The organism is Pseudomonas sp. LBUM1664, from assembly GCF_059695895.1.
This window is the reverse complement of record NZ_CP166791.1, coordinates 57,672-114,602: the sequence shown is the minus strand read 5'-3', so window position 1 is coordinate 114,602 and position 56,931 is coordinate 57,672. Positions and strand designations below refer to the sequence as shown.

The following is a 56,931-nucleotide window of genomic DNA, read 5'->3' as shown; positions in this document are numbered from 1 at the left end:
TCGACCAGGGCCAGTTCGCTAGTTACCAGGCCACGCTGCGGCCCTGGTTGTGGCTGCTGACTCGCACCTCCGATTGCCGGATTTTCCAGAACCTGACCCTCCCGCAGATCATCAAGCAGGTGTTCCGCGACCTGGGCTTTTCCGACTTCGAAGATGCCCTGAGCCGCCCCTACCGTGAGTGGGAATACTGCGTGCAGTACCGCGAAACCAGCTTCGATTTCGTCAGCCGCCTGATGGAGCAGGAAGGGATCTACTACTTCTTCCGCCATGAGCAAGGCCGTCATGTGCTGGTGCTGGCCGATGCCTACGGCGCTCACGCCAACGCGCCCGGCTACGCGTCGGTGCCCTACTACCCCAAGAATGAACAGCAGCGCGAGCGCGACCACATCCACGATTGGCACCTGGCCCAGGAAGTCCAGCCCGGTTCGCTGGAACTCAACGACTATGACTTCCAACGCCCCAGCGCGCGCATCGACGTGCGCTCGGCCATGCCGCGCCCGCACACCGCCGGCGACTATCCGCTGTACGACTACCCCGGCACCTACGTGCAAAGCGAGGACGGCGAACACTACGCCCGCACCCGCATCGAAGCCTTGCAGACCCTGCACGAACAAGTGGAGCTGGCCGGCAACGCCCGGGGCCTGGGCTCAGGTCATTTGTTCAGCCTCACCGGCTTCACCCGCCAGGACCAGAACCGCGAATACCTGATCGTCGGCGCCCGCTATTACATCTCCCAGGAAAGCGGCGAAACCGGCGGCGGCGCGCCTTCGGCACAGTTCGAAAGCAGCCTGACCTGCATCGACGCCCAACAAAGCTATCGCCCATTGCCCAACACCCACCGCCCCATCGTCAAAGGCCCGCAGACCGCGTTGGTGGTGGGCCCCAAAGGTGAGGAAATCTGGACCGATCAGTTCGGCCGGGTGAAGGTGCACTTCTACTGGGACCGTCACGACCAGTCCAACGAAAACAGCTCGTGCTGGATTCGCGTGTCGCAATCGTGGGCCGGGAAAAACTGGGGCTCGATGCAGATCCCGCGCATTGGCCAGGAAGTGATCGTCAGCTTCCTCGAGGGCGACCCGGACCGGCCGATCATCACCGGTCGCGTCTACAACGCCGAACAGACCGTGCCCTACGATTTGCCGGAAAACGCGACGCAGAGCGGCATGAAAAGCCGTTCGAGCAAGGGCGGCACGCCGGCGAATTTCAACGAAATTCGCATGGAAGACAAAAAAGGCGCCGAGCAGCTGTACATCCATGCCGAGCGTAACCAGGACATCGTGGTCGAGGTGGATGAAAGCCACTCGGTGGGCCACGACCGTAACAAGAGCATTGGGAATAACGAGACGGTGACCATCGGCAACAACCGCCTGCGCATCGTCAAGCAGGAGGACATCCTGTCCGTGGGCCAACGCAAGACCGACAGCATCAGCCAGAGCTACGTCATTGAAGTGGGCGAGAACCTGCGCCTGGTGTGCGGCGAAAGCATCCTGGAGCTCAACGCCAGCGGCCAGATCAACCTGACCGGTGTGCAAATCAGCTTCTACGCCAGCGGCGACGCCGAGTTCAACACCGGCGGCGTGCTGCACCTGAACAACGGCGGCGGCCCCGGGGCCACGCCGGATGGCCAGGGCGTCAAGGGCAGCATCGATGCCAACATCCAAGCCGCGTTCCCTGCACCCAAGGGCTAACCTCGAGATTTCTGCGCCATGACTTACCGCCTCAATGAATTCCAGCTCCAGCTGCCGCCCAGCGAATTGCTGGACGCGACGATCAACATCCTCAAGTTCCCCGAGCTGGGCACGTCCTTGATCGTCAGCCGCAGCTTGCTGGCCGAGGATGAAACCCTGCAAAGCAACCTCGACGACCAGCTCAAGCGCCTGGAAAAACAAGTCCAGGACCTGCGCTGCCAACCGGGCGCCACCGTGCGCGTAGGCGCCAGCCAGGAAGTCGAAGCCATCGAGCTGCGCAGCCAGTTCAACAAGGGCAACGAAAAGGTCTTCCAGTTCCAGTTGGCCCTGGTGCTGCCGGGCACCCGCAAGATGCTTGCCCTGAGCTATGTAAAAGCGGAAAAACTCGGCGATGCCGAGGCGGCGCATTGGGCGACGATCAAGGGTTCGTTATTGTTTGACGTGCCGGCCTGATGAGCGACCTGCATGTCTGACGCACTCTGGGCCGCCCGGCTGGGCGATGCGCTGGACCACACCTCGATGATGGCCGATATTCTCGGCGGCGTGCTGGAGGTGGCGGCCAATATTGCGATCACCGCCGTGGCAACGGCTGCCGTGGTCGCTGCCACGGGCATCACGGTTGTCACCGGCGGGTTGGGTTGCTTGCTGCTCGGCGCGGTAGTGGGCGCCGTGGTTGGCCTGGCCATGAGTAAAACCGGTGCCGACAAGGGGCTGAGTAATATTTGCGAGGGCATTGGCAACGCCCTCTTCCCGCCCACGGTGCAGGCCAACATCCTCACCGGCTCCACCAACACCCTCACCAACAACATTCCTGCGGCCCGTGCAGCCGGGGCGATTCAGTCCCACGTCGCGCCGGCGGGCACCGAGCTTGAAGAGCCCGAGCCACAAGCCGAACCCAGTTATCTGGACATGGCTGAAAACTTCTTTTCGCAGATGTGGCGCCCCACCGTCGCCACGCCTGCCCCCGGCGCCGTGCCCAAGCCGCTGGACATGGTCGTCTGCATGAAGCATCCGCCGATGCCGCCGCAGTTTCTGGCCGAAGGCTCGGACAAAGTCACCATCAACGGCCAGCCCGCCGTGCGCAGCGGCGACCGCAGTACCTGCGATGCCAAGGTCGTGTCGTCCGGGTTGATTTCATCTGACGTGACCATTGGCGGCGGCTCGGTGGTGGTGCGCGAGATCCGCAGTGGCAAGACCCCGGGCGTGGGCCTGGCCGTCACCGCACTGCTGATGCTCAAGGGCGGCAAAGGTAAATTCCTCAGTAACCTGCCGTGCATGCTGATCGGCGGCGCGGCGTCCATGGTGGTCAGCAGCGCTATAGGTGCCGCGGCCAATGCCTCCATGGGCTCGTCGAACCCGGTGCATGCCGCCACCGGGGCTAAAGTCCTGGGCGATGTGGAGGAGATGGACTTCGTCCTGCCGGGCATCTTGCCGATCGACTGGCAACGCTTCTACAACAGCCGCGACGAGCGCCGTGAAGGCTTGTTCGGTGCGGGTTGGAGCGTGGGCTACGAAGTGCGCGTAGAAATCCTGCCTCACCCGGAGGGCGGTGAAACGCTGGTCTACACCGACGAACAGGGCCGGCGCATCGACATGGGCACCATTCCCCTGGGCGGCGCCGTGTTCAGCCCCGGGGAAGGGCTCAGCGTACGGCGGCACGCCAACGGTGAATTGCTGATCGACAGCACAGACGGGCTGTACCGACTGTTCGAGCCGACCCCGGGCCGTGCGCCGTCGCTGCGCCTGAGTCAGCTGGGCGACCGCAACGACAACCGCATTTACCTCGACTACGACGACACCGGTCGGTTGGTACAGCTGCGAGACACCTTCGACCTGACCCGCATCGCGCTGGTGTACCACGAGCGCTGGCCGCAGCGGGTCAGCCGCATCGACCGGCTCTACGCCGATCAACGCCGTGAAGTGCTGATGCACTACGGCTACGACACCCAGGGCGATCTGGCCGAAGTCCGTCAGTCCAACGGTCAGGTGAAACGCCGCTACGCCTACGATGCCGGACGGCGCATGGTGGAACACCAACTGCCCACCGGGCTGCGCTGTTTCTACGAATGGGCCTGGATCGAAGATCGCGAATGGCGGGTGGTCCGGCACTGGACCGACGAGGGGGACACCTACTCCTTCGACTATGACCTGGCTGCCGGGACTACGCGCATCACCGACGGTTTGAACCGCATCAGCACCCGTCGCTGGGATACGCGCTATCAAGTCACCGAAGCCATCGATGCCCTGGGCCGTACCTGGGCCTTCCAGTGGAACGACGAAAGCCAGTTGGTGGCGGCGACCGCTCCCAACGGCGGGCAGCATCAATTCAGCTACGACGAAGCGGGTAACCTTTGTCAAACGTCTGACCCGCTCGGACGCAGCGAGTCAACGCTGTGGCTCGAACATTGGGCCCTGCCCCTGACCGAAACCGATGCCGCGGGCAATACCTGGCAGTACCGCTATGACGCCCGTGGCAACCGCATTCGCGAAACCGATCCACTGGGCAACGTCACCCGCTACCGCCATGACGACCACGGTCAGGTGGTGCAAGTCATCGACGCCGCCGGTAAACGCAAAACCATGCGCTGGACGCCCCTTGGCCAGCTCAGCGAACACACCGATTGTTCCGGTTACACCACGCGGTTCAGTTATTGCGAACGCGGGCTGTTGCTCAGCAGCACCGACGCATTGGGGGAACGAACGCTTTTCAGCTATGACGACCAAGGCAGGCTGCTGAGCAAGCAATTGCCGGACGGACGCACCGAGCAATACCAGCGCGATGCGAGCGGCCAGTTGATCGGCTACAGCGACCCCGCCGGGCATACCACGCATTTCCAGCACACCCTGACCGGGCAACTGCGCGTGCGTACCGACGCCCATGGCCGCCGGGTGGAACTGAGCTACGACAACTATGGCCGCCTGTTGGCGCTGACCAACGAAAACGGTGAGCGCTACCGGTTTGCCTGGGACGCCGCCGACCGCTTGACCGCCCAGCACAGCCTGGACGGTAGCCTCAAGCGCTACGCCTACGACCCGCTGGACAACGTCACCCGCGTGGAGGCGCTCGCCGTTCCTGGCAGCACCGACCTGGACCTCTCACCGCAGGCACCGATCATCCATGCGCTGGAACGCGATGCGATGGGCCGGCTGGTGGCCAAAATCACCGAGGACGGCCGCACCGAATATCGCTATGACGCGCTCGATCAGGTCAACGCCATCACCTTCACCGCGCTTACCGGTGAGCAGCAAAGCATCGGCTTGAGCTACGACGCGCTCGGGCAACTGATCGCCGAGCAAGGCTGGGCCGGACGCCTGGAGCATCGCTACGATGAGCTGGGCAACCTGACCCAGACGCAGCTCCCCGATGGCCGCTGGCTGAACCGCCTGCATTACGGCAGCGGCCACTTGCACCAGATCAACCTCGACGGCCAGGTCATCAGCGACTTCGAACGCGACCGCCTGCACCGTGAAGTGCTGCGCACCCAAGGGCGCCTCAGCACCCGCAGCGAATACGACCGCAGTGGTCGCCTGCGCGCCCGCCAGCGCCGGCAACAGGGCCAGTCCGCGCTGTTGCCGCCGGCGGCGCAATCGCTGTTTGGCTATGACAGCAGCGACCAACTGGTGGAACGCTTCGACAGCCAGCCTGACGCCTCTCATCGCCAACTGCTGCACTACGACGCCACCGGCCGCATTCTCGCCAGCCAGGACAACCTCCAGGGCCAGCGTGAAGGCTTCGCCTATGACCCGGCCGCCAACTTGCTCGATAGCCTGGGCACCGGCCAGGTCGCCCATAACCGTTTGCTGACCTATCAGGACAAGCGCTACCGCTATGACGGTTTCGGCCGCATGGTGGAAAAGCGCAGCGCCCAGCGCGGTGTCCAGCGCATGCGCTACGACGCCGAACAGCGTTTGGTGGAGGTTCACAACGATAACGGCTCGGTCGTGAAAATGACCTACGACCCGCTGGGGCGGCGCATCGAAAAAGCCGAATACAACCGCCATGCCACCCTGCTCAGCCGCACCCGCTTCACCTGGGATGCGTTGCAGTTGCTGCAAGAGCACCGCGATAGCCAGACCAGCCTCTACATCTACGCCGATGACGGTCACGAACCGCTGGCAAGGGTCGACGGCCTGGGTGAACACCAGAAAATCCGTTACTACCACAACGACTTCAACGGCCTGCCCGAACAACTCTCGGAAGCCGACGGCCACACACTTTGGCGGGCCCGCTATCAGGTGTGGGGCAACACCGTCGAAGAGCTGCGCGAACCGTATTACATAGAAGAGCAGAACCTGCGGTTCCAGGGCCAATACCTGGACCGGGAAACCGGCCTGCACTACAACACCCTGCGCTTCTACGACCCGGACATCGGCCGCTTCACTACACCCGACCCCATCGGCTTGGCGGGTGGGCTGAACCTCTACCAGTACGCGCCAAACCCGGTGAGCTGGATCGACCCCTCGGGCTTGATGAAATGCTCGACGCCCCCCAAGGGCCGCAAGGTCAACCGCACGGTTTATCGTTTTGAAGAGCCAGGGCGGATCAGCACGACCTGGACCGCCCACAAGTGGAACGTTGCATCCAGACACCGTTACACCGCCCCCGGACTGGGTGGTGTCTATGGCGCCAACTCACGCAAGACCGCCATGGGCGAAGTCAATCACTGGGGTGTGGATCTGTCCACCCGGGTGCTGGTAAGCAAGAAAGTGCAGCTCAACAACGTCCTGGATTTGACCCGGGCTGACGTGCGTAAGCAATTGGGCGTTTCCCTCAAGAGCATTACCGGCGACAAATACACCCAGACCCATCAAATCGGTGCCTGGGCCAAGGCCAATGGTTATGATGGGATCCTGGCGCCATCGGCGCGAAACCCGACCGGCAGCAACTTGATTTCCTTTGCAGGTTTTTAAAATGGGACTGGAAGACGAATACGTCGGCGATGCCGCTTGGCAAACTTTCGTGCGCTTGTACGAAGAGGACTACCTCGACGACAACGCCCGCACGCTGGCCAAGGCCATGGACGACCACCTCGACATGGCGGTGGTGCTCTACGGCAAAAGGGGACTCAAGGAAGGGTTCTGGTGGCTGGAACAGACCGTGCCTGCCCTGGGCAACAAACGACCCGCCGATTGCCTCAAGACGCCGAAGCTGATCAATCGCCTGAAAATGGCCTTGATGAGCATGCCGTAACCATCCACTAGGTGAAGAACCCTTGTGGCGAGGGAGCTTGCTCCTACAGGCTAACCCACCCATTCTGGGTGCAGCTCTGTGGGAGCAAGGCTTGCCCGCGATGGCAATATGACTAACCCCGCAAAAACGCCCGATGCAACTCCTCCAACGTCTCAAAGTGATACGCCGGGCTCTGCGCACTCAACTCCTCATAACTGCCAAACCCATACCCCACCGCCGCCGCATCCAGCCCATTACTGCGGGCGCCGATCAGGTCGTGTTTGCGGTCGCCGATCATCAGGGTGTTGGCCGGGTCGAGGCCTTCTTCGGCGATGAGGTGGGCGATCAGCTCGACTTTGTCGGTGCGGGTGCCGTCCAGTTCGCTGCCGTAGATCACCTTGAAGTGACGGGCGAAGTCGAAGTGGCGGGCGATTTCCCGGGCGAAGACCCAAGGCTTGGAGGTGGCGATGTACAGCTGTCGGCCCTGGCCGCCCAAGGTTTCCAGCAGCGGCATCACGCCGTCAAAGACCCGGTTTTCGTACAGCCCGGTGACCTTGAACCGTTCGCGATAGAAACCCACCGCGTCCCAGGCCTTCGCTTCGTCGAAGTCATAGAACTGCATAAAAGCCTGCAACAGCGGCGGGCCGATGAAGTGCTCGAGGCGGGTCAGGTCGGGCTCGTCGATGCCCAGTTTGCTCAAGGCGAACTGGATCGAACGGGTGATGCCCTCACGAGGGTCGGTGAGGGTGCCATCGAGGTCGAACAGTACGGTCTGGTAATGCATGAAAATTCCTGGGCAATGGCGGGACGATTCAGATCTGGTCGTAGCCTTCAGCCAAATGCAGATCCTTGAGCTTCACGTAATTCGCCGCGCTGTAGGTGAAAAAGGCGCGCTCCTTGTCAGTCAGTAGCCGGGCCTGTTTCACCGGGCTGCCCACGTACAAAAAGCCGCTCTCCAGCCGCTTGCCCGGCGGTACGAGGCTGCCGGCACCGATGATCACATCATCTTCAACGATAGCGCCGTCCATGACGATGCTGCCCATGCCGATCAAGACCCGGCTGCCCACGGAGCAACCATGGAGCATGACCTTGTGGGCGATGGTCACGTCGTCGCCGATCAGCAACGGGAAGCCATCGGGGTTGAAGGGGCCGGCGTGGGTGATGTGCAGCACACAGCCATCCTGGACGCTGGTGCGGGCGCCGATACGAATGCGGTGCATGTCGCCGCGAATGACTGTCAGCGGCCAGACGGAGCTGTCTTCGCCGATTTCAACGTCGCCGATCACCACCGCGGTGCTGTCGACGAAAGCGCCCCGGGCAAGCCGTGGGCTGTGATTCTGGTACGTGCGAAGGGTCACGATAGGCTCTCTCTTTTTGGCTGATAGCGGCTGCTAGCTGCGGTGAACGTCGATTGTAATTAAGATGGGCCCATGTTTCTTCCAGCCAAGGTGTCAACCGTGAGCGTGAACAACCCTCTTTTGCAGTCCTACGACCTGCCGCCGTTCTCGGCGATCCGTGCCGAACACGTGCAACCGGCCATCGAGCAAATTCTGGCTGACAACCGTGCCGCCATCGCCCAGATCCTTAAAACCCAGGGCCAGCAGCCTACCTGGGCCGGCCTGGTGCTGGCGATGGACGAGCTCAACGATCGTCTGGGCGCCGCCTGGAGCCCAGTGAGCCACCTCAACGCCGTGCGTAACAGCCCCGAACTGCGCGAAGCCTACGAGGCCTGCCTGCCGGCCCTGAGTGCCTATTCCACCGAACTGGGCCAGAACCGCGAGTTGTTCCAGGCCTTCGAGGCCCTGGCGAGCAGCCCCGAAGCCGACGGTTTCGATGTGGCGCAAAAAACCATTCTGGAACACTCCCTGCGTGATTTCCGCCTGTCGGGCATCGACCTGCCGCCCGAACAGCAGAAGCGCTACGCCGAGGTGCAAAGCAAGCTGTCCGAACTGGGCAGCCGCTTCTCCAATCAACTCTTGGACGCGACCCAGGCCTGGACCAAGCACGTCACCGACGAAGCCACCCTCGCCGGCCTGACCGATTCGGCCAAGGCACAAATGGCCGCGGCCGCCCAAGCCAAAGAGCTGGACGGCTGGCTGATCAACCTGGAATTCCCTAGCTACTACGCGGTAATGACCTACGCCGAAGACCGCGCCCTGCGTGAAGAAGTCTACGCCGCCTATTGCACCCGCGCGTCGGACCAAGGCCCGAATGCGGGTCAGAACGATAACAGCCCGGTGATGGAAGACATCCTCGACCTGCGTCAGGAACTGGCCCACCTGCTGGGTTTCGCCAATTTCGCAGAACTGAGCCTGGCGACCAAAATGGCCGAATCCAGCGATCAGGTGCTCAGTTTCCTGCGCGACCTGGCCAAGCGTAGCAAACCGTTTGCCGCCCAGGACCTGGAACAGTTGAAGGCCTACGCCGCCGAACAGGGTTGCCCTGACCTGCAAAGCTGGGACAGCGGGTTCTACGGTGAAAAGCTGCGCCAGCAGCGTTACAGCGTCGCTCAGGAAGCCCTGCGCGCGTACTTCCCGATCGACAAAGTATTGAGCGGTCTGTTCGCCATCGTGCAACGCCTCTACGGCATCGAGATCGCCGAACTGAAAGGTTTCGACACCTGGCATCCAGACGTGCGTCTGTTTGAAATCAAGGAGAACGGCCAGCACGTCGGCCGTTTCTTCTTCGACCTCTATGCCCGCGCCAACAAGCGTGGCGGCGCCTGGATGGACGGCGCCCGCGACCGTCGTCGCACGTTCGATGGCGTACTGCAAAGCCCGGTCGCCAACCTGGTGTGCAACTTCACCCCGGCCGACAGCGGCAAACCCGCGCTGCTGACCCATGACGAAGTCACCACCCTGTTCCACGAGTTCGGCCATGGCCTGCACCACCTGCTGACCCGCGTCGAACACGCCGGCGTGTCGGGCATCAACGGCGTGGCCTGGGACGCCGTGGAACTGCCAAGCCAGTTCATGGAGAACTGGTGCTGGGAGCCCGAGGGCCTGGCGCTGATTTCCGGGCACTACGAAACCGGCGAACCCCTGCCCCAAGACCTGCTGGAAAAAATGCTCGCGGCGAAAAACTTCCAGTCCGGCCTGATGATGGTTCGCCAATTGGAGTTCTCGCTGTTCGACTTCGAGCTGCACGCCACCCACGGCGACGGCCGCAGCGTGCTGCAAGTGCTCGAAGGCGTGCGCGACGAGGTGTCGGTGATGCGTCCACCGGCCTACAACCGTTTCCCCAACAGCTTCGCCCATATCTTCGCCGGTGGTTATGCGGCGGGCTATTACAGCTACAAATGGGCGGAAGTGCTGTCGGCCGATGCATTCTCCAAGTTCGAAGAGGATGGCGTGCTCAACGCCGACACCGGGCGCGCCTTCCGTGAGGCCATCCTGGCCCGTGGCGGCTCTCAGGAGCCGATGGTGCTGTTCGTCGACTTCCGTGGTCGTGAGCCGTCGATTGACGCACTCTTGCGCCATAGCGGCCTCACCGAGGACGCGGCAGCATGAGTGAGGGGCCTGTGATTACCAAAAGACGCTTCATCGCCGGGGCGGTCTGCCCGGCGTGCAGCGAGCCGGACAAGTTGATGATGTGGAACGAAGACGGCGTGCCGCACCGTGAATGTGTGGCCTGCGGTTATTCCGACACGCTCAATGAGCAAGGTCTGTCGGTGCCCAAGGAGTTGGGCACCCGGGTCAATACGTCGGCGCTTAAGGTGCCGGACGCCAAGGTTCAGGCGGTGCAGTTTTTTCCTAATCCCAAGTTGAAGAAAAAAACCGACTGAATTATTCGGTATCACCTTCCGGGTCGCCAGGCCCGGAAGCGATACATATATACCGCCAGGCGCCACACCTTCCTGCCCAGACTGTTTTCACCTACAGACTGACAGGAAGATTGCCCCATGCCCACCGATGACAATCCGCTGTTGCAGGCCTATGACCTGCCGCCTTTTTCGCTGATCCAAGCCGAACATTTTTCACCCGCTCTCGATCAGATCATTGCCGAAAGCAACTATCAGGTGGCCGAGATCATCAAGACCCAAACACCGTTTCCCACCTGGGACGACCTGGTGTTGACCATGGATGAAATACACGCACGATTGAAGGGGTTCGGCTACGTGCTGGACCGTTTGACCTCAACCAGGACCGACGCCGCCTGGGCGCAGGCTTCGCTCGACTGCAGCGCACGGCTGCAGGCGTTCCAGGGATCGCTGAAGCACAATCCCAAACTGTATCAACTCTACCAGCGCTTGGCCGACAGCCAGATAGCCAGGCTTTTCGAGCCGGCGAGAAAAAAAGCGTTGGAAAAAATCCTGCGGCAATTTCGCCAGAGCGGGTTACCTCCCCCCCCCTCACAGGCAGATGTGGAAGATCTGAAGCTACGTATCCAAGGCGCCCGGTTCTTGTTCCTGGAACTCTTGCAAGAGGCCAACAGAGCCTGGAGCAAAGCGTTTGACGATGAAGCTCAATTGAGCGGCTTGCCATCGTCCTTCAAACAACGCATGGCCGACCAGGCGCGTGAAGGCGGGCTCACAGGGTGGTTGCTCAAGCTCAATGAGGAGTCGTTTCGCATCGTCACCCGTTACGCTGACGATCGCGCCTTGCGCAAGCAAATGTACATTGCCTACAGCACACGCGCCTCGGATCAAGGGCCGCATGCCGGCGTGTTCGACAACGGCGAAGTACTTGGTCAATTGCTCAGGGACCGTCACCAGCTCGCCACCCTGCTGGGTTATTCGAATTACGCTCAAATGGTGCTCGAACCGGAGCAAGCCGAGTCCCCCGAGCAGGTTCTGGCGTTCTTGCGAGAACAGCTGCAACTGCAACAAAGCGTTTTCGTCCGGGACGCTGAACAGCTCAAGGCGTTTGCCACAAAACAAGGTTTCAGCGAGCTCCAACCTTGGGACTACCCGTACCTGACGGAAAAGCTTCGTCAGCACACGGCGGGAATTTCCAAGCAAGCGCTAAGTGCCTGGTTTGCGCTGGAATCAACTTTTTCACAGCTTCTGCTGATCGCCAGGGAGTTGTTCGGGGTGAACTTCATCGAACGTGATGATGTGGCTACCTGGCACCCGGACGTGCGTCTTTTTGAAGTCCGCGAGTGGGGAGAGGTCATTGGTTACATCTATTTCGATCCGTTCGAAGATGCGAATCGAGACGGTTTCCCTAATACCACCACCCTACGAAACCGACACGTCACCGCTGAGGGACGGCCCCGGCACCCCATCGCCGTCCTGCATGGCTGGCTGCCGCGCGGCTCAGAGGCAAACCCTGTGTTGCTCGACCACCTGCAACTGCGAATCCTCTTCCACGAATTCGGCCATTGTTTGCACCATGTATTGACCCGGGCGGAATATCGCGACGTTTCGGGCATCACGGATCTATCGCGCGACACTTCCGAGTTTGCGGGGGTGTTGTTCGAACAATGGTGCTTCTCCAAGCAATGCCTGGTTCGTATATCAAAGCATTACCAAACCGGGGCGGCGATGCCTGACGAAGTCGCCGATCAGTTGCTGACCTTCGCCAATACCCAGGCCAGTTGGGAAACCGCTACCCTTTTGCGCAACGCGCTATTTGATATGGCGTTGCACCGAACCCACGGCGACGGGCGTACCGCCCAGCAAGTATTCGATCAAGTCAGTGCACAAGTAGGGCATTTGCCCGTGTTCGCGAACGAACGCTGGCCCAATGGCCTGGACTACATGGTGACCGGCTACGCGGCCAGAATTTACACCTACGCCTGGTCGAAGGAATTGGCCATGACCGTGTTCCAAAGATTCAAGCGCGACGGACTGTTCAACGCGACAACAGGCCGGGCGTTGCGCGAAACAATATTCGGCCCGGGCGACTCACGCCCGCTGTCTGAATCCATCGCGGTCTTTTTCAGGCACACCCCCGATCACCGCGCAGAAGTGCGACCTAAGGGTCAAGGTGAGCCGCCGTCGTGGTTGAATTGACCCAGCCTTTCAGGGAGCAAAGAGCAAACACACTGGTGCTGCAATCGCCGTTCGCCAATGCAACGCGGAGTTTTTCGACATCGGCCTGCATCACGTAACGGATGCCATCCTTGAAGTGATGGCTGTCACCGAAGCCGCCTTCACTCATTTCGTTCAGTGCGTCCTCTTTGCTCCAACCCTGTACGACCACCCTGTACATGGCCGCCACCAAACCGGTGCGGTCCGAGCCGTGCTTGCAGTGCATCAGCACGGGGCCGTTGGCCTCGGCAACCTGGACGGCGCGCAAGGCTCTGAGTATGTCGCTGTCGTCGACATGGTTGGTGCGATAAGGCAACTGCACCTGCTGGATGCCAGGCGTGGATAACCAGCTCGCATCCGATTCAGGCAGAAATGTAATGACCGTGCCGATATTGAGTTTCGTCAGCAAGGGTAAGGCACCGCCGTCCGGCAAGGAACTGCGGTAAAGCGTTGGCGACATCTGATAAAGGTTGTAATGCATTTCCACCGGTTGGGCCCATTCGGCAGGCCTTGCCTCAGCCAAATCGGCCGCCAGGGCCTGGGACATGGCAAACACGTTGAGCAAGGCCAGGCAGAGCAACGAACGGGAACAGAGCTTAAGCATGCGCGCGCGACCGAAAACGAAGGAGTTCGAGGCGCCTAGTTTCGGCTCGAGCCGGTTAAAAACCTGTGAGCCAAATGTCAAAGCGTCGTGAAGAGGATGCATGGGGTATTCCAGCACCTGGTCGGGCTGCTGAATGGCACTGGCCTAAATTAAATACAGCGAATACTGTATGCACATACAGCAATCGGAGTATTCCCATGCCTGCCCCCCTTCCACCACGCGGCCGCGGCACCGCTACCAACCCGCACAACCGCTTCGCCCCGAGTCGCTCGGTGGTCGAAGATGACGGCTGGTATCAGGAAGTACCGCCAACCCAAGGCACCGAAGTGCGCATCGAAATGGCGAAGACCATCATCACCCGCAATACGTCACCGGATATTCCTTTCGATCGCTCGATCAATCCCTACCGGGGCTGTGAACACGGCTGCATTTACTGCTATGCGCGGCCCAGCCACGCCTATTGGGACATGTCGCCGGGGCTGGACTTCGAAACGAAGCTGATCGCCAAGACCAACGCTGCCGATGTGCTGGAGGAACAACTGTCCAAGCGTGGCTATCAATGCGCGCCGATCAACCTGGGCTCCAATACCGACCCTTACCAGCCCATCGAACGCGAGCAGCGAATCACCCGCAGGATCCTGGAGGTGCTGCTGCGCTACCGTCATCCGGTGACCATTGTGACCAAGGGCTCGCTGATTCTGCGCGACCTGGACCTGCTGACCGAACTGGCGCAACAGCGCCTGGTGGCAGTGATGATCAGCCTCACCACCCTGGACGATGAGCTCAAGCGCATTCTCGAACCTCGCGCCGCAGCGCCCAAGGCGCGGTTACGGGCGATAAAAGTCATGCGCGAGGCGGGCATTCCCGTGGGGGTGCTGTGTTCGCCAATGATCCCGATGATCAACGACTGCGAAATCGAGAGCCTGTTGACCGAGGCCCATGCCGCCGGTGCGCAGAGCGCCGCCTACATCATGTTGCGTCTGCCGCTGGAAGTGGCACCGCTGTTCGAAGAGTGGTTGCAGGCGCACTACCCGCAACGCGCCGCCCATGTTCTGAGCCTGGTCCGCCAGAGCCGCGGCGGCGAGCTGTACGACAGCCAGTTCGGAACACGAATGCGCGGCGAAGGCCCCTTCGCCGACCTGCTGGCCCAGCGTTTCGCCAAGGCGCTCAAACGTGTGGGGCTTGATCGACGCGAAGGCTACAATCTCGATTGCGAAGCCTTTTGTCCGCCGGGCCGACAGATGTCCTTGATTTAAATACAGTTGACCTTAAATTGGTTTCGGACCTCGGTGGCACAAACGCGCAGAGCACGTTGTTTATGCCTTGTAAGATACGTCCTAGAGCCTTCGATTCAGTTTGAGTTAAGTTTCGGTCGATACCTTGTTCATCGAGTGACTGACAGGTCGAGCATTGCGGCCTGGACGTTTTTTAACCAGCCACTGGCGTCTCAAAGAGGATGAATCATGAGTGACAAGGATAAACAGCCGTTGGCTGTGTCGGCTTCAGCCCAGCCCGAGGCGGAAACCGCCGATGCAGCGCTGCAGCGTATTGTTGACGGTTTTTTGCATTTTCATCACGAGATCTTTCCCCAGCAGGAAGAGCTCTTCAAGAAACTCGCCACCGCCCAGGCGCCCCGGGCGATGTTCATCACCTGCGCCGATTCGCGCATCGTGCCCGAGTTGATCACCCATAGCTCCCCCGGCGACCTGTTCGTGACCCGCAACGTCGGTAACGTCGTTCCGCCTTACGGGCAGATGAACGGCGGCGTCTCCACCGCCATCGAATACGCCGTGCTGGCCCTCGGTGTGCAGCACATCATCGTCTGTGGCCATTCCGACTGCGGCGCCATGCGTGCGGTGCTCAACCCGGACACCCTGGAAAAAATGCCCACGGTCAAAGCCTGGTTGCGCCACGCCGAAGTGGCCAAGACCATGGTTCACGACAACTGCCCGTGCGGCGACGAAAAACAAATCATGCCCATCCTCACTGAAGAGAACGTGATCGCACAGTTGCAGCATTTGCGAACACACCCCTCGGTGGCTTCGCGCATGGCCAACGGTCAGTTGTTCATCCATGGCTGGGTGTACAACATCGAAACCAGCGAAATCAAAGCCTATGACGCGGACCAGGGCCGGTTCCTGCCACTCGATGGCAACCATCCGATACCGGTGGCGACGCCCAAGGCGCGCTTCTAACCGCTCCTAAACATCCTTGCATGGTTCAAGCCTTGCCGCCATTTGCGCGGTCGGGCCTTGCCATGCCTGAAGAAAACTTCGGGAGAGTCGCCATGCGTGCTGCTCAATTAAAAGCTGTTCTGCCGCGGGAGCTGTTGGCTTCGGTGGTGGTGTTTCTGGTGGCGCTGCCCTTGTGCATGGGCATTTCCATCGCGTCCGGCCTGCCGCCGGCCAAGGGCCTGATCACCGGCATCATCGGTGGCCTGGTGGTGGGTTTTCTGGCCGGCTCAAAGTTGCAAGTCAGCGGCCCGGCCGCCGGGTTGGCGGTATTGGTATTCGAACTGGTGCGCCAACATGGCGTGGCCATGCTCGGGCCGATTTTGCTGCTGGCCGGTCTTCTGCAATTGCTGGCCGGGCGCTTTCGCCTGGGTTGCTGGTTCCGAGTAACCGCTCCTGCGGTGGTGTACGGGATGCTGGCGGGTATCGGGGTGCTGATCGTGTTGTCCCAGGTCCATGTGATGCTCGACGCGGTGCCCAAGCCTTCAGGGTTGGATAATCTCGCAGCGTTCCCCGCAGCGGTGATTCAGGCCTTGCCGTCCTTTGGCTGGCAGGCCGGTTTGCTCGGTTTGTCGACGATTGCGGTGATGTGGTTGTGGGAAAAGTTTCGCCCTCACAGCCTGCGTTTCGTGCCCGGCGCCCTGCTCGGTGTAGGCCTGGCGACCATTGCCAGCCTGCTGCTGGCTTTGCAGGTCAAGCGCGTGGAAGTCCCCGCCAACCTCACCGAAGCCATCGACTGGCTGCGCCCGGCAGATCTGTTGAACCTGGCCGACCCTACGTTGCTGATCGCCGCGTTCGCCGTTGCCTTCATTGCCAGCGCTGAAACCCTGCTGTCGGCGGCCGCCGTGGATCGTATGCACAGCGGTGAGCGCGCGGATTTCGACCGGGAATTGTCCGCGCAAGGTATCGGTAACATGCTCTGCGGCCTGCTCGGTGCCTTGCCGATGACCGGTGTGATCGTGCGCAGCTCGGCTAACGTCCAGGCCGGGGCCACTACGCGGATGTCGACGATTTTCCACGGCCTGTGGTTGTTGCTCTTCGTACTCTTGCTGTCCAGCGTGCTGCAAAGCATTCCAGTAGCAAGCCTGGCGGGTGTGTTGGTGTACACCGGTTTCAAACTGGTGGATATCAAGGCATTTCGAGGGCTGGGCCGTTATGGACGGATGCCGATGTTCACCTATGCCGCGACGGCTCTGGCAATCATCTTCACTGACCTGCTGACCGGCGTGCTGATTGGTTTCGGCCTGACCCTGGCGAAACTGGCCTGGAAAGCCTCGCGGCTGAAAATCAGCCTGATCGATCTGCCCCAGGAAGGTGAGATGGAGTTGCGGCTGATGGGGGCGGCTACCTTCCTGAAGGTTCCGGCGCTGACCCAGGTGCTGGGCACCATACCCAAAGGCACGACGGTGCATGTGCCGCTCAATAACCTGAGCTACATCGACCATTCGTGCCTGGAGCTGCTGGAAGAATGGGGCCGGGCGAATGCCAGCAAGGGTTCGAAGCTGTTGATCGAATCCCGCGGGCTCAAGCGCAGGCTGGAAGGGCGATTGCGCACCACCGTGGGGGTTGGCGCAGCGGCGGGCTAATCCACAGACCTTGTGGGAGCGAGCCTGCTCGCGATTGCATTGGATCAGTCAACATAGATGTCGAATGTCCAACCGCCATCGCGAGCAGACTCGCTCCCACAGGGTTTACGGTGAACACAATTATTGTGAACACCCACAGGGGGGTGTTTCTGCTGGATCAAGCCGCTGGCTGATCCAGCTCCAGCCCAACGCCCAGCTGACGCGACAGGCACGGCCAGCGCTTCCACGCAGCGCCCGTGTCCGGGCTGCCCAGTTTCTCCCGGTAAGACTCCACCGACTCCAGCGCAAAGCTGTCTTCGTCGAGCATTTCATCCACGGCGTGATGCACTGCCTCATCCAACTGGTTGGCGAACGATTCGCCGATCAACTGGTGAGCGATCAAGTTGGCGACGGTCATATCCAGCGGGATCAGTGGCTGGCCGAAATGCTTGATATACAAGTCATTGACCTCTTCCACCAGCCGATGGGCCAGGTAGGCCTCGTCCAACAGGCTGTCCAGGCCGACGTGGCCTTCCATGACCTTGGGCGGCTGGAGGAAAAACTGCTCGGCAATTTTCAGCACCGGTTTGATCTGCGATTCGATGCCGGCTTGGCGGGCGACATCGTTGGCGGCGTCCAGCAGGTCGGGCACTTGCTCGATATATGCGGTGACAAAACGGGTCAACACACCCTTGGCATCGGCATCCGGCAGTTGGATGGCGACGTGCAGGTTCGGTAACTGGGTTCCCAACTGACGGGTCAACTGGCCGGTCTCGGCCTCGTGTTGTTGGGCTTTTTGGATCTGCTCGCGCAATGCGGCGGTGTTCATGACAACTCCAGAATACAAGGCAGTGAAATAGGAAGACATAACTTAGCTGGCGCAAAGACACTCCTAAGACCTATTTTTCATAACCGACCCTTCCTTGATACGTCGCCGTTATATCGGTTTGCCATCACTCAGTTCGCATCCTTCTCCATTCGCGGGCTCTAGCGCAAGCCCCGTCTGTTTCAAACGATTTACGTCGTCGCGTTGCGAGGTTGCAGTCGCTGTCTATACTCGGGTTGGAATGAGTTAGCTGATGACACCCGATGCAGTAGGCAGCAAGGCACGGCGCTCGAGTTCGTAGTCTGATGTAGCCGCTCCCTTGCCGCAGGCTTTACGCCTACGGGATAACAAGAACGATAAGGGGAACCCGCAATGACGCGACATCCACACGTATGGATGGGCCTCCTGTTGTGGTCGATTTTCAGCCAGGCGCAAGCGGCCTGGACTGTGAATATGGCGCCTGGAGCGACACAGATCAGCCACGCAGTGTTCGACCTGCACATGACCATTTTCTGGATATGTGTAGTGATCGGCATCATCGTCTTCGGCGCCATGTTCTGGTCGATGATGGTGCACCGCCGTTCAACCGGCCAGACCGCCGCCCACTTCCACGAAAACACCCGCGTCGAAATCCTCTGGACCATCGTGCCCTTCCTGATCCTGGTTGCCATGGCGATTCCCGCCACCGCCACCCTGATCAAGATGTACGACTCCAGCGAGTCGGACATCGATATCCAGATCACCGGCTATCAATGGAAGTGGCACTACAAATACCTGGGCCAGGACGTCGAGTTCTTCAGCAACCTGGCCACCCCCGCCGAACAAATCCATAACCAGAGCGCCAAGGGCGAACACTACCTGCTGGAAGTCGACAAGCCGCTGGTGCTGCCGGTCGATGCCAAGGTGCGTTTTCTGGTGACCTCCGCCGACGTGATCCACTCCTGGTGGGTGCCGGCCTTCGCGGTCAAGCGCGATGCGATTCCCGGGTTCGTCAACGAGGCCTGGACCCGCGTCGACCAGCCTGGCGTGTACCGCGGCCAATGCGCCGAGCTGTGCGGCAAGGACCATGGGTTCATGCCGATCGTGGTGGAGGTCAAGAGCAAGCCCGACTACGAAAAATGGCTGGCCGAACGCAAGGCCGAAGCTGCGCAGCTCAAAGAGCTGACCAGCAAGGAATGGACCCTCGAAGAACTCAAGGAGCGTGGCGACAAGGTCTACCACACCACCTGCGTGGCCTGTCACCAGGCTGAAGGCCAGGGCCTGCCGCCAATGTTCCCGGCGCTCAAGGGCTCGAAAATCGCCACCGGGCCGAAGGCTGATCACCTGGGCATTGTCTTCCACGGCAAACCCGGCACCTCCATGGCGGCGTTCGGCAAGCAGTTGTCGGAAGTCGATATCGCGGCCGTCGTGACCTATGAACGTAACGCCTGGGGCAACAACAAGGGCGACATGGTTACGCCTAAAGAAGTGCTGGAACTCAAACAGGCAGAAAGCAAATGAGCCGGCCTGACGTCTGTTCCCGCAACCGGGCGGGGCTCATTGCCCCGCGCCGTCCAGCCCATTCGTTCGAAGGAGACAGGACATGAGTGCTGTGATCGATGACCACGGTCATGCCGGCGCCGACCACGCCCATGGCCCCGCCAAGGGTCTGATGCGTTGGGTACTGACCACCAACCACAAGGATATCGGCACGCTGTACCTGTGGTTCGCGTTCTGCATGTTCCTGCTGGGCGGCTCGTTCGCCATGGTGATCCGCGCCGAGCTGTTCCAGCCTGGCCTGCAGATCGTGCAGCCGGAGTTCTTCAACCAGATGACCACCATGCATGGCCTGGTGATGGTCTTCGGCGCGGTGATGCCGGCTTTCGTCGGCCTCGCCAACTGGATGATCCCGCTGATGATCGGCGCGCCAGATATGGCCCTGCCGCGCATGAACAACTTCAGCTTCTGGCTGTTGCCTGCGGCGTTCCTGCTGCTGGTGTCCACGTTGTTCACACCTGGAGGCGGGCCGAACTTCGGCTGGACCTTCTACGCGCCGCTGTCCACCACCTATGCGCCGGAAAGCGTGACGTTCTTCATCTTTGCCATCCACCTGATGGGCATCAGTTCGATCATGGGGGCGATCAACGTGATCGCCACCATCCTCAACCTGCGTGCCCCAGGCATGACGCTGATGAAGATGCCGTTGTTCGTCTGGACCTGGCTGATCACCGCGTTCCTGCTGATTGCGGTGATGCCGGTGCTGGCCGGCTGCGTGACGATGATGCTGATGGACATCCACTTCGGCACCAGCTTCTTCAGTGCCGCCGGCGGCGGTGATCCGGTGCTGTTCCAGCATGTGTTCTGGTTCTTCGGTCACCCCGAGGTGTACATCATGATCCTGCCGGCCTTCGGTGCCGTCAGCTCGATCATCCCGGCGTTCTCCCGCAAGCCGCTGTTCGGCTACACCTCGATGGTCTACGCCACGGCGGCCATTGCGTTCCTGTCGTTCATCGTCTGGGCGCACCACATGTTCGTCGTGGGCATTCCGCTGGTGGGCGAGCTGTTCTTCATGTACGCCACGCTGCTGATCGCCGTGCCCACCGGGGTGAAGGTGTTCAACTGGGCCAGCACCATGTGGCAAGGCTCGCTGACCTTTGAAACGCCGATGTTGTTTGCCGTGGCGTTCGTGATCCTGTTTTCCATCGGTGGTTTCTCCGGGCTGATGCTGGCCATCGCACCGGCGGACTTCCAGTACCAGGACACCTACTTCGTGGTCGCACATTTCCACTATGTGCTGGTGCCCGGCGCGATCTTCGGGATCTTCGCCTCGGCCTACTACTGGCTGCCGAAATGGACCGGCCACATGTACGACGAAACCCTCGGCAAGCTGCATTTCTGGCTGTCGTTCGTCGGCATGAACATGGCGTTCTTCCCGATGCACTTCGTGGGTCTGGCGGGCATGCCACGGCGGATTCCCGACTACAACCTGCAGTTCGCCGACTTCAACATGGTCTCGTCCATCGGCGCGTTCATGTTCGGTGCCACGCAGATTTTCTTCCTGTTCATCGTGATCAAGACCATCCGTGGCGGCGAGCCCGCACCGGCCAAGCCGTGGGACGGCGCAGAGGGGTTGGAGTGGAGCGTGCCTTCGCCGGCGCCTTATCACACCTTCACCACACCACCGGAAGTGAAATGAACACCGCTCCCACAGGGTTCGGCGCAAGGGGCAGCAGCCATGGCTGATTCCATTTCGATGAAGAAACTGGTCACCCGGCTCTTGCTGGTGGTGGTGGCCATGTTCGTCTTCGGGTTTGCCCTGGTGCCGATCTATGACGTGATGTGCAAGGCGTTCGGCATCAATGGCAAGACCGCCGGCCAGTATGAAGGCGAGCAAACCGTCGATGAATCGCGCCAGGTTCGCGTGCAGTTCCTGTCGACCAACTCAGTGGACATGGTTTGGGACTTCTATCCCAAGGGCGATGAACTGGTGGTGCGGCCAGGGGCGGTGAACGAGATGGTCTTCGTCGCCCACAACCCTACCAACCGGCCGATGAGCGCCCAGGCGGTGCCGAGTATCGCGCCGAGCAACGCCGCGGCGTATTTCCACAAGACCGAATGTTTTTGTTTCACCCAGCAAGTGCTGCAACCCGGCGAACGCATCGAAATGCCCATGCGTTTCATTGTCGACCGGGACATGCCCAAGGAAGTGAAGCACCTGACGCTGTCCTACACGCTGTTCGATATCACCGCTCGTCATCCACCGGTGGCTTTAAACACTGACCGATAGCGTGCCCGATAAGGAGAACAATAAATGGCAACTCACGAACACTATTACGTTCCGGCCCAGAGCAAATGGCCGATCATCGCCACGGTCGGGATGTTCGTCACGGTGTACGGCCTGGCGACCTGGTTCAACGACCTGAAGGCGGCCCGACCGGACTCCCACGGCCCGCTGATCTTTTTCGTCGGCGGCCTGCTGTTGGCCTACATGTTGTTCGGCTGGTTTGGCACGGTGGTCAAGGAAAGCCGTGCGGGGCTGTACAGCGCGCAGCTCGACCGCTCGTTCCGCTGGGGCATGAGCTGGTTCATCTTTTCCGAAGTGATGTTCTTTATCGCGTTCTTCGGTGCGCTGTTTTATGTGCGCATGATCTCAGCGCCAGGCCTGGCGGGTGAAGGGACCAAGGGCCTGTCACACATGCTCTGGCCGACCTTCGAGTTCGCCTGGCCATTGCTGAACAACCCCGACCCGAAACTTTTCCCGGCGCCCAAGGACGTCATCAGCCCCTGGGGCTTGCCGCTGCTCAATACCGTGCTGCTGGTCAGTTCCAGCGTCACCGTCACCATCGCCCACCATGCCCTGAAAAAAGGCCATCGCGGCGCGCTGAAAATCTGGCTGGCACTGACGGTGCTGCTGGGCTGTGCCTTCCTGGGCTTCCAGGCCGAGGAATACATCCACGCCTACAAGGAACTGGGCCTGACCCTGGGCTCCGGAGTCTACGGCGCGACCTTCTTCATGCTCACGGGCTTTCACGGCGCCCACGTCACCATCGGCACGATCATCCTGTTTGTGATGCTGATGCGCATCATGCGCGGGCACTTCGACAATGAGCACCAGTTCGGCTTCGAAGCGGCGAGCTGGTACTGGCACTTCGTCGATGTGGTGTGGATCGGGTTGTTTATCTTCGTCTACGTGCTCTGAGGTAACGGTTACCAAGGCGCGTGGGACACCAACTGGCCGCTGAAAAAACCCCAGGCAATCAAGCCGACGGTGATGGCGGCCAGACTGACCCTGATCGCCAGGGCGATGACCAGGCGATTGGAATTGCTGTCGTCCTTGACCAGAAAAAACAGGCCGCTGAACAGGCTCGCAATCGTGGCAATCAGCATCAGGACGATGGCTGCTTTTAGCATTAGGGACACTCCGGGAGGACGCGATGCACGTGAGTATAGCTATCCCGTTCGACGGCTTTCGGACGGCGCCATGAAAGGCTTCCAACCGGGCATCGTGCCGTCGCTGGTGGTGGCCGTGCTGTTGCCGCTGCTGGTGTCCCTGGGGTTCTGGCAACTGAGCCGGGGCGAACAGAAGCGCGTGCTCATGGAGAATTACGCCGAGCGCCGCGTGGCGCAGCCAATCGGCAGCGCCGAGCTGCAACAAACGGCGGACGCGGCCTTTCGACCGGTCAGCCTGCAGGGCCAGTTCGACGCCGAACACAGCATCCTGCTGGATAACCGCCAACACGACGGCCAGGTCGGCGTCGAGTTGCTGCAACCCTTTCTCGACCACGCGACCGGGCTGTGGTTGCTGGTCAATCGCGGCTGGTTGCCCTGGCCTGACCGCCGCACTGCGCCGGTCTTCAGCACCCCCGAACAACCGCTGAGCCTGCAGGCATGGGTCTATGTGGCGCCGGGCGCCACGTTCCAGCTTCACGCCGACCCGGCAAATGCACCGTGGCCACGTCTGGTCACCGCCATCGAGCCGGACAAGCTCTGGGCCGAACTGGGCCGCAGCGGTTTCACCTATGAATTACGGCAACAAAGCGGCCCCGGGGCCTACCGGACCGATTGGCCGGTGGTGGCCATGGGGCCGGAAAAACACCTCGGTTATGCCGTGCAGTGGTTCGCGATGTCGGCGGCACTGTTCGGCCTTTTCCTTTATCTCGGATGGCATAACGCAGGGAGACACCATGGGAACCGCCATGAATCCAACCAACACGTCTGAGGCACCCACGGCGCGCAACCGTCGCAAGGGGCGTCTGCAACTGCTGCTGATTGTGCTCGGGGTGGTCGCCCCGATGATCCTGGCCACCGGCATGTACAAGTTCCAGTTCTGGGTCCCGGAAAGTCGCAATTACCACGGCGAACTGATCGGCAATGGCCAGACCCGCGCCGAGATTGGCGTACAGGCCGATGAGCAGCGCTGGCAGATCCTGGTCACCGCGCCGCAGGAATGTTCGGTGGATTGCCGGCAATTGGTGTACCTGGCCCGCCAGGTACAGATCGGTCTGGGTCGCGAGGCTTCCCGCGCCAGCCATGCCCTGGCCATCGCGCAACCGCTGGACGCCGAGTATGACGCTCAACTGCAGCGTGAATATCCACAACTGCAACGCTATCCGCTGGACGTGCCGGCTTATCAGAAAGGCGCCCAAGGCATTGGCGGCGCTCAGCTCTGGATCATCGACCCGCACAGCAACCTGGTGCTGCGCTACGACGCCCGGGTCAAGGGCAAGGATCTGCTCAACGACCTGCGACATCTGCTGAAACTGTCGAACATCGGATGAGGGCATCGACATGGCCAAACCTGGATTTCGCCTCGCGCTGTTTGCCACGCTGCTGGCACTGATCGTCGTACTGCTGGGCGCCTACACCCGGCTCACCCACGCCGGCCTCGGTTGCCCGGACTGGCCCGGTTGCTACGGCTTCATCAGCGTGCCCAAAAGCGAAGCCCAACTGGCCCATGCCGAGCTGCACTTTCCCGACGCCCCGGTGGAAGCCCACAAGGGCTGGAACGAGATGGTCCATCGTTACTTTGCCGGGGCCCTGGGGCTGATGATTACCGCGCTGGCCGCCCGGGCCTGGATCAATCGTCGCCACCCGGGCCTACCCTTGAAGCTGCCGCTGTTTCTGCTGGCGGTGGTGTTCGCCCAAGCGGCGTTCGGCATGTGGACCGTGACCCTGAAACTCTGGCCGCAAGTGGTGACCGGGCATCTGTTGGGCGGGTTCGCGACCCTGAGCCTGCTGTTTCTCCTGACCCTGAGGCTGTCCGGCGTGTTGCCGGCGCTGACCGTGCCCAAGCGCCTGCAGCATTGGGCGACGGCCGGGCTGCTGCTGGTGATCGGCCAAATCGCCCTGGGCGGCTGGGTCAGTTCCAATTACGCCGCGGTGGCCTGCATCGACTTCCCCACCTGCCACGGCCAATGGCTGCCACCTGCTGATTTCGCCAACGGCTTTCACCTGACCCAACACATTGGCCCGAACTACCTGGGCGGCCAACTCGACAGCGACGCCCGCACCGCCATCCACCTGACCCACCGTATCGGCGCGTTGCTGGTGACAGTGGTGCTGCTAGGACTGGCCTGGCAACTGAAAGCGGTCGGCATGACCCGCCTGGCCGGGCTGGTGCTGATTGCACTGGCGGCCCAAATCACCCTGGGCATCAGCAACGTGCTGTTCCATCTGCCGCTGCCGGTGGCCGTCGCCCACAACGCCGGGGGCGCCGCGCTGTTGCTGACCCTGGTGCTGGTCAATTATCACGCCCGTACCAGCCTGGTCCGGGTCAAGCATCAGGTCCCGCTACGCTGGCGGTTCAATCCGCATAAACACGGCGTCAGCCCCCTCACAATAAAAGGAGAGATGCCATGGCAACCCTGACCGGTGAACGCCACAACCAGGCGATCTGGCGCGATTATCTGGAGCTGACCAAGCCCAAAGTGGTGGTGCTGATGCTGATCACCTCCCTGGTCGGCATGTTCCTCGCCACCCGCGCCGGTGTGCCGTGGACGGTCCTGGTGTTCGGCAACCTGGGGATCGCCCTGTGCGCCGGGGGCGCGGCGGCGGTCAACCATGTGGTGGACCGACGCATCGATGCATTGATGGCCCGTACCCACAAACGGCCATTGGCCGAGGGCCGGGTTTCCCCGGCCGCCGCACTGACCTTCGCCCTGGCGCTGGCTGTGGCCGGTCAGGCATTGCTGCTGACGTTCACCAACCCATTGACGGCCTGGCTGACCCTGGCCTCGCTGCTCGGTTATGCGGTGGTCTATACCGGCTTCCTCAAACGGGCGACGCCACAAAACATCGTCATCGGCGGCCTGGCCGGCGCGGCGCCACCGCTGCTGGGCTGGGTGGCGGCCACCGGCCATGTCAGCGCCGAACCGCTGCTGCTGGTACTGATCATCTTCGCCTGGACCCCGCCACACTTCTGGGCCCTGGCGATTCATCGCAAGGAGGAATACGCCAAGGCTGATATCCCGATGCTGCCGGTGACCCACGGCGAGCACTACACCAAAATCCATATTCTGCTGTACACCCTGGTGCTGCTGGCGGTAAGCCTGATGCCGTTCGTGATCCAGATGAGCGGGATGCTGTACCTGGTTTGCGCGCTCGTGCTGGGCGCCAGGTTTCTGCAATGGGCCGTGGTGTTGTACCGTGGCAGTCGGCCGCATGCGGCGATCAACACCTTCAAGTACTCTATCTATTACTTGTTCCTGCTGTTCATCGCCCTGCTTGTAGATCATTACTTACTGTTGAGCCTATGACTCGAACCCAGAAAACCGTCTTCATTCTCGTGGCCGTGATCGCGCTGATCCTGGGCCTTACCGTCAATAAGGTGCTGTCCGGCAAAGGCCAGGGCGACCCCACGGCGCTGATCGACGCGGGCATCATTCTGCTGCCTCAAAGCCGCAACCTGCCGGACGTGAAAATGACCGACCAGGACGGTCAGCCCGTGGCGATGGATGAGTTGAAAGACAAATGGAGCCTGCTGTTCTTTGGCTACACCTTCTGCCCGGATATCTGCCCAACCACCCTCGCCCAACTGCGCCAGATCAAAAGCGAGCTGCCGCCCGAGGCTGTGGATAAGTTGCAGATCGTGCTGGTGAGCGTCGACCCGAACCGCGACACCCCCAAGCAACTCAAGCAGTACTTGGGTTACTTCGATCCGCAATTCAAAGGCCTGACCGCCTCATCGATCGAAGACCTGCAAAAACTCGCCAACGCGGTGAGCATTCCGTTCATCCCGGCGGACACCAGCAAACCCAACTACACGGTCGACCACAGCGGCAACCTCGCCGTCATCGGGCCGGACGGCACCCAGCGCGGGTTTATCCGCGCGCCATTGAATAACCAGAAACTGGTGGCGCAGTTGCCGGAGATGCTCAAGCGTAAATAGGCGACACACAACTGTGGCGAGCCTGCTGTGGGAGCAAGGCTTGCCCGCGATGAAAGCGACACGGTCCCAACGAAAACTAGTCGCCTGAATCGCCGGCAAGCCTTGCTCCTACAGAACCTGGCTACGCACTTCCACCAAGCCACACATCCTTGCGCCTTTGCCTACAACTACGCCAGAATCCGCCCGCTTGTGCGCCTTGTCCCGGGGTTCTATTGTCTTCCTGCCACTGCCCATCAGTGGTCGGGTTTAGTAGCCCGGTTAAGGATACGGTCGCATGAGTCTCATCAGTCGGGCATTGCCTGCACTCGATGGTGGCTGTGCGCATGGCGCCTTCGGGCGCGCCGGGTTTTCCGTTTTCCTACCGGTCTACTAACTTGCGCACAGCTGCCTCCCTTTCGTTTAGTAGCGAGACGGTAGCGGCCTACTAACAAAGGAAACGTGAAAATGTTCAAAGCAACTCCAAATCCCCCAGATGCAGACCCCACCCCACAATCTGCAAAATCCAAAGCCAAGCAGCAAGACGAAACCACCAAACGCGTGCTTGATTACTACTTGCTGCCGAAATCTGAAAAATCTCAAGACGAGCCAAAACCAGGGCAGGTATTCACCATCGTGAAAGGCCTCGATAACGAATGCTTGCTCGCTAATCTCAGTGAGACGCTGGCTTCGGCTGATGCCATGGTGAATGATCTGGCGTTTGAGTTGGATGGATCGAGGCGTCATGTGGCGCTTGGTATTCAGCAGTTGATTGAGCTGAGTTCGTTGCTGGCGAATCGGGTGTTGGATAACGTGGAACCGCGACAATAGTATTTATTCCCCCAACGAAAAAACCCGACGTCTGGCGTCGGGTTTTGGTTCTTCCATCCGCAGAAGCGGACGAATAATCTCTAAATAGCCTCAAATTCTTTTTCCGCATATTCCGCCACCATCCTTTCTAGTGATAGGCCGTAAACGGCCCAGAGTGTGTAAAAACGCTTTCGCAAACCCTTGCTATGATTTCTGAGGATTTCATCGCAGGGATCGCCCATGAAGCGCTTTATCCAAGGTGAACATCGAGGCCAAGGCACCTTCCTTCCGGCGAGCCTCGACGATTACGTCACGGATACCAATCCGGTGCGCGTAGTCGACGTCTTTGTCGACGAACTCGACCTGGTCAAACTGGGTTTCGAGGGCGCCATACCGGCTGATACTGGCCGGCCGGCTTACCATCCCGCGATCCTGCTGAAGATCTACATCTACGGCTATCTGAACCGCATTCCATCGAGCCGGCGTCTTGAACGAGAGGTCCAACGCAACGTCGAGCTGATGTGGCTGACCGGGCGTTTGATGCCCGATTTCAAGACCATCGCCAACTTCCGAAAAGACAACAGCAAGGCCATCCGAGGTGTCTGCCGCCAGTTCGTGGTGCTGTGCCAGCAGCTGGGACTGTTCGGAGAAAATCTGGTCGCCATCGACGGCAGCAAATTCAAGGCGGTCAACAACCGCGACCGCAATTTCACCAGCGCCAAACTCAAGCGGCGAATGGAAGAAATTGAATCGGGTATCAATCGGTACCTGACTGCGCTCGACGAAGCCGATCGGCAAGAACCCTCGATCGCCCAGCCTAAGGCTACTCGTCTGCAAGAGAAAATCGACAAGCTCAAAGCTCAGATGAAAGAGTTACAGGTCATTGAAACTCAACTCAACGAATCACCGGATAAACAGGTCTCACTGACCGATCCAGACGCCCGCTCCATGATGACGCGCGGCACTGGAATCGTCGGTTACAACGTGCAGACAGCGGTCGATACCCAGCACCATTTGATCGTTGCACATGAGGTTACCAACGTCGGTTCCGACCGCGATCAACTCAGCTCGATGGCCAAGCAGGCCTGCGAGGCTATGGCGTCAGAAACGTTGTCGGTAGTGGCTGATCGAGGTTACTTCAAAAGCGAAGAGATCCTGGCTTGTCACGATGCAGGCATCACTGCCTATGTGCCCAAGCCGATGACCTCTGGAGCCAAAGCGGACGGGCGTTTCAATAACGATGCTTTCATCTACGACGCGGCAAAAAACGAATACATTTGCCCGGCGGGAGAAGCACTGATCTGGCGCTATACCAACGTTGAAAAAGGCCTGACGCTGCACCGTTACTGGAGTTCGAAATGCAAGGGCTGCGCAATGAAACCGCAGTGCACACCGAGCACGGAACGGCGGGTTCGACGCTGGGAGCATGAAGCCGTACTGGAGGAAATGCAGAACAGGCTGAGCAACGCGCCGGACATGATGCGAGTCCGCAAACGTACGGTCGAGCATCCCTTCGGGACACTCAAACAATGGATGGGCGCCACGCATTTCCTGACACGAAAGCTGAACGGAGTGAGTGCGGAGATGAGCTTGAACGTCCTCGCCTACAACTTGAAGCGGGTCATGAAAATTCTCGGTACCAGCGGTTTAATGAAGGCGCTGTCGGCCTGAAGAGGTCTGTATTTTGGCCACCCAGCAAGGTAGAAGCGGTGCTAGGGGCTCCCAGGCCCTCGTGATGATCCGCAGGACTTGTTGCGAGCAATCACTCAGCTAACAACCGTCAGCGCTGCGCGCCGACGGTGCATCAGCGCGTTTTTACACACTCTGGGCCAGAAGAAGACAGTGGACAGCATCCTCGACGGGGAGATAGCGTCAGCCTTTTCAATTCGAGGGCTGTGCCATGGATGCTATTGCCGACTATTCAAACGAACACCATCGACTTTCCGTCATGGAACTATGGGAAGCCGTATTCGGTTACGAAACCGCGCACAACAGCCCTGACCTTGCTATCGACAAGAAGCTGGCCGTATCGGATGGCCTCTTTTTTGTTGCTCTGGTAGGAAATGAAGTTGTTGGCACCGTTCTGGCTGGGTACGACGGCCATCGTGGATGGTTGTACTCGGTTGCGGTGCATCCCTCACATCGTAGAAAAGGTTTAGGGGCAAACCTGATCCATCATGCTGAGGGCGCCTTGACTGCCCGAGGGTGCATGAAAATCAACCTGCAAATTGTCAGCGCAAATGAGAACGTCAAAACTTTCTACGAGTCTCTAGGCTACTCGATCGAACCACGCATCAGCATGGGGAAAAAAATCGAATCGAATATCGTGATGCCTAGAGGGTAATCCTGAGGAGTGTCCGCTAGGGGTCGATGGCGGTCTGCCGCGACTGGCTGCCACAGCCAAAAGCAGTCATTCGCGCGTATATTTCAGACCCCCATGATTGCGGCCACATTGGTCACAAACAGATTGGGTGCGCGCGTTATGGCCGATTAAAGTCGTCTATCGACGCCAGCTTCGGATTGCGTGGTGCCCACGAATATCCTCTGTGAAAACGATCGAGCCAGGAGTTGCTTACATCCGGTGGTGCTCTAGCAAGAAGTCCACAAACACACGTATTCGCGCCGGCATGGCTGTACCGCCAACGAACACCGCATGAATCGGTTCCCTGTCGCCAGGGTTCCAGGACTCTAGCAGGGGTACCAGATCACCGCGTTGCAGGTCCTCGGCGACAGTGAACTCGCCGATGCGCGCGATACCGGCACCTAACCGAGCCAGTTGCGCCAGCGCTTCGCCACTACTGCATTCGATATTGCCGCTGATCTTCAAAGAAAACCCGCTGCCGTCACGGGTGAAGGGCCAGTCGGGCTCCGCACGGCGGAAGTTGAAGCGAAGGCAGTTGTGCCGCAGCAAGTCTTCCGGTTCTTGAGGGGTGCCGTGGTGCTGCAGGTACTTAGGTGACGCCACCAGTACCTGGCCGGTGTCGCCGATCCTGCGCGCTGTAAGGGGGCTGTCTGGCAGGTGGCCAAAGCGCACCGCTACGTCGGCCTGGCCTCCGAGGATGTCAACCACTTCGTCGCCTAAGGTGAGGTCAACGACAATGTTCGGGTAGCGGGCGCTGAATGCCGCCACCAAGGGCACGATGGCCAAGCGACCGTGGCCAAGGGCAGCACTAACCCGCAATCTGCCTTTGGGTACGCCCTGATCAGCGATGGCTTCCTCGACCTCGCCCATGTCGGCCAGGATGCGCCGAGCGCCACGAAGATACACCTCGCCCTCGGCAGTGAAGGCTAATGCCCTGGTAGTGCGAATCAGCAGGCGGGTGCCGAGGCGGTGTTCCGTGCGCGCGATGACCCTGCTGACTGCCGAGGGTGTCAGCCCTAACGCCCGCGCCGCAGCCGACAGGCTTCCTTCCTGCGCCACCATAGCGAACACAGCCATCTCACCTGATCTGCCGTTGAAGTCCATTTTTGCCTCATACGCAAAGGTGCTTGCCAGTCAAGCAGTCTACTGCCCTAAAAGCGCAGATCGTAACATCTGGTGCATAAATGAGGAGACTTCCATGCGTATCAATCCCCCCCTTGTAGCACTCGCCATCGGTGCCTTTGGCATTGGCGTCACCGAATTCGCCCCCATGGGCATGTTGCCCAGCATAGCTACCGACCTTGGCGTTTCCATTCCCGCCGCTGGTCTTTTGGTCAGCGCCTATGCCCTGGGGGTGCTGCTCGGCGCGCCACTGATGACCTTGACCACGGGCAAGATTCCCCGACGTCATCTGCTGATTGGACTCATGGCAATTTTCACGCTGGGTAACCTGATGTCAGCCATGGCAACCGACTACTACGGCCTGCTGGTCGCCCGCCTCGTGACCTCGCTCAACCACGGCGCGTTCTTTGGCGTCGGTTCCATCGTAGCCGCCAGTGTGGTCGCGCCGGACAAACGCGCCGGGGCCGTCGCCGCCATGTTCATGGGCCTGACCCTGGCGACCATCGGCGGTGTGCCGCTGGCTACCTGGTTTGGCGAACTGCTCGGCTGGCGCACCGCGTTCTGGGGCATTGCCGGGCTGGGCGTGGTGACCATGGCTGTGTTGTGGTTCGCTCTGCCCAACCTGCCGCTTCCGAAAAGCGAGGGCGTGCTGGCCGAAATTCGGGTATTGGGACGCGGCCCGGTACTGGCGGCGCTGGCCCTGACCGTGGTCGGCTCGGGCGCGATGTTCACCGTCTTTACTTATATCGCGCCGATCTTGAGCAGAGAGACCCATGCGTCCACCACCTTTAGCACGGCCATGCTTGTGCTGTTCGGCGTAGGCTTGACCCTAGGCAATATATGGGGCGGCAAGGCGGCAGACCGTTCGATCGACCGTACCCTGATCGTTTCGCTGAGCGTGCTGATTCTTGTACTACTGGCATTCACAATACTGATGCGTTGGCAGATGTCGGCTGCCGTGAGCATCCTCGTATGGGGTATCGCCAGCTTCGCCGTGGTGCCTCCGCTGCAGATGCGTGTGATGGAAGCTGCCAAAGACGCGCCCAATCTGGCCTCGGCAGTGAACATCGGTGCGTTCAACTTCGGCAATGCGATTGGTGCCGCGCTAGGCGGAGCGGTGATCAACGCAGGGTTAGGATATCCGGCAATATCACTGGCCGGAGCAGCGATGGCGGGCCTGGGACTGCTGATGGTCCTAACTTTCGCCTGGTGTTCCAGAGCCCGCGTGGCTGCGGCGGTCTAGAGGATGGCAGGTTCTTGCCAACAGCTGCTGCTGGCAAGAGCCGCCGTTTGCGAATGGCCGCTTTGGGTTGAACGGACATTCATTAATAAACGAACTTCTCTTATGCTATCTGTCGACGCATGGTCAGGATGGAAGCTCCGAAACAGATGAACGTCGAACCAACCACCCGGCTTACCCAACGGGATAGTTCGGGTCGGGTCAGCACACCCTTGGCCCGAGAGGCGATCGAGGCATAGAGACTCAAGGACGCCACTGACAACGCCATGAAGATTGAGGTGAGGATCAAGAACTGCGGTAGCAGCGTCGCGCTCTGATCGATGAACTGCGGGAACAGCGCGGTAAAAAACATCGTCGCCTTAGGGTTGGTCACTGCCGTCAGGAAGGCCGACTTGTACAATTTGGAACGAGTGGGTCTGCTCTTCTTCAAGTCATCCTGAACAGTGTCCGGGAGCATCGGGCCTCTTTTGAATAACTGCTTTATCCCCAGATAGAACAGATAACCAGCGCCGATGATCTTCACCGCGTTGAACAGCCATTCGGAGCTGGCAAGTAGCGCCCCCAATCCCAACATAGCGGCGGCCGACAGACAGAACAGGCCACTCGCGTTGCCAAGAGATGACCATACTGCACTGCGCTGTCCATAGGACAGGCTGTTGTTGATCGCCATCAAGGTCGCAGGCCCCGGGCTAGCGATGGCAATAGCTGCGACAAAGGTAAAAGCCAAAATCGAGTGAGAATCCATTTTCCATGTTCTCGAGGGTGAGGTGTCGGATGTTACAGGAGCGAGCGGGAAAACAGTCTCCATCTCGCTCGGTTTCACGGGAGGGACGGACTGTCTATATTGGGTCGATTGCAGCCTCTCACGAAAGTCAGCTATCGGCCCAGAAGCGGTCACTCGTAGACCCTTTGGAGTAATGTGTAGAATTGAACCATTGAAGCTTCCCCCCTTTCACTTGAGGATCTCTAATGACAAACCAATCCGCTATTGTCGAGGTGGTTCAAGAGACCGATCCTATGCTGCTCAGATCTTTGAATGACCTTCTCCCACAGCTTTCCAAAAACGCTCAAGCTATGACAATGGAAGATTTGAAGCAGATCGTGGATTCAGCGTGCTCCCATTTATTAGTCGTGAGAGTAGCAAGTGGAGGAAGCATCTTGGGGGCGCTAACCCTAGTTCATTTTCGTATTCCGACAGGCGTTCGTGCTTGGATCGAAGACGTCGTAGTAGATGCCAGTGCTCGAGGCCAAGGGATCGGCAAAACACTCATAGAAGCAGCAATAGAAAAAAGCCATGAGCTCGGCGCGAAAACACTGGATCTAACATCCAACCCAGATCGTGAATCTGCCCATCGTTTATATGAGGGGGCAGGATTCTCGTTGCGCACAACAAAGGTCTACCGACATATCAAATGACTAATGGATAGTCCTCTAGCGAATAAGGGGACCGAATAAGGGGACAGATATATTTTCTGATATTAAATCCGCCCGACTTTCCCACTCAGCCAACCTACTCAAACCGCCGCCGCTTCATGAACAACCCCATCCCTATCGCCACGGCAAAAGCCGACAGCAACCCCAGATCAAACCCCAACAAGCGGGTCTGACCGGCCAAAACGCAGCCAACCGCACCCGCCGCCACCAACACCACGCCTAGCCACTTGCGTAGCAGATAGGGTTTGAGGAATCGATCGAGCAGAAAGGACAACACCAAGGCAATGACCAATTGAGTAATTACGGACATGTACGTCTCCAGTCAGGCCTTGATGATCAATGTCGAGAGGGTGCGTTGCGGGCCGATACCGCCGTTGACCTGCGCCTCTATGCTGACCAGTACGTCGCCCGCATGGTAGGTGGGCAGGATTTCATTGGCATACGTGCGCACACCGGCCCCTACAGATATCGCCACGTAAGAGGGAGCCACGGCCTTGGCGGCGGCAGTGAAGGCCGTGGCTGCAAGGTTGGCGATCGTGGTGCGCTGAGCGTTGAGGGCATCACCCTGTTGCCGGGTCAGCGGTTTGGAGATGCCGATCATCATCACGCACGGCAGGCTCTTGGCCTGCATCTTGTCGTACACCTCGACGACCTTGCTGTTGACCTCATAGTGGGCGCTTTTCGCCTCGCCAAAATGCAGCTCACGCAGGCGCCCACGTTCGCTGTCGGTGAGGGTGATCTGCGAGACGTTGAAGACGATCCCGTGATTGCCCATGTATTGGAAAGTCCCTTCGAACTTCATCGCTCGTTTCCTTTCGAGGTAAAGGCGGCGATTCTCTACAAGGAGCGGATTGGATTCAAATCATTTCAGCTTGCTGGATCGGGGAGTGGGCTTTTTTATGAGTGCTGCGCACTCAAGCGGGAGCAAGCTCCCTCGCCACGGGGGCTGTGCTGGGCTGAAAGTTTGTCAGTGCTGGCGATCCAGTTTCTTCAGGAACACGGTCATTTCCTTTTCGGCCTGTTTGTCGCCGTGGGCCCGGGCGGCCTCCAGACCTTGTTCCCAGGCTTGGCGCGCTGCCGGTAAGTCGCCGTGGCCTTGGTGGGCCTTGCCCAGTAGTTTCCATGCTGCTGAATACTTGGGATCGAATTCGACGCAGCGTTGGAGGTGTTCGGCTGCCCGGGCGAATTCGCCAAGATCGAGGTAACCCTTGCCCAGGCCGAAGCGCAGCAGGGAGTTATCCACACCCTTGGCGAGCATTTTTTCCAGGGAGTCGAGCATGGCGGCGTCCTTATCGGTTGTGTCAGGGGTTGATCAGTTGGCAGCTAAATAGCTATCGCGAGCAGGCTCGCTCCCACAGGGGGGTTGGGGTTGCTCACAATATTTGTGAGCAATGGAGATCCTCTGTGGGAGAGGGCCTGCTTCGCAGGCCAGCGGGAGCAAGCTCCCTCGCCACAGGGAAGGTTTTGTCAGAAGAAGCTCAACCCCACATGGAACAGCTTCTCGACGTCGCTAATGTGTTTTTTGTCCACCAGGAACAGGATCACATGGTCGCCGGTCTGGATCGCGGTGTCGTCATGGGCGATCAGCACTTGTTCGTCGCGGATGATCGCGCCGATGGTGGTGCCTGGCGGCAAGCCGATGTCGCGGATGGCCTTGCCGATCACTTTGCTGGATTTGGCATCGCCGTGGGCAATCGCCTCGATGGCTTCCGCCGCGCCACGGCGCAGGGAGTGCACGCTGACGATGTCGCCGCGGCGCACGTGAGCCAGCAAGGTGCCGATGGTGGCCAGTTGCGGGCTGATGGCGATGTCGATGTCGCCGCCCTGGATCAGGTCGACGTAGGCCGGGTTGTTGATGATGGTCATCACCTTCTTCGCCCCCAGGCGCTTGGCCAACAGCGACGACATGATGTTAGCTTCGTCGTCGTTGGTCAGGGCCAGGAAGATGTCGGCGTCGGCGATGTTCTCTTCCATCAGCAGGTCGCGGTCCGAGGCGCTGCCCTGTAGCACCACGGTGCTGTCGAGGGTGTCCGAGAGGTAGCGGCAGCGCGCCGGGTTCATCTCGATGATCTTGACCTGGTAGCGGCTTTCGATGGCTTCGGCCAGGCGCTCGCCAATCTGCCCGCCGCCGGCGATCACGATGCGTTTGTAGTTCTCGTCGAGACGACGCATTTCGCTCATCACCGCGCGAATATTCGCCTTGGCGGCGATGAAAAACACCTCATCGTCCGCTTCGATCACCGTATCGCCCTGTGGAAGAATCGGCCGGTCACGTCGGAAAATCGCCGCGACCCGTGTCTCCACATTCGGCATGTGCTCACGCAACTGGCGCAGTTGCTGCCCCACCAGCGGCCCGCCGTAGTAGGCCTTGACCGCCACCAGCTGCGCCTTGCCTTCGGCAAAATCGATGACCTGCAAGGCGCCCGGGTGCTCGATCAGGCGCTTGATGTAATTGGTCACCACCTGCTCGGGGCTGATCAGCACATCCACCGGAATCGCTTCGTTGTCGAACAGGTCGGCGCGGGTCAGGTAGGCCGCTTCGCGCACCCGGGCGATCTTGGTCGGGGTGTGAAACAACGTGTGAGCGACCTGGCAGGCCACCATGTTGGTTTCGTCGCTGTTGGTGACGGCCACCAGCATGTCGGCATCGTCGGCACCGGCCTGACGCAGCACCGTAGGCAAGGAACCACGTCCTTGTATGGTGCGGATGTCGAGACGGTCGCCCAGGTCCCGCAGGCGTTCACCGTCGGTGTCGACCACTGTGATGTCGTTGGCTTCACTGGCCAGATGTTCCGCCAGCGAACCGCCGACCTGCCCTGCGCCGAGGATGATGATTTTCATCCAGTCACTCCTTATGGAATCGGTCTTAACCGCGTACGGCGGCGATTTTGATCAGTTTGGCGTAGTAGAACCCGTCGTGACCGCCTTCCTGGGCCAGCAATTGCCGACCATGGGGCTGCTTCAGGCCGGCCTGGCTGGCAATGTCCAGCTCCCGGGCGCCCGGGGTGCGGGCGAGGAAGGCTTCGATCACTTCGGTGTTCTCGGTCGGCAAGGTCGAACAGGTGGCGTAAAGCAGGATGCCGCCCACTTCCAGGGTGATCCACAGGGCGTCGAGCAGTTCGCCCTGCAACACCGCCAGTGCGACGATGTCGTCCGGCTGGCGGGTGAGCTTGATGTCCGGATGACGGCGGATCACGCCGGTGGCTGAGCACGGTGCGTCCAGCAGGATGCGCTGGAACGGCTTGCCATCCCACCAGGCCGCGGTGTCGCGGCCGTCGGCGGCGATCAGCTCGGCATCCAGGCCCAGGCGTTCGAGGTTTTCCTTCACGCGCACCAGGCGCTTGGCTTCCAGGTCTACTGCCACCACACCGGCCAGCTTCGGCTCGGCCTCAAGAATGTGACAGGTTTTGCCACCCGGGGCGCAGCAGGCGTCCAACACCCGTTGGCCGGGCGCCAGTTCCAGCAGGTCGGCGGCCAGTTGGGCGGCTTCGTCCTGAACACTGATCCAGCCCTCGGCGAAGCCCGGCAGCGCGCGCACATCGCCCGGGGTTTGCAGCACGATACCGTCGCGGCTGTACTGGCACGGCGTGGCCGGGATGCCGGCTTCGCCCAGCAACGCCAGGTAGGCATCGCGAGTATGGTGTCGACGGTTGACCCGCAGGATCATCGGCGGATGGGCATTGTTGGCTGCGCAGATGGCTTCCCATTGCTCGGGCCAGAAGGCCTTCAGGGATTTCTGCAACCAGCGCGGGTGGGCGGTGCGCACCACCGGGTCGTGTTCCAGCTCGGCCAGCAGGGCTTCGCTTTCCCGTTGCGCACGACGCAGCACGGCATTGAGCAAGGCCTTGGCCCAGGGCTTTTTCAGCTTCTCGGCGCAGCCCACGGTTTCGCCGATGGCGGCGTGGGCGGGAACGCGGGTGTAGAGCAACTGATAGAGCCCCACCAGCAGCAGCGCTTCGACGTCGGCATCGGCCGCTTTGAACGGTTTCTGCAACAGCTTGGCCGCCAGGGCCGACAGCCGAGGCTGCCAGCGGGCGGTGCCGAACGCCAGGTCTTGGGTGAAACCGCGATCCCGGTCTTCAACCTTGTCCAGTTGGGTCGGCAGCGAACTGTTGAGTGAGGCCTTGCCGCTGAGGACGGCGGCAAGTGCCTTGGCGGCGGCCAGACGCGGGTTCATGAGGCGTCCGCCGCTTGGCCCAGAGAGGTGCCGACGGCAAATTTCTCACGGCGGCTGTTGAACAAATCGCTGAAGTTCAGCGCCTTGCCACCGGGCAATTGCAGACGGGTCAGGCACAGCGCCTGTTCGCCACACGCGACGATGAGGCCGTCCTTGCTGGCGCCGAGGATTTCACCCGGGGCGCCCTTCCCTTCGGCGCAGCTTGCGGCCAGCACTTTCAAGGCTTCGCCATTCAAGGTGCTGTGGCAGATCGGCCACGGATTGAAAGCACGCACCAGGCGCTCCAGCTCGATGGCCGGACGGCTCCAGTCGATGCGGGCTTCGTCTTTGTTCAGTTTGTGAGCGTAGGTGGCGAGGCTGTCGTCCTGCACTTCGCCTTCCAGCGTACCGGCGGCCAGGCCGGCAATGGCCTGGACCACGGCCGGCGGGCCGATGAACGCCAGGCGGTCGTGCAGGCTGCCGCCAGTGTCTTCGGCGCTGATAGGCGTGCTGGCCTTGAGCAGCATCGGCCCGGTGTCCAGGCCCGCCTCCATGCGCATCACGGTCACGCCGCTCTCGGCATCGCCCGCTTCCACGGCGCGCTGGATCGGCGCCGCACCGCGCCAGCGCGGCAGCAACGAGGCGTGACTGTTGATGCAACCCAGGCGCGGAATATCCAGCACCACTTGGGGCAGGATCAAACCGTAGGCAACCACCACCATCAAATCCGGCTTCAGCGCGGCCAGTTCGGCCTGGGCTTGCGCGTCGCGCAGGGTTGGCGGCTGCAACACCGGCAGACCGTTTTCCAGGGCCAGTTGCTTGACCGGGCTGGGCATCAGTTTTTGCCCGCGGCCAGCCGGTCGATCCGGCTGGGTGTAGACCGCCACGATTTCATGAGGGCTGGCCAGCAGGGCCTTGAGGTGTTCTGCGGCAAACTCGGGCGTGCCGGCAAAGACGATGCGCAGTGGCTCAGTCATGGGAAGCTCTCAATTACAAAGCAGTCGCAAAAAGAAAAAGGCTTGCCGCGGCAAGCCTTTGAAGGGGGGCATCAAGCATTCTGGCGATGAAGTTTTTCCAGTTTTTTCTTGATCCGGTCACGCTTGAGATTAGACAAGTAATCCACGAACAACTTGCCGTTGAGATGGTCACACTCGTGCTGGATGCACACCGCCAGCAACCCTTCGGCGACCTGCTCGTAAGGCTTGCCGTCGCGATCCAGGGCCTTGATCTTGACCTTCTGCGGGCGGTCGACGTTTTCGTAGAAGCCCGGCACCGAGAGGCAGCCTTCCTGGTATTGCTCCATCTCGTCGGTCAGGGTTTCGAACTCGGGATTGATGAACACCCGAGGCTCGCTGCGGTCTTCGGAGAGGTCCATCACGACGATACGCTTGTGCACGTTGACCTGGGTCGCGGCGAGGCCGATGCCTGGCGCTTCATACATTGTTTCAAACATGTCATCGACCAACTGACGCACTTCGTCGTCCACTACGGCCACTGGTTTGGCGATAGTGCGCAGGCGCGGGTCCGGAAATTCGAGAATGTTCAAAATGGCCATAAGCTTGATAAATGCACGCATGAGGTAAAGTCGGGTGGCTGGCCTGGCGTGTCCGAGGATGCAGGCTACCGTTGTAAAACGTAGCTCTTCAAGGAGCGGGCCACGGGGGCTCTGGCGTTTTACGCGAACGCACATAATAAAGGGATTCACCGCATGAGGAAATCACTACTCGCCCTGCTCCTTCTGGCCTCGGCCGGTATCGCGCACGGGCAAGTGCAACTTCGGGAAGGTTTTCCCCAGCAATACACAGTGGTGACGGGGGACACGCTGTGGGACATTTCCGGTAAATACCTGCGCGAGCCGTGGAAATGGCCGGAGCTCTGGCAGGCCAACCCGCAGATCGAAAACCCGAACCTGATTTATCCCGGCGACACCCTGTCACTGGTCTACGTCAACGGTCAGCCGAAACTGACCCTCAATCGCGGCGCTTCACGGGGCACCATCAAACTGTCGCCGCGCATCCGTAGCTCGCCAGTGGCCGATGCCATCCCGAGCATCCCGCTGCAAGCCATCAACAGCTTTCTGCTGAGCAACCGTATCGTCGACAAGGCCGAGGATTTCGACAAGGCACCCTACATCGTCGCCGGCGATGCCGAACGGGTACTCAGTGGCACGGGCGACCAGATCTTTGCCCGTGGCGCATTCGACGAGAGCCAGTCGACGTACGGCATCTTCCGCCAGGGCAAGGTCTACACCGATCCCGAGACCAAGGAACTCCTGGGCATCAACGCCGACGACATCGGCAGCGGTGAGGTCATTGCGACCGAGGGCGATGTCACCACCCTCGCCCTGCAACGCACCACCCAGGAAGTACGCCTCGGTGACCGCCTGTTCAGTGGCGAAGAACGCTCGATCAACTCGACGTTCATGCCCAGCGCGCCAACGTCGGACATCAATGGGTTGATCCTTGACGTGCCTCGGGGCGTCACCCAGATCGGCGCGCTGGATGTGGTCACCCTGAACAAGGGCCGGCGCGACGGGCTGGTCGAAGGCAACGTGCTGGCGGTGATGAAAACCGGTGAAACCGTGCGCGACCGCATCAGCGGCCAATCGGTGAAGATCCCGGATCAACGGGCCGGCCTGCTGATGGTTTTCCGCACCTACGACAAACTCAGCTATGGCTTGGTGCTGTACGCCACACGCTCACTGGAGGTGCTCGACAAGGTGCGCAATCCGTAACGGGTCTCACAAGTTACCAACAGAGTTATCCACAGCTTGTTCCCGTTTGAACGGGGCTTATAACGATCAAGGATGATCACATGTCATTGCCTGAATTTGCTTCGGTTTCCCCTGCGGAACTGGAGGCCCGTCTTCGCTTGCATCGCTTGCCGGAGCTGGGGCCCAAACGTTTCATGACCCTGATGCAAGCCTTTGGCTCAGCCTCCAAAGCCATCAGTGCGCCGGCCAGCGCGTGGCGAGCGCTGGGGTTACCCATGGCGTGTGCCGAGGCTCGGCGCAACCCGGATGTGCGTGACGGTGCCGCCCATGCATTGGCCTGGCTGGAGGGTTCGGGCCAGCATCTACTGATGTGGGACCAACCTGATTACCCGGCGCTGCTGGCGCAGATCAGCGCTGCGCCACCGCTGCTGTTCGTCGCCGGCGACGCCGGGATTCTGGAAAAACCGCAATTGGCGATGGTCGGTAGTCGTCGCGCATCGCGTCCGGGTATGGACACGGCCGCGGCGTTTTCCCGAAGCCTGGCCGGCGCCGGTTTTGTCATCACCAGCGGCCTGGCCCTGGGCATCGACGCCGCGGCCCATCAGGCCGCGCTGGATGTTGGCGGGCAAACCGTCGGCGTGCTGGGCACCGGGCTGGAAAATTTTTATCCACAGCGCAATCGGCGCCTGGCGGACGCGATGATCGCCCAGGGCAGTGCCGTGTTATCGGAGTTCCCGCTGGACGCGCCGCCCCACGCCAGCAACTTTCCGCGGCGCAACCGAATCATCAGCGGCTTGTCCCTTGGCGTGCTGGTGGTCGAAGCCAGCGTCGCCAGCGGCTCGCTCATCACGGCACGATTGGCGGCGGAACAGGGCCGCGAGGTATACGCCATCCCGGGATCGATCCACCATCCCGGTGCCCGGGGCTGCCATCAACTGATCCGCGACGGCGCGGCGCTGGTGGAAACCGTCGAACACATCCTTGAAGCGTTGCGAGGTTGGCAGCGGTTACCGCTCACCTCAGAGCCCGCGCCGTCGACACACCCGCTGTTGCGCTTGCTCCATGCCGCGCCGCTCACCAGCGAGGCGCTGGCCGAGGCCAGTGGTTGGGGCCTGCCTAAAGTACTGGCGGCACTGACCGAGCTGGAAATGGAGGGACGGGCTGTGTGGGACCACGGGCGCTGGTTAGCGCGGACACGCTAGGTTTTACAAGGAAGATCGGTAAACTGCGCACAGCCTTATTTGCGTTGCGGAGAATCCTTCATGGTCAACAGTTGGCGTGTGCAACAAGCCGCGCGAGAAATTCGTGCCGGGGCGGTGATTGCCTATCCAACCGAAGCGGTCTGGGGTCTGGGCTGTGACCCGTGGAGCGAGGAGGCGGTGGAACGCCTGCTGGCGATCAAGTCGCGGCTGCCCGACAAGGGGCTGATTCTGGTGGCTGACAATATTCACCAGTTCGACTTTCTGTTCGAAGACTTCCCCGACACCTGGATGGACCGCATGGCCAGCACCTGGCCGGGGCCCAATACCTGGCTGGTGCCGCACCAGAATCTGCTGCCGGAATGGATCACCGGCGTGCACGACACCGTCGCACTGCGGGTCAGCGATCATCCCACCGTGCGAGATTTGTGTTCGCTGGTCGGGCCGCTGGTCTCTACTTCGGCCAACCCTCAGGGCCGTCCGGCGGCGCGCACGCGGATTCGCGTCGAGCAGTATTTCCGTGGGCAGATCGACCTGGTGCTTGGCGGCAACCTCGGCGGGCGCAAGAACCCGAGTGTGATTCGCGACCTGGCCACCGGGAAAGTGGTACGGCCGGACTGATACCGCGTCATGGTTCATCGCGGGCAAGCCTTGCTCCCACAGAGTAAAAACCTGTGAGGGCAAGGCCTACTTCCACAGGGTAAAACCTGTGGGAGCAAGGCTTGCCCGCGATGAGGCCATCACAAACACCCTGTCATTCAAGGCAGAAGAATGGTCGACCCGGTCGTACGCCGCGCCGACAACTCGGCCTGGGCCTTGGCCGCTTCCGCCAGTGGATAACGCTGGTTGATATCCACTTTGATCTTGCCGCTGCTGATCATCCCGAACAGTTCGTCGGCCATGCGTTGCAGGTTTTCAGCATTGTTGGCGTAAGTCCCCAGGGTCGGGCGGGTGACGTACAGCGAGCCTTTGGCTGCGAGGATCCCCAGGTTCACGCCGTCCACCGCACCGGAGGCATTGCCGAAGCTCACCACCAGGCCACGGGGGGCTGCGCTGTCCAGGGAAGTCAGCCAGGTGTCCTTACCGACCCCGTCATACACCACCGGCACTTTTTTACCGTCAGTTAATTCCAGCACACGCTGTGCGACGTTTTCCTTGCTGTAATCGATGGTTTCCCAAGCGCCGTGGGATTTGGCGATTGCCGCTTTTTCCGGTGAGCTGACGGTACCGATCAGCTTCACGCCTAAGGCCTTGGCCCATTGGCAGGCCAGGGAGCCCACGCCACCGGCGGCGGCATGGAACAGGATGGTTTCGCCACCTTTGAGTTCATAAGTCTGACGCAACAGGTACTGCACGGTCAGGCCCTTGAGCATCACACCGGCCGCCTGTTCGAAACTGATGGATTCGGGCAAATGCACCAGGTTGGCTTCGGGCAACACATGCACATCGCTGTAGGCCCCCAGCGGACCACTGCCATAGGCCACCCGGTCACCGACCTTGAACCGCGTGACGCCTGAGCCGATCGCCTCGACCACGCCGGCCCCTTCGGCGCCCAGGCCCGATGGCAGGGCCGGCGGCGGATAAAGACCGCTGCGGTAATAGGTGTCGATGAAGTTCAGGCCGATCGCCCTGTTGCTGACGCGCACTTGCTGCGGTCCCGGCTCGGCAGGCTGGTAGCCCACGTACTCAAGCACTTCGGGGCCACCGTGAGAACTGAACTGGATACGTTTGGCCATCTTCACTCGCTCCTTGTCGCGGGACTTTTTACCAAGCCTGCTATCGGACTCCTAAGCTTGACCTTCGTCAACTGTGGCGTGGGCAAGCGCGGTGGTATCCTGTGCGCCCATTTGCCACCGGCCCGTTGTACGCCGCGTAGCGTAGCCCTGATCAAGGTGATGTCATGTCCACTCGCACCGAGGCCGTGAAAGCCTACCTGCTCGACCTGCAAGACCGCATCTGCGCAGCCCTGGAAACCGAAGACGGTGGCACTCGCTTCGTCGAAGATGCCTGGACCCGGCCTGCCGGTGGTGGCGGTCGCACGCGGGTGATCGAAAACGGCACGGTGATTGAAAAGGGTGGAGTCAATTTTTCCCACGTCTTCGGCAGCGGTCTCCCACCGTCGGCCAGCGCCCATCGGCCGGAACTGGCCGGGCGTGGTTTCGAAGCCCTGGGTGTGTCGTTGGTGATCCACCCGCACAACCCCCATGTGCCGACCTCCCACGCCAACGTGCGCTTTTTCATCGCCGAAAAAGAAGGCGAAGAGCCGGTCTGGTGGTTCGGCGGCGGCTTCGACCTGACGCCTTACTACGGCGTGGCCGAGGATTGCGTGCATTGGCACCGCATTGCCGAGCAGGCCTGTGCCCCGTTCGGCCCGGATGTGTACCCGCGCTACAAGGCCTGGTGCGACAGCTATTTCCACCTCAAGCACCGAAACGAGCCACGGGGTATCGGCGGCCTGTTTTTCGATGACTTGAACGAATGGGACTTCGACACCAGCTTCGCTTTCATGCGTGCCATCGGCGATGCCTACATCGATGCTTATCTGCCCATCGTCCGTCGCCGCAAGCACGAGCCGTTCACCGCCAAACAACGGCAATTCCAGGAATTTCGCCGTGGACGCTACGTGGAGTTCAACCTGGTCTATGACCGCGGCACCCTGTTCGGGCTGCAATCGGGCGGGCGCACTGAGTCGATCCTGATGTCCCTGCCGCCACAAGTGCGCTGGGGCTACGACTGGAAAGCCGAACCGGGCAGCGAAGAAGCGCGGCTGACCGAGTACTTCCTGCAGGACCGCGATTGGCTGGCGACGGCCTGAACGAGGAACATCCATGGATCGCTACGTTGTAATGGGTAACCCGATCGGCCACAGCAAATCGCCGCTGATCCACCGCCTGTTTGCCGAACAGACCGGGCAAGCGCTGGACTACACCACACTGCTGGCACCCCTGGACGATTTTGCCGGTTGCGCGCGGGAATTTTTCCGCGAGGGTCGTGGGGCAAACGTCACCGTGCCGTTCAAGGAAGACGCCTTCCGCTTGGCCGACACCCTGACCGAACGAGCGCAACGGGCCGGGGCGGTCAACACCTTGAGCAAACTGGCCGACGGTCGCCTGTTGGGTGACAACACCGACGGTGCCGGGCTGGTTCGGGACCTGACCGTCAACGCGGGCTTTAGCCTCAAGGGCAAACGCATCCTGTTGCTGGGGGCCGGTGGCGCAGTGCGCGGCGCCTTGGAACCGTTGCTGGCCGAAGCGCCGGCCTCGGTGATCATCGCCAATCGCACGGTGGAAAAAGCCGAGTTGCTGGCCGAGTTGTTCGCGGACCTGGGCCCGGTCTCGGCCAGTGGTTTTGACTGGCTGCAAGAGCCGGTGGACCTGATCATCAATGCCACGTCGGCGAGCCTGTCAGGGGATGTACCGCCGATTGCCGGAAGTTTGATTGAGCCCGGCAAGACGTTTTGCTACGACATGATGTATGGCAAGGAGCCTACCTCGTTCTGCCACTGGGCCAAGGCACAGGGCGCGGCGGTGGCGATGGACGGCCTGGGCATGCTGGCCGAACAGGCTGGCGAAGCGTTCTACCTGTGGCGCGGGGTTCGCCCGGATACCGCGCCGGTGTTGGCCGAGCTGCGCCGCCAGTTGGCCCTTTAAGCTGCAGTGGGAGCAAAGCTTGCTCCCACAAATCCTCTGGCCCCAAGTTGTGCGTGCCTGAGGTTTTTTATTCTTCAAAATGGATGGGGCACTGCTCCGGCCCTTCCAACTTCTTCAGCTCCTCCACCACATGCGGCCTGGCCTTGCGCAAGGTCAGGCTACGCCCCTGGCTGCGCAGGCGCCGGGCTTCCTGGTGCAGCATTTCCACCCCGGAATAATCGATGAAGTTGATCTGCTGGGCATCGATCACCACCCGCTGCGCTTGCATCCGTTGCAGCCGCACTTGCAGGTAATGGCTGGCACCAAAAAAGATCGAGCCGCCAACACGCAGGATATCTGCCTCGCCTTCGAGAAAATATTGCACCCGCGGCTGTGAGGTGCGCTTGAGGTAGAAAAACAGCGAGGCGAGTACACCGGCGTAGATGGCGGTTTGTAGCTCCAGCAGCAACGTGGCCAGGCAGGTCAGGCTCATTACCATGAATTCGGCGCGACTCACGCGGTACAACGCCCGGATGCCGCGATGGTCCACCAGCCCCCAGGCGATCAGCAGAATGCTGCCAGCCATGGCCGGAATCGGGATGTGCGAGATCAGTTTTGCACCAGCTACCGCAAACAAGGCCACCCATAATGCCGAGAACACCCCGGCCAGGGGCGAACAGGCCCCGGCTTCATAGCTGAGGCCGGAACGGGTAAAGGAACCGGCTGACAATGATCCGGAGAAAAACCCTCCAATGATGTTGGAAAGCCCCTGCGCCCTGACCTCCTGATTCGCATCGAGCAATTGCCCGGAGCGGACCGATAACGAGCGGGCGATGGACAAGCTGGTGACCAGCCCAAGCATGCCCACCGCGACGGCGCCGGGCAGCAGGCGCAGTATCAGGTCCAGGTCCAGAGGCAGCGGCGTGAAAGGGGGTAGACGCCCGACAAAGGCGCTGACCAGCGCCACATGCCCGAACATCGCTGGCCAGAGCCAGACCAAGAGGCTGCTGATAACCAGCGTTATCAACAGGCTCGGCCAGCGCGGCAGCAGCCGTTTGAGCACCACCCCCAGGCCCAGCGTCCCCAAGCCCAGCAACAAGGAAGGCTTATCCACAGCCTCGATCTGGCTGGCCAACATCAGCAGGCTTTTCAGCGCCGTGGCTTCGTTGGGCAGGTCGAGGCCCAGCAGGTTTGGCAGCTGCCCCAGCGCGATCACCGCCGCCGCCCCCAGGGTGAAACCCAGCACCACCGAGTGTGAGACGAAATTCACCAGCGCGCCGAACCGCAACAGCCCCAGCAGCCATTGGAAAATGCCCGCCAGTACCGTCAGCAGCAGGATCAAGGTGATGTAGTCCTGGGTGGTGGGCACAGCCAAAGGACTGACGCTGGCATACAAGACAATAGAGATCGCTGCCGTAGGACCGCAGATCAGGTGCCACGACGACCCCCACAGACAGGCGATCAGCACGGGCACAATCGCCGCGTATAAGCCGTACTCAGGGGGCAAACCGGCGATCAGGGCGTAGGCAATGGACTGCGGCAACGCGAGAATAGCGCCGCTCAGCCCGACGATCAGATCACGACCAACGCTGGCGCGGGTCTGCCGTGGCAGCCAGCTCAGGAAAGGAAAGAGTGAATGGCGAGTGGGGATTGCCATGAGGCCTCAAGGATGGGGTTTGGCGCAAGAATATCAGGTGGACTATCAACCGTGGTGAGGGAGCTTGCTCCCGCCGGGCCTGTAGGAGCCGCGTAGGAACTGTCGAGTGCAACGAGGCTGCGATCTTTCCAAAGACACTTGAATCTAAAGCGAAAGATCAAAAAATCAAAAGATCGCAGCCTCCGGCAGCTCCTACAGCCCAGCCCAGCGGGAGCAGGCTCCCTCGCCACACTATTATGCCTAGAGCTTGGCCTTCACCGCCGCCAACGCCTCCTTGCCATCCAGGGTTTTCACGCCGTCCAGCCATTTATCCAGCACCGCCGGGTTGGCCTTGATCCAGGCCTTGGCCGCTTCGGCGTTGCTGACTTTCTTGTTTACCACCTCAGACATGATGCTGTTTTCCATTTCCTGGGTGAAACTCAGGTTGGTCAACAGTTTGCCGACGTTGGGGCAGGCCTGTGCATAACCCTTGCGGGTCAGGGTATAAACACTGCCGGTGTCGCCGAAGTACTTTTCGCCGCCCTTGAGGTAATGCATTTTCAACTGCACGTTCATGGGGTGCGGCGTCCAGCCGAGGAAGGTCACGAACTTCTGTTTCTTCACGGCCCGGGAGACTTCCGCCAACATCGCCTGCTCGCTGGACTCCACCAGCTTCCACTCACCCATGCCGAAATCATTGGTTTTGATGATTTCCTTCAGCGAGAGGTTCGCCGGGGCGCCGGAGCCAATGCCGTAGATTTTCTTGTCGAACTTGTCGGCGAATTTGTTCAGGTCGGCGAAGTTATGCACACCTGCGTCCCAGACGTAGTCCGGAACCGCCAGGGTGAACTCGGTGCCGTCCAGGTTCTTGGCCAATTGTGTGACGTCGCCGGTGGCCACGAATTTGTCATAGAACCCTTGCTGCGCCGGCATCCAGTTACCCAGGAACACATCAACCTGGCCATCCTTGAGGCCACCGAAGGTGATGGGCACCGCGAGGGTGTCGACCTTGGCCTTGTAGCCCATACCGTCCAGCAGCAAACCGGTGATGGCGTTGGTCGCGGCGATGTCACTCCAGCCCGGGTCGGCCATTTTTACGGTCTCGCAGCTTTGCTCGGCCCACGCCGAAACACTGCTCAACGCCAACAGCCCAGCGGTCAGTACTGTGGATAACTTTTGCATGTGCTTGCCCTTACGTTATTGGTTTTGGCAGGGTTGTGGATAACGGGCCTTGCGCTCCAGATCGTCGAGGTCGATGTGATTGCGCATGTATTGCTGGCTGGCATCCACCAGCGGCTGGTGGTCCCAGCTCTTGAGTTTGCCCAGGGTCAGGGCCTGGGCAACGAAACGTCGGCGTCGCTGGCTGGCGAGCACCTGTTGATGAATGGCCGGAATATCCCACTTGGCTCGGGCTTCGGCGATAAAATCGGCGAACAAGGGCTGATGTTCCGGTGATTGGCTGAGTTCTTCCAACTCTTTGGGATCGTTGCGCACATCAAACAGCAAGCACGGATCGTCTTCGCTGTAGATGAATTTCCAAGGGCCGCGACGGATCATCATCAACGGACTGACGGTGCCTTCGGCCATGTACTCACCAAAAACCTCGTCATGCCCGCCCTGCCCTTGCAGATGCGGCACCAGCGAACGGCCATCCAGCGGCAATCCTGGCTCCAGCGTGCCGCCAGCCAGTTCGACCAGGGTCGGCAGCAAGTCGGCGGTGGACACCGCCGCGCTGACCCGGCCGCTGGCGAACTGGCCGGGTGCGCTGATCAGCAGGGGGACACGGGCGGCCATTTCGAACCAGTGCATTTTGTACCAAAGGCCTTTTTCGCCGAGCATGTCCCCATGATCGCCGGAGAACACGATGATCGTGTCGTCCATCAAACCGGTGTCTTCCAGGGTTTGCAGTAACTTTCCGATATTGCTGTCGATGTAGCTGCACGCGCCGAAGTACGCTCGACGGGCATCGCGAATCTTATCCACAGGCAGCGGTTTCCCCCACAAGTCATACACTTTCAGCAGGCGCTGGGAATGCGGGTCGAGGTCCGTTTGTGCCGGGGTTTGCGGCAGAGGGATGTCGTTGTCGTCATACAAATCCCAAAACGCCTTGGGAATCGTGTACGGATCGTGTGGGTGAGTCATGGACACCGTCAGGCAGAACGGTTGATCGCCGTCCTCGCGGATGTGGTCGAACAAATACTGCTGGGCCTTGAACACCACTTCTTCGTCGAAATCCAGCTGGTTGGTTCGCACGCAGGGGCCGGCCTGCAACACCGAAGACATGTTGTGGTACCAACTCGGCCGTACGTCCGGCTCGTCCCAATTCACCGCCCAGCCGTAATCGGCCGGGTAAATATCACTGGTCAGGCGTTCTTCGTAGCCGTGCAGCTGGTCGGGCCCGCAAAAATGCATCTTGCCGGACAACGCCGTGCGGTAGCCGAGACGACGCAGGTAGTGGGCATAAGTCGGCACGTCTGCAGGAAAATCCGCCGCGTTGTCGTAAGCACCAATCTTGCTGGGCAATTGGCCGCTCACCAGGGTAAAGCGTGACGGCGCACAAAGTGGGCTGTTGCAATAAGCGGCATCGAACACCACGCCCTCAGCGGCCAGACGCGCCAGGTTTGGCAGCTTGATCGGCGAAGGACCGTAGATCGGCAACATTGGCGCAGCCATTTGATCGGCCATGATGAAAAGAATGTTCTTGCGCTTCATGTATTCGCGGCATTCCATAGTAGACAGTTATGCGATATTGCTGCGATTGAGCATGTAGCCCCCGTTTTTCGGGGTAAAGCCCATGTAGGACAATGACTAGGATAAGCACAGCTTATGTATGACGCCTTGGGCGACCTATCCCTGAACTTGTTCCGTGTTTTTGAAGCGGCAGCCCGCCATCGCAGCTTTACGGCGGCGGCGATTGAGCTGGACACCACGCAACCGGCCATCAGCCAGCAGATCAAACGCCTGGAAGAACGCCTGCATACGCGGTTGTTCGACCGCATCTACCGCGGCATCGAACTGACTGAGGCCGGGACGATCTTGTTCGAGCAGGTGCAGGCCGGGTTGCAGAGTATCGATGCGGGGTTGAACGCGATCACAGCCCAGCATCAGCATGAAGTGCTGCAGGTCGCCACGGATTTCGCTTTCGCCGCCTATTGGCTGATGCCGCGACTGCATCGGTTTCACGCGGCCAACCCGCAGGTGGACGTCAGCCTGGTGACCAGCGAACGCAACCACAACATGCTGCGCACGGACATTGACGTTGCAATACTGTTTGGCGACGGGCGCTTCAAACAGGGCGAAAGTCGCTGGCTCTTCAGCGAAGAAGTGTTTCCGGTGTGCAGCCCGCTGTTGCTCAAGGAGCGTCCCCTGCCCTTGCCGGCCCAGACCTTGTCGGAACTTCCCCTGCTGCATTTACGTGGAGAAAACAGCAGTAACTGGTTCGACTGGAGCGGCGTATTTCGTGAATTGGGGATCACTTCGCCACCGGCCCCAGGGCAGTTGCGGTTCGATAACTACACCTTGCTCATCCAGGCGGCGATTGGCGGCCAGGGCGTCGCCATCGGCTGGCGTCACCTTGTGGATAACTTACTGGCGCAGGGTCTGCTGTGTCGTCCGATCGCTGAAACAGTGCTGTCGCGCCAGGGGTATTACGTGGTCTTGCCTCAGCGTAAGCGGCGTGGGGTATTGATCAGGCAGTTTGTGGACTGGTTGATGGAAGAACAGGCCAACAGTGCCGAATCGCTCACGGGCTTGCCGTTGCCGTCTATTGCTGTTTGAAAAGATCGCAGCCTTGGGCAACGTCTACAGTAGCTGCGATTTTTTAGGCTAATCGGCCGCAACGAAACTGACATGCTGGCCCACATGCAGGTTCAAGCGCAGCTCGTCGGCGATACCGACGGCCACGCGGTTAAGCCGCTCCAGCGATTCGGCCAATCCAGGCTCAAGGCTGGTGCTGACCTGGCTGAAATGCTCGATACCCAACCCAGCAGCGGCATAGGGCGAATTGACAAGGGTCCATTGCAAGTCGCTGTTTCGCAGGGCATCGAGGATTTCCTCGGCGGCGTGGCGCTGCAAAACATCCTCCGCCTGCTCCTCGTCGAGCACGGCGAAATCGCCCACCAGAAACAGCCGGGGAATATTCACCGCCTGCATGCCAGCAATCAGTGCATCCACGGCTAATACTTGCTCCACGGGGCCCGGAATCAGTGTGCGTTCCACCTGCTCGCTGTTCATCGGCAATCCCGGCGCGTTCAGCAGGCATACCACCGCGCTGGCGCCAGCGACGCTTTGCTTGACCCGTTCGGGATCGTAGAGGTCTCCGGGCTTGGTCCGCAGGCCCGGGCGCGGAGCCAGCGCCGTAAGATCATCGAGGATGGCGATAATTTCATGCTGACGGCGCAGCATTTCAGCCATCAACGCACTGCCGAGGCTGCTCATGGCACCATAAAGCACCACCTTGATGACCGGGGTTTCGGCATTTTTCATGGCTGTTTTTCCTTTTTTCCCGCGTATAAGGCCTCTGACCCGCGGAAAACGACGAGGGTTCGGCCTGTTTTCGAGGAGTGACAAATGCAGCGGATCAAGGGCTACCACGCCCACGTGTACTTCGATGCCAACACCATCGACCAGGCGCGGGCGCTGTGCGAGGAAGCGTCAAAACTGTTCCCGCTGAAAATGGGCCGCGTCCACCAACGCCCGGTCGGCCCGCACCCGGACTGGAGCTGCCAACTGGCGTTCGACCCGCAGTACATCGGCGTGGTCTTGCCGTGGCTGGCCCTGAATCGCAAAGGCCTGGTTATTTTCATGCACCCCGATACCGGCGATGACCTGACGGACCACTCCGACCATGCGATCTGGATGGGGGCGGTGCGGCAGCTGGATCTTTCGGGGTTTGCAGCAAAAACCTGATTGTCCCCTGTGGCGAAAGCTGGCTGAAAGCTTGCGCGATTAGGATCGCCCCACTACCGGCAAAAGACCGGTGGCCAGAAGCGAGTTTCGAAGGCTCGTTTGGCCCTTTTAACAACAACAATGGTGATTCTGATGTCCGCTGCTACCTCTCCCGTCGCGTCAACTCCATCCGTCCGTCCCGTGCTTTGCATCCTGCGCTGACCTGTCCGGTTCGCCTTTGCCCGCCGCGCCACGCCTGGAGTATTTCCTATGCTGACTTTCCTTGGCTTTGCCATGGTCATCACGTTCATGTTCCTGATCATGACCAAGCGCCTGTCCGCGCTGATCGCCCTGATCATCATCCCGATCCTGTTCGCCCTGTTCGGTGGCTTTGCGCCGAAGATCGGCCCAATGATGCTCGAAGGCATCACCAAGCTCGCCCCGACCGGGGTGATGCTGATGTTCGCGATTCTCTATTTTGCCCTGATGATCGACTCCGGCCTGTTCGACCCGGCCGTGCGCAAGATCCTCAAACTGGTCAAGGGCGACCCGTTGAAAGTTTCGGTCGGCACCGCCGTTCTGGCGCTCGTCGTTTCCCTCGATGGTGACGGCGCGACCACTTACATGATCTGCGTGGCCGCCATGCTGCCGCTCTACAGCCGCATTGGCATGAGCCCACGCATCATGGCTGGCCTGATCATCCTCGCCGGTGGCGTGATGAACATGACCCCCTGGGGCGGCCCGACTGCCCGTGCGGCCAGCGCGCTGCATGTCGATCCATCCGACATCTTCGTTCCGATGATTCCTGCGATGGCAGCTGGTGTGGTGGCGATTCTGGTGATCGCCTACATGTACGGCAAACGCGAGCGTGCGCGCCTGGGCGAGTTGCACCTGGCAGGTGATGAAATCGACCACAGCGAAATCAGCGTTTCCCAGTTTCCGGATGCCCGTCGTCCGAAGTTGATCTGGTTCAACGGCGCGTTGACCCTGGGCCTGATGTGCACCCTAATCGCCGGTCTGTTGCCGCTGCCCGTGCTGTTCATGGTGGCCTTCAGTATCGCGATGATCGTCAACTACCCTTGCCTGCAACAGCAGAAGGACCGCGTTGCGGCTCACGCCGGTAGCGTATTGGCGGTGGTCGGGCTGATTTTCGCGGCGGGTATCTTTACCGGTATCCTGTCCGGCACCGGCATGGTCGACGCCATGTCCAAAAGCCTGCTGGCGGTGATCCCGGACTTCCTCGGCCCGTACCTGGCGGTGATTACCGCCTTGGCGAGCATGCCGTTCACGTTCTTCATGTCGAACGACGCATTTTATTACGGGGTGTTACCGGTTCTCGCTGAAGCAGCCAGCCATTACGGGATCACGGCCGTTGAAATGGCCCGTGCCTCGATCGTCGGCCAGCCCGTCCACCTGTTGAGCCCGCTGGTTCCGTCCACTTACCTGCTGGTAGCGCTGGCCGGGATCGAATTTGGCGATCACCAGCGCTTCACCTTGAAGTGGGCAGTACTGGTTTGCCTGTGCATAATGTTCGCCGCCTTGCTGATGGGGATTTTTCCGCTGTTCAGCACTCTATAAAAGCAATACCCGCTGCGTCGCCCTGATAGATAACCGAAGGTGCGGCGCGGCCTAACACTCGCTCAAAGGAATTCACATGGAATGGCTGACCAACCCGGAAATCTGGGTTGCCTTCTTTACCCTGACCGCCCTGGAAATCGTCCTGGGCATCGACAACATCATCATGATCTCGATCCTGGTCAGCCGCATGCCCAAGCACATGCAGGCGCGCACCCGGATCTTCGGCCTGGCCCTGGCCATGGTCACACGGATCCTGTTGCTGCTGTCCATCACCTGGGTTATGCGCCTGACCGCCGATTTGTTCGAAGTGTTCGGCCAGGGCATCTCCGGTCGTGACCTGATCCTGTTCTTCGGTGGCCTGTTCCTGTTGTGGAAAAGCTCCCAGGAGATGTACCACGCGCTGGAAGGCGAAGATGAAACCAACGACGAACCTTCGGGCAAGGGCGGCAACTTCCTCTACACCATCATCCAGATCGCGATCATCGACATCGTGTTCTCCCTGGACTCGGTCATTACCGCTGTCGGCATGGTGTCCCATGTGCCGGTGATGGTGGCGGCGATCATCGTCGCCGTGCTGGTGATGATGCTGGCTGCAGGCACCATCAGCGAGTTCATCGACAAGCACCCGTCGCTGAAGATGCTGGCGCTGTCGTTCCTGCTGGTGGTCGGTACCGTGTTGATCGCCGAATCGTTCGGCGTGCATGTACCAAAAGGCTACGTCTACTTCGCCATGGCGTTCTCCCTCGCGGTGGAAGCCATCAACATCAAGATGCGCATCGCGATTGCACGCAAGCGCAAGCAGCAGGATCCGGTGAAACTGCGCAAGGATATTCCGGGCCAGTGATGGTTGCGGGGCAGTGAATGAAGGGGCTCTTGGAGCCCCTTTTTCATGCCTGGATAAAAATTAGTCAGATTTCGTGGTGTCTTTTGGCGAGTGGGTTTTTATGACAGTTTTGTTTCAAACAATTCTTTAGCTGTGCAATGCTGGCGCCCGAACCGTTAGCCAACTACAGCTTAAGTACAACGAAAAACTATGTGGCACTGTCAATTTGTCCCTTTGGGACGCTAACAGGGGGCTCCTTATGCTGACCCTGCTGAATCTGCTCTCCGCCGTGGCCCTGCTGATCTGGGGCACGCACATCGTCCGTACCGGCATCTTGCGGGTCTATGGCTCGAACCTGCGTCATGTCATTGGCCAGAACATGTCCCGGCGCTGGCTGGCGTTCGTCGCCGGTATCATGGTCACGGCCATGGTCCAGAGCAGCAACGCCACGGCCATGCTCGTCACCTCGTTTGTCGGCCAGGGCCTGATGGCGCTGACCCCTGCCCTGGCGACCATGCTCGGCGCCGATGTCGGCACCGCGCTGATGGCGCGGGTGCTGACCCTGGACCTGTCCTGGTTGTCGCCGTTGCTGATTTTCCTCGGGGTGATCTTTTTCCTGTCGCGCAAACAGACCCGCGTCGGGCAAATGGGCCGGGTCGGCATCGGCCTGGGCCTGATCATCCTGGCGTTGCAATTGATCGTCGAGGCCGCCGCACCTATCACCCAGGCTCAGGGTGTGAAAGTGATCTTTGCCTCGCTGACCGGCGACCTCCTGCTCGATGCGTTGGTCGGGGCGCTGTTCGCGATGATCTCCTATTCCAGCCTGGCTGCCGTGCTGCTCACCGCGACACTGGCGGGCGCGGCGGTGATCAGCCTGCCGGTGGCCATCGGCCTGGTGATCGGTGCCAACATCGGCAGCGGCGTGCTGGCCTTTCTCAGCACCAGCATGCAGAACGCCGCCGGACGTCAGGTGGCGCTGGGCAGCCTGTTGTACAAGCTGATCGGCCTGCTGCTGATCATTCCGGTACTCGATCCACTGGTGGGCTGGCTGGATAGCCTGGATTTCAGCCCCCAGGAAACGGTCATTGGTTTCCACCTGTTCTACAACAGCGTTCGTTGCCTGGTGCTGCTGCCCAGCGTCGGCACGATGGCAAAACTCTGTGCCTGGCTACTGCCAGACCGCCCGGAAACCAACGGCACGGCCAAGCCCCGGCACCTGGACCTCACCGCCCTCGTCACGCCGAGCCTGGCACTGGCAAACGCCGCCCGGGAAACCTTGCGCATCGGCGATCTGATCGAAAATATGCTCGAAGCCATGCTGGACGTGCTGCGCGGTCAGCAATCGGCGGTCACCCAGGAAGTACGGCGCATGAGCGATGACGTCGAGGCGCTGTGCAGCACCATCAAGTTGTATCTGGCGCAAATGCCCCGTGAGGACCTCAGCGAACAAGACAGCCGCCGCTGGGCGGAAATCATCGAGCTTGCGATCAATCTGAAGCTGGCCAGCGACCTCATCGAACGCATGCTGCGCAAAGTCCAGCAGCAGAAAACCTCGCAACGCCGCTCCTTTTCCGATGTGGGCCTGGAAGAGTTGGCGGGGCTGCACAGCCAGTTGATCGCCAACCTTCGGCTAGGGCTGTCGGTGTTTCTGAGTGCCGATCGGGAAAGCGCCCGTCAGTTACTGCGTGAAAAACGGCGCTTTCGGGCGCAGGAACGGCGAATGGCCCATGCCCATGTCAGTCGTCTGCAGCGCAAGGTCGTGCAAAGTCTCGAGACCAGTTCCCTGCACCTGGAGCTGATTGCCGACATGAGACGCCTCAATTCGCTGTTCTGCGGCAGCGCCTACGTGGTGCTGGAGACGTCCGAGATCGGCGCGCTGGCGGTCGATGAAATGTCTGACATCACCCATTCGCCTTGAACGACTGGCGAATTGGTCAGTCAGTAACATTGGCCTGGGCTTGAAAGAATTCGCGAACGAGTCGGATCGCCGCCACTCCTACAGCGCCCTGAATGACATCCGCGCAGTTTCAATGTGGGAGCAAGCCCGCTCCGGGCGGCGATCCGACGATGACGAGTGCCAGGCTCATGGATCCCTCAGCCGCCAGGAAGCCCGTTATGCGTTGTCTGTTATTCGCCGTTCTTTTGCTCGGTTCGCTGCCTGTGGGTGCCCTGGATCGATTCCAGGTCGAAGGTTATACGTTGCCCAACGGTATGCAGCTGTTGCTCAAGCCCGGCAGTGAACGCGGGCATGTGGCGATCCGGCTGGTGGTGGGCGTGGGCCTGGACGACTTCAGCTGCGCCGACAAGGAACTGCCGCATCTGCTCGAGCATTTGCTGTTCAGTGGTGTCGATGACAGCGGCGAAGGCGGCCTGGAAGAGCGCATGCAGGCGTTGGGCGGCGAGTGGAACGCCTACACGAGCAACGCCGACACCACGTTCGTC

Annotated in this window: 54 protein-coding genes (2 of these 54 running past the window's edge); 35 read left to right on the top strand and 19 right to left on the bottom strand. The window is 60.4% G+C overall.

The genetic code is table 11. The features are described 5' to 3' along the window. The 4 genes in view from ACA047_RS00525 to ACA047_RS00510 are tightly spaced (at most 18 nt apart) and all read left to right on the top strand, a layout consistent with a single transcriptional unit that may run on beyond the window. Positions 1–1,688 carry the 3' portion of a type VI secretion system Vgr family protein gene (locus tag ACA047_RS00525; protein WP_497355710.1) on the top strand. The gene continues 250 nt to the left of window position 1, outside the view, so 1,688 of the gene's 1,938 nt are visible here — the last part of the coding sequence; its start codon lies beyond the left edge, outside the window; it ends in the stop codon at positions 1,686–1,688. Between the two features lie 18 nt (positions 1,689–1,706). After that, positions 1,707–2,141: a DcrB-related protein gene (locus ACA047_RS00520; protein WP_497355708.1), complete on the top strand. Its 435-nt coding sequence runs from the start codon at positions 1,707–1,709 to the stop codon at positions 2,139–2,141. A 12-nt stretch (positions 2,142–2,153) separates the two neighbouring features. Continuing rightward, positions 2,154–6,599: an RHS repeat-associated core domain-containing protein gene (locus tag ACA047_RS00515; protein ID WP_497355706.1), complete on the top strand. Its 4,446-nt coding sequence runs from the start codon at positions 2,154–2,156 to the stop codon at positions 6,597–6,599. A 1-nt stretch (position 6,600) separates the two neighbouring features. Next, entirely contained in the window at positions 6,601–6,879 is a 279-nt protein-coding gene (locus ACA047_RS00510; protein ID WP_497355704.1) for a hypothetical protein, read from the top strand. Between the two features lie 112 nt (positions 6,880–6,991). Here the strand turns inward: ACA047_RS00510 and ACA047_RS00505 are convergent, their stop codons facing one another. Together ACA047_RS00505 and ACA047_RS00500 are read right to left on the bottom strand one after the other, a co-directional pair. Next, a complete protein-coding gene (locus ACA047_RS00505; RefSeq protein WP_497355702.1) occupies positions 6,992–7,642 on the bottom strand; it encodes an HAD family hydrolase in 651 nt (216 codons plus the stop codon). A gap of 28 nt (positions 7,643–7,670) precedes the next feature. Beyond that, positions 7,671–8,216, bottom strand: coding sequence for a gamma carbonic anhydrase family protein (locus tag ACA047_RS00500; RefSeq protein ID WP_497355700.1), 546 nt, complete (start codon positions 8,214–8,216; stop codon positions 7,671–7,673). Between the two features lie 99 nt (positions 8,217–8,315). Here ACA047_RS00500 and prlC point away from each other — a divergent pair, with 99 nt between their 5' ends. The 3 genes from prlC (at position 8,316) to ACA047_RS00485 (ending at position 12,814) form a co-directional block, all read left to right on the top strand. Beyond that, on the top strand, positions 8,316–10,367 hold the full coding sequence (gene prlC / locus ACA047_RS00495; protein ID WP_497355698.1) for an oligopeptidase A: 2,052 nt from the start codon (positions 8,316–8,318) through the stop codon (positions 10,365–10,367). Further along, the gene (locus ACA047_RS00490; RefSeq protein ID WP_047230061.1) at positions 10,364–10,642 is read left to right on the top strand and encodes a YheV family putative zinc ribbon protein; all 279 of its coding nucleotides are present in this window, start codon (positions 10,364–10,366) and stop codon (positions 10,640–10,642) included. The genes prlC and ACA047_RS00490 overlap by 4 nt, the downstream gene beginning before the upstream one ends. 141 nt (positions 10,643–10,783) lie before the next feature. Beyond that, complete coding sequence (locus ACA047_RS00485; protein ID WP_497355696.1) at positions 10,784–12,814, top strand: M3 family metallopeptidase; 2,031 nt, start codon at positions 10,784–10,786, stop codon at positions 12,812–12,814. On the opposite strand, the gene ACA047_RS00480 is transcribed toward ACA047_RS00485, so the two are convergent. Continuing rightward, on the bottom strand, positions 12,777–13,436 hold the full coding sequence (locus ACA047_RS00480) for a phosphatase domain-containing protein (RefSeq protein ID WP_497355694.1): 660 nt from the start codon (positions 13,434–13,436) through the stop codon (positions 12,777–12,779). The genes ACA047_RS00485 and ACA047_RS00480 overlap by 38 nt on opposite strands. A gap of 197 nt (positions 13,437–13,633) precedes the next feature. Between ACA047_RS00480 and ACA047_RS00475 the strand changes: the two genes are divergently transcribed. The 3 genes from ACA047_RS00475 (at position 13,634) to ACA047_RS00465 (ending at position 17,253) form a co-directional block, all read left to right on the top strand. Next, a complete protein-coding gene (locus tag ACA047_RS00475; RefSeq protein WP_497355692.1) occupies positions 13,634–14,692 on the top strand; it encodes a PA0069 family radical SAM protein in 1,059 nt (352 codons plus the stop codon). 207 nt (positions 14,693–14,899) lie between these two features. Further along, positions 14,900–15,631, top strand: coding sequence for a carbonic anhydrase (locus ACA047_RS00470; protein ID WP_497355690.1), 732 nt, complete (start codon positions 14,900–14,902; stop codon positions 15,629–15,631). A gap of 92 nt (positions 15,632–15,723) precedes the next feature. Further along, positions 15,724–17,253, top strand: a complete 1,530-nt coding sequence (locus tag ACA047_RS00465; RefSeq protein ID WP_497355688.1) for a SulP family inorganic anion transporter — start codon at positions 15,724–15,726, stop codon at positions 17,251–17,253. 157 nt (positions 17,254–17,410) lie between these two features. Here ACA047_RS00465 and ACA047_RS00460 read toward each other — a convergent pair whose 3' ends face one another. Beyond that, positions 17,411–18,061 carry a hypothetical protein gene (locus ACA047_RS00460; protein WP_497355686.1) on the bottom strand — a complete coding sequence of 217 codons (651 nt, stop codon included), beginning with the start codon at positions 18,059–18,061 and terminating at the stop codon, positions 17,411–17,413. A gap of 369 nt (positions 18,062–18,430) precedes the next feature. On the opposite strand from ACA047_RS00460, the gene coxB reads away from it, so the two are divergent. The 4 genes from coxB to ACA047_RS00440 all read left to right on the top strand — a co-directional run bounded on the left by coxB (position 18,431) and on the right by ACA047_RS00440 (position 22,736). Beyond that, positions 18,431–19,558 (top strand): cytochrome c oxidase subunit II, encoded by a 1,128-nt coding sequence (gene coxB / locus ACA047_RS00455; protein ID WP_497355684.1) that lies wholly within the window; start codon positions 18,431–18,433, stop codon positions 19,556–19,558. Positions 19,559–19,640: 82 nt separating this feature from the next. Next, on the top strand, positions 19,641–21,233 hold the full coding sequence (ctaD, locus tag ACA047_RS00450; RefSeq protein WP_497355682.1) for a cytochrome c oxidase subunit I: 1,593 nt from the start codon (positions 19,641–19,643) through the stop codon (positions 21,231–21,233). Positions 21,234–21,272: 39 nt separating this feature from the next. Next, positions 21,273–21,824: a cytochrome c oxidase assembly protein gene (locus ACA047_RS00445; RefSeq protein WP_497355680.1), complete on the top strand. Its 552-nt coding sequence runs from the start codon at positions 21,273–21,275 to the stop codon at positions 21,822–21,824. A gap of 24 nt (positions 21,825–21,848) precedes the next feature. Next, complete coding sequence (locus ACA047_RS00440) at positions 21,849–22,736, top strand: cytochrome c oxidase subunit 3 (RefSeq protein WP_497355678.1); 888 nt, start codon at positions 21,849–21,851, stop codon at positions 22,734–22,736. Between the two features lie 8 nt (positions 22,737–22,744). Here ACA047_RS00440 and ACA047_RS00435 read toward each other — a convergent pair whose 3' ends face one another. Beyond that, entirely contained in the window at positions 22,745–22,948 is a 204-nt protein-coding gene (locus ACA047_RS00435; RefSeq protein ID WP_497355676.1) for a twin transmembrane helix small protein, read from the bottom strand. A gap of 70 nt (positions 22,949–23,018) precedes the next feature. Between ACA047_RS00435 and ACA047_RS00430 the strand changes: the two genes are divergently transcribed. The 8 genes from ACA047_RS00430 to ACA047_RS00395 all read left to right on the top strand — a co-directional run bounded on the left by ACA047_RS00430 (position 23,019) and on the right by ACA047_RS00395 (position 30,054). Next, the gene (locus ACA047_RS00430; protein ID WP_497355674.1) at positions 23,019–23,756 is read left to right on the top strand and encodes an SURF1 family protein; all 738 of its coding nucleotides are present in this window, start codon (positions 23,019–23,021) and stop codon (positions 23,754–23,756) included. Continuing rightward, on the top strand, positions 23,722–24,315 hold the full coding sequence (locus ACA047_RS00425) for a PA_0111/PP_0108 family redox-active disulfide protein (RefSeq protein WP_497355672.1): 594 nt from the start codon (positions 23,722–23,724) through the stop codon (positions 24,313–24,315). Before ACA047_RS00430 ends, ACA047_RS00425 begins: the two co-directional genes overlap by 35 nt. A gap of 10 nt (positions 24,316–24,325) precedes the next feature. Then, positions 24,326–25,405, top strand: a complete 1,080-nt coding sequence (locus ACA047_RS00420) for a COX15/CtaA family protein (protein WP_497355670.1) — start codon at positions 24,326–24,328, stop codon at positions 25,403–25,405. After that, the gene (gene cyoE, locus ACA047_RS00415) at positions 25,393–26,292 is read left to right on the top strand and encodes a heme o synthase (RefSeq protein ID WP_497355668.1); all 900 of its coding nucleotides are present in this window, start codon (positions 25,393–25,395) and stop codon (positions 26,290–26,292) included. The genes ACA047_RS00420 and cyoE overlap by 13 nt, the downstream gene beginning before the upstream one ends. Next, on the top strand, positions 26,289–26,924 hold the full coding sequence (locus ACA047_RS00410; protein WP_497355666.1) for an SCO family protein: 636 nt from the start codon (positions 26,289–26,291) through the stop codon (positions 26,922–26,924). The genes cyoE and ACA047_RS00410 overlap by 4 nt, the downstream gene beginning before the upstream one ends. A 444-nt stretch (positions 26,925–27,368) precedes the next feature. Further along, positions 27,369–27,731, top strand: a complete 363-nt coding sequence (locus ACA047_RS00405) for a DUF6124 family protein (RefSeq protein WP_497355664.1) — start codon at positions 27,369–27,371, stop codon at positions 27,729–27,731. A 219-nt stretch (positions 27,732–27,950) separates the two neighbouring features. Then, entirely contained in the window at positions 27,951–29,381 is a 1,431-nt protein-coding gene (locus ACA047_RS00400) for an IS1182 family transposase (protein ID WP_497351847.1), read from the top strand. Positions 29,382–29,610: 229 nt separating this feature from the next. Continuing rightward, positions 29,611–30,054, top strand: coding sequence for a GNAT family acetyltransferase (locus ACA047_RS00395; RefSeq protein ID WP_497355662.1), 444 nt, complete (start codon positions 29,611–29,613; stop codon positions 30,052–30,054). A 228-nt stretch (positions 30,055–30,282) separates the two neighbouring features. On the opposite strand, the gene ACA047_RS00390 is transcribed toward ACA047_RS00395, so the two are convergent. Further along, the gene (locus ACA047_RS00390; RefSeq protein WP_497355660.1) at positions 30,283–31,176 is read right to left on the bottom strand and encodes a LysR family transcriptional regulator; all 894 of its coding nucleotides are present in this window, start codon (positions 31,174–31,176) and stop codon (positions 30,283–30,285) included. A gap of 94 nt (positions 31,177–31,270) precedes the next feature. On the opposite strand from ACA047_RS00390, the gene ACA047_RS00385 reads away from it, so the two are divergent. Beyond that, positions 31,271–32,437, top strand: coding sequence for an MFS transporter (locus ACA047_RS00385; protein WP_497355658.1), 1,167 nt, complete (start codon positions 31,271–31,273; stop codon positions 32,435–32,437). A gap of 100 nt (positions 32,438–32,537) precedes the next feature. On the opposite strand, the gene ACA047_RS00380 is transcribed toward ACA047_RS00385, so the two are convergent. Next, entirely contained in the window at positions 32,538–33,179 is a 642-nt protein-coding gene (locus tag ACA047_RS00380) for a LysE family translocator (RefSeq protein ID WP_497355656.1), read from the bottom strand. Positions 33,180–33,403: 224 nt separating this feature from the next. Between ACA047_RS00380 and ACA047_RS00375 the strand changes: the two genes are divergently transcribed. Next, complete coding sequence (locus ACA047_RS00375; RefSeq protein ID WP_497355654.1) at positions 33,404–33,850, top strand: GNAT family N-acetyltransferase; 447 nt, start codon at positions 33,404–33,406, stop codon at positions 33,848–33,850. A 94-nt stretch (positions 33,851–33,944) separates the two neighbouring features. On the opposite strand, the gene ACA047_RS00370 is transcribed toward ACA047_RS00375, so the two are convergent. The 7 genes from ACA047_RS00370 to def form a co-directional block, all read right to left on the bottom strand. Further along, complete coding sequence (locus ACA047_RS00370) at positions 33,945–34,178, bottom strand: hypothetical protein (protein WP_497355652.1); 234 nt, start codon at positions 34,176–34,178, stop codon at positions 33,945–33,947. Between the two features lie 12 nt (positions 34,179–34,190). Beyond that, positions 34,191–34,670, bottom strand: a complete 480-nt coding sequence (locus tag ACA047_RS00365; protein ID WP_497355650.1) for a hypothetical protein — start codon at positions 34,668–34,670, stop codon at positions 34,191–34,193. Positions 34,671–34,835: 165 nt separating this feature from the next. Further along, positions 34,836–35,147, bottom strand: a complete 312-nt coding sequence (locus ACA047_RS00360) for a tetratricopeptide repeat protein (protein WP_497355648.1) — start codon at positions 35,145–35,147, stop codon at positions 34,836–34,838. A 188-nt stretch (positions 35,148–35,335) separates the two neighbouring features. Next, on the bottom strand, positions 35,336–36,709 hold the full coding sequence (trkA, locus tag ACA047_RS00355) for a Trk system potassium transporter TrkA (RefSeq protein WP_497355647.1): 1,374 nt from the start codon (positions 36,707–36,709) through the stop codon (positions 35,336–35,338). Positions 36,710–36,734: 25 nt separating this feature from the next. Then, on the bottom strand, positions 36,735–38,045 hold the full coding sequence (rsmB, locus tag ACA047_RS00350) for a 16S rRNA (cytosine(967)-C(5))-methyltransferase RsmB (protein WP_497355645.1): 1,311 nt from the start codon (positions 38,043–38,045) through the stop codon (positions 36,735–36,737). Further along, positions 38,042–39,001, bottom strand: a complete 960-nt coding sequence (gene fmt / locus ACA047_RS00345) for a methionyl-tRNA formyltransferase (RefSeq protein WP_497355643.1) — start codon at positions 38,999–39,001, stop codon at positions 38,042–38,044. Before fmt ends, rsmB begins: the two co-directional genes overlap by 4 nt. A 71-nt stretch (positions 39,002–39,072) precedes the next feature. Then, positions 39,073–39,579 (bottom strand): peptide deformylase, encoded by a 507-nt coding sequence (gene def, locus ACA047_RS00340; protein ID WP_497360598.1) that lies wholly within the window; start codon positions 39,577–39,579, stop codon positions 39,073–39,075. Between the two features lie 153 nt (positions 39,580–39,732). Between def and ACA047_RS00335 the strand changes: the two genes are divergently transcribed. The 3 genes from ACA047_RS00335 to tsaC all read left to right on the top strand — a co-directional run bounded on the left by ACA047_RS00335 (position 39,733) and on the right by tsaC (position 42,557). After that, a complete protein-coding gene (locus ACA047_RS00335; protein WP_497355641.1) occupies positions 39,733–40,758 on the top strand; it encodes a LysM peptidoglycan-binding domain-containing protein in 1,026 nt (341 codons plus the stop codon). Positions 40,759–40,838: 80 nt separating this feature from the next. Beyond that, complete coding sequence (dprA, locus tag ACA047_RS00330) at positions 40,839–41,939, top strand: DNA-processing protein DprA (protein WP_497355639.1); 1,101 nt, start codon at positions 40,839–40,841, stop codon at positions 41,937–41,939. A 60-nt stretch (positions 41,940–41,999) separates the two neighbouring features. Next, the gene (gene tsaC, locus ACA047_RS00325) at positions 42,000–42,557 is read left to right on the top strand and encodes an L-threonylcarbamoyladenylate synthase type 1 TsaC (protein ID WP_497355637.1); all 558 of its coding nucleotides are present in this window, start codon (positions 42,000–42,002) and stop codon (positions 42,555–42,557) included. Between the two features lie 137 nt (positions 42,558–42,694). Here tsaC and ACA047_RS00320 read toward each other — a convergent pair whose 3' ends face one another. After that, entirely contained in the window at positions 42,695–43,672 is a 978-nt protein-coding gene (locus ACA047_RS00320; protein ID WP_497355635.1) for an NADPH:quinone reductase, read from the bottom strand. Positions 43,673–43,836: 164 nt separating this feature from the next. Between ACA047_RS00320 and hemF the strand changes: the two genes are divergently transcribed. Both hemF and aroE read left to right on the top strand, forming a co-directional pair. Continuing rightward, on the top strand, positions 43,837–44,751 hold the full coding sequence (gene hemF / locus ACA047_RS00315) for an oxygen-dependent coproporphyrinogen oxidase (RefSeq protein ID WP_497355633.1): 915 nt from the start codon (positions 43,837–43,839) through the stop codon (positions 44,749–44,751). 13 nt (positions 44,752–44,764) lie between these two features. After that, positions 44,765–45,586 carry a shikimate dehydrogenase gene (gene aroE, locus ACA047_RS00310; protein WP_497355631.1) on the top strand — a complete coding sequence of 274 codons (822 nt, stop codon included), beginning with the start codon at positions 44,765–44,767 and terminating at the stop codon, positions 45,584–45,586. A gap of 67 nt (positions 45,587–45,653) precedes the next feature. Here the strand turns inward: aroE and ACA047_RS00305 are convergent, their stop codons facing one another. From ACA047_RS00305 to betC, 3 genes are all read right to left on the bottom strand, one after another. Continuing rightward, entirely contained in the window at positions 45,654–47,222 is a 1,569-nt protein-coding gene (locus ACA047_RS00305) for a SulP family inorganic anion transporter (protein ID WP_497355629.1), read from the bottom strand. Positions 47,223–47,462: 240 nt separating this feature from the next. Then, the gene (choX, locus tag ACA047_RS00300) at positions 47,463–48,383 is read right to left on the bottom strand and encodes a choline ABC transporter substrate-binding protein (protein WP_497355627.1); all 921 of its coding nucleotides are present in this window, start codon (positions 48,381–48,383) and stop codon (positions 47,463–47,465) included. 15 nt (positions 48,384–48,398) lie between these two features. Next, positions 48,399–49,913 carry a choline-sulfatase gene (betC, locus tag ACA047_RS00295; RefSeq protein ID WP_497355626.1) on the bottom strand — a complete coding sequence of 505 codons (1,515 nt, stop codon included), beginning with the start codon at positions 49,911–49,913 and terminating at the stop codon, positions 48,399–48,401. 114 nt (positions 49,914–50,027) lie between these two features. On the opposite strand from betC, the gene ACA047_RS00290 reads away from it, so the two are divergent. After that, a complete protein-coding gene (locus ACA047_RS00290) occupies positions 50,028–50,978 on the top strand; it encodes a choline sulfate utilization transcriptional regulator (protein WP_497355624.1) in 951 nt (316 codons plus the stop codon). Between the two features lie 48 nt (positions 50,979–51,026). Here ACA047_RS00290 and ACA047_RS00285 read toward each other — a convergent pair whose 3' ends face one another. Then, positions 51,027–51,686 carry an NAD(P)-dependent oxidoreductase gene (locus ACA047_RS00285; RefSeq protein ID WP_497355622.1) on the bottom strand — a complete coding sequence of 220 codons (660 nt, stop codon included), beginning with the start codon at positions 51,684–51,686 and terminating at the stop codon, positions 51,027–51,029. A gap of 84 nt (positions 51,687–51,770) precedes the next feature. Here ACA047_RS00285 and ACA047_RS00280 point away from each other — a divergent pair, with 84 nt between their 5' ends. The 5 genes from ACA047_RS00280 to ACA047_RS00260 all read left to right on the top strand — a co-directional run. Then, positions 51,771–52,109, top strand: a complete 339-nt coding sequence (locus ACA047_RS00280) for a DOPA 4,5-dioxygenase family protein (protein ID WP_497355621.1) — start codon at positions 51,771–51,773, stop codon at positions 52,107–52,109. Positions 52,110–52,358: 249 nt separating this feature from the next. Beyond that, complete coding sequence (locus ACA047_RS00275) at positions 52,359–53,666, top strand: CitMHS family transporter (protein WP_003177163.1); 1,308 nt, start codon at positions 52,359–52,361, stop codon at positions 53,664–53,666. Between the two features lie 76 nt (positions 53,667–53,742). Continuing rightward, complete coding sequence (locus ACA047_RS00270; protein ID WP_497355619.1) at positions 53,743–54,510, top strand: TerC family protein; 768 nt, start codon at positions 53,743–53,745, stop codon at positions 54,508–54,510. Between the two features lie 238 nt (positions 54,511–54,748). Further along, a complete protein-coding gene (locus ACA047_RS00265; RefSeq protein WP_497355617.1) occupies positions 54,749–56,407 on the top strand; it encodes a Na/Pi cotransporter family protein in 1,659 nt (552 codons plus the stop codon). 197 nt (positions 56,408–56,604) lie between these two features. Next, on the top strand, positions 56,605–56,931 hold the beginning of the coding sequence (locus ACA047_RS00260) for a M16 family metallopeptidase (RefSeq protein WP_497355615.1). 1,047 nt of this gene lie beyond the right edge of the window; 327 of the gene's 1,374 nt are visible here — the first part of the coding sequence; the start codon lies at positions 56,605–56,607; its stop codon lies off the right edge, out of view.

Coding starts and splice junctions, on each gene's coding strand:
- ACA047_RS00290 (WP_497355624.1), top strand. CDS start 50,028: ATGTATGACGCCTTGGGCGACCTATCCCTGAACTTGTTCCGTGTTTTT.
- ACA047_RS00410 (WP_497355666.1), top strand. CDS start 26,289: ATGACTCGAACCCAGAAAACCGTCTTCATTCTCGTGGCCGTGATCGCG.
- ACA047_RS00385 (WP_497355658.1), top strand. CDS start 31,271: ATGCGTATCAATCCCCCCCTTGTAGCACTCGCCATCGGTGCCTTTGGC.
- ACA047_RS00265 (WP_497355617.1), top strand. CDS start 54,749: ATGCTGACCCTGCTGAATCTGCTCTCCGCCGTGGCCCTGCTGATCTGG.
- ACA047_RS00445 (WP_497355680.1), top strand. CDS start 21,273: ATGGCTGATTCCATTTCGATGAAGAAACTGGTCACCCGGCTCTTGCTG.
- tsaC (WP_497355637.1), top strand. CDS start 42,000: ATGGTCAACAGTTGGCGTGTGCAACAAGCCGCGCGAGAAATTCGTGCC.
- ACA047_RS00475 (WP_497355692.1), top strand. CDS start 13,634: ATGCCTGCCCCCCTTCCACCACGCGGCCGCGGCACCGCTACCAACCCG.
- ACA047_RS00305 (WP_497355629.1), bottom strand. CDS start 47,222: ATGGCAATCCCCACTCGCCATTCACTCTTTCCTTTCCTGAGCTGGCTG.
- rsmB (WP_497355645.1), bottom strand. CDS start 38,045: ATGAACCCGCGTCTGGCCGCCGCCAAGGCACTTGCCGCCGTCCTCAGC.
- ACA047_RS00335 (WP_497355641.1), top strand. CDS start 39,733: ATGAGGAAATCACTACTCGCCCTGCTCCTTCTGGCCTCGGCCGGTATC.
- ACA047_RS00375 (WP_497355654.1), top strand. CDS start 33,404: ATGACAAACCAATCCGCTATTGTCGAGGTGGTTCAAGAGACCGATCCT.
- dprA (WP_497355639.1), top strand. CDS start 40,839: ATGTCATTGCCTGAATTTGCTTCGGTTTCCCCTGCGGAACTGGAGGCC.
- ACA047_RS00460 (WP_497355686.1), bottom strand. CDS start 18,061: ATGAACACCGCCGCATTGCGCGAGCAGATCCAAAAAGCCCAACAACAC.
- coxB (WP_497355684.1), top strand. CDS start 18,431: ATGACGCGACATCCACACGTATGGATGGGCCTCCTGTTGTGGTCGATT.
- ACA047_RS00370 (WP_497355652.1), bottom strand. CDS start 34,178: ATGTCCGTAATTACTCAATTGGTCATTGCCTTGGTGTTGTCCTTTCTG.
- ACA047_RS00395 (WP_497355662.1), top strand. CDS start 29,611: ATGGATGCTATTGCCGACTATTCAAACGAACACCATCGACTTTCCGTC.
- ACA047_RS00390 (WP_497355660.1), bottom strand. CDS start 31,176: ATGGACTTCAACGGCAGATCAGGTGAGATGGCTGTGTTCGCTATGGTG.
- hemF (WP_497355633.1), top strand. CDS start 43,837: ATGTCCACTCGCACCGAGGCCGTGAAAGCCTACCTGCTCGACCTGCAA.
- ACA047_RS00405 (WP_497355664.1), top strand. CDS start 27,369: ATGTTCAAAGCAACTCCAAATCCCCCAGATGCAGACCCCACCCCACAA.
- betC (WP_497355626.1), bottom strand. CDS start 49,913: ATGAAGCGCAAGAACATTCTTTTCATCATGGCCGATCAAATGGCTGCG.
- ACA047_RS00280 (WP_497355621.1), top strand. CDS start 51,771: ATGCAGCGGATCAAGGGCTACCACGCCCACGTGTACTTCGATGCCAAC.
- ACA047_RS00425 (WP_497355672.1), top strand. CDS start 23,722: ATGGGAACCGCCATGAATCCAACCAACACGTCTGAGGCACCCACGGCG.
- ACA047_RS00505 (WP_497355702.1), bottom strand. CDS start 7,642: ATGCATTACCAGACCGTACTGTTCGACCTCGATGGCACCCTCACCGAC.
- ACA047_RS00275 (WP_003177163.1), top strand. CDS start 52,359: ATGCTGACTTTCCTTGGCTTTGCCATGGTCATCACGTTCATGTTCCTG.
- ACA047_RS00435 (WP_497355676.1), bottom strand. CDS start 22,948: ATGCTAAAAGCAGCCATCGTCCTGATGCTGATTGCCACGATTGCGAGC.
- ACA047_RS00480 (WP_497355694.1), bottom strand. CDS start 13,436: ATGCTTAAGCTCTGTTCCCGTTCGTTGCTCTGCCTGGCCTTGCTCAAC.
- ACA047_RS00360 (WP_497355648.1), bottom strand. CDS start 35,147: ATGCTCGACTCCCTGGAAAAAATGCTCGCCAAGGGTGTGGATAACTCC.
- fmt (WP_497355643.1), bottom strand. CDS start 39,001: ATGACTGAGCCACTGCGCATCGTCTTTGCCGGCACGCCCGAGTTTGCC.
- ACA047_RS00380 (WP_497355656.1), bottom strand. CDS start 33,179: ATGGATTCTCACTCGATTTTGGCTTTTACCTTTGTCGCAGCTATTGCC.
- cyoE (WP_497355668.1), top strand. CDS start 25,393: ATGGCAACCCTGACCGGTGAACGCCACAACCAGGCGATCTGGCGCGAT.
- ACA047_RS00285 (WP_497355622.1), bottom strand. CDS start 51,686: ATGAAAAATGCCGAAACCCCGGTCATCAAGGTGGTGCTTTATGGTGCC.
- ACA047_RS00490 (WP_047230061.1), top strand. CDS start 10,364: ATGAGTGAGGGGCCTGTGATTACCAAAAGACGCTTCATCGCCGGGGCG.
- aroE (WP_497355631.1), top strand. CDS start 44,765: ATGGATCGCTACGTTGTAATGGGTAACCCGATCGGCCACAGCAAATCG.
- ACA047_RS00440 (WP_497355678.1), top strand. CDS start 21,849: ATGGCAACTCACGAACACTATTACGTTCCGGCCCAGAGCAAATGGCCG.
- ACA047_RS00270 (WP_497355619.1), top strand. CDS start 53,743: ATGGAATGGCTGACCAACCCGGAAATCTGGGTTGCCTTCTTTACCCTG.
- ACA047_RS00400 (WP_497351847.1), top strand. CDS start 27,951: ATGAAGCGCTTTATCCAAGGTGAACATCGAGGCCAAGGCACCTTCCTT.
- ACA047_RS00365 (WP_497355650.1), bottom strand. CDS start 34,670: ATGAAGTTCGAAGGGACTTTCCAATACATGGGCAATCACGGGATCGTC.
- ACA047_RS00430 (WP_497355674.1), top strand. CDS start 23,019: ATGAAAGGCTTCCAACCGGGCATCGTGCCGTCGCTGGTGGTGGCCGTG.
- ACA047_RS00510 (WP_497355704.1), top strand. CDS start 6,601: ATGGGACTGGAAGACGAATACGTCGGCGATGCCGCTTGGCAAACTTTC.
- ACA047_RS00470 (WP_497355690.1), top strand. CDS start 14,900: ATGAGTGACAAGGATAAACAGCCGTTGGCTGTGTCGGCTTCAGCCCAG.
- ACA047_RS00520 (WP_497355708.1), top strand. CDS start 1,707: ATGACTTACCGCCTCAATGAATTCCAGCTCCAGCTGCCGCCCAGCGAA.
- ACA047_RS00515 (WP_497355706.1), top strand. CDS start 2,154: ATGTCTGACGCACTCTGGGCCGCCCGGCTGGGCGATGCGCTGGACCAC.
- ACA047_RS00320 (WP_497355635.1), bottom strand. CDS start 43,672: ATGGCCAAACGTATCCAGTTCAGTTCTCACGGTGGCCCCGAAGTGCTT.
- trkA (WP_497355647.1), bottom strand. CDS start 36,709: ATGAAAATCATCATCCTCGGCGCAGGGCAGGTCGGCGGTTCGCTGGCG.
- ctaD (WP_497355682.1), top strand. CDS start 19,641: ATGAGTGCTGTGATCGATGACCACGGTCATGCCGGCGCCGACCACGCC.
- choX (WP_497355627.1), bottom strand. CDS start 48,383: ATGCAAAAGTTATCCACAGTACTGACCGCTGGGCTGTTGGCGTTGAGC.
- ACA047_RS00465 (WP_497355688.1), top strand. CDS start 15,724: ATGCGTGCTGCTCAATTAAAAGCTGTTCTGCCGCGGGAGCTGTTGGCT.
- def (WP_497360598.1), bottom strand. CDS start 39,579: ATGGCCATTTTGAACATTCTCGAATTTCCGGACCCGCGCCTGCGCACT.
- ACA047_RS00420 (WP_497355670.1), top strand. CDS start 24,326: ATGGCCAAACCTGGATTTCGCCTCGCGCTGTTTGCCACGCTGCTGGCA.